Origin of the sequence: Cellulomonas sp. HZM, from assembly GCF_000708885.1 — a bacterium.
GTDB lineage: Bacteria > Actinomycetota > Actinomycetes > Actinomycetales > Cellulomonadaceae > Cellulomonas.
Genome location: NZ_JEOE01000004.1, coordinates 110751 through 162920 on the forward strand (window position 1 = coordinate 110751; position 52170 = coordinate 162920).

Annotated in this window: 66 protein-coding genes and 2 riboswitches (2 of these 68 running past the window's edge); of the genes, 29 read left to right on the plus strand and 37 right to left on the minus strand. The window is 72.6% G+C overall.

The annotated features are described in order from the left end of the window. The 4 genes from AW16_RS0104145 to AW16_RS17515 all read left to right on the plus strand — a co-directional run. Positions 1-438: the 3' portion of a VOC family protein gene (locus AW16_RS0104145; RefSeq protein ID WP_029288419.1), read on the plus strand. 276 nt of this gene lie to the left of the window's left edge; 438 of the gene's 714 nt are visible here — the last part of the coding sequence; the start codon falls outside the window, past its left edge; it ends in the stop codon at positions 436-438. Positions 439-562: 124 nt separating this feature from the next. Beyond that, positions 563-1738: an NAD(P)/FAD-dependent oxidoreductase gene (locus tag AW16_RS0104150; RefSeq protein WP_029288417.1), complete on the plus strand. Its 1176-nt coding sequence runs from the start codon at positions 563-565 to the stop codon at positions 1736-1738. A 65-nt stretch (positions 1739-1803) separates the two neighbouring features. Beyond that, entirely contained in the window at positions 1804-2382 is a 579-nt protein-coding gene (locus AW16_RS0104155; RefSeq protein WP_029288416.1) for a helix-turn-helix domain-containing protein, read from the plus strand. Then, positions 2379-3170 (plus strand): SRPBCC domain-containing protein, encoded by a 792-nt coding sequence (locus tag AW16_RS17515; protein ID WP_029288414.1) that lies wholly within the window; start codon positions 2379-2381, stop codon positions 3168-3170. Before AW16_RS0104155 ends, AW16_RS17515 begins: the two co-directional genes overlap by 4 nt. A gap of 30 nt (positions 3171-3200) precedes the next feature. Here the strand turns inward: AW16_RS17515 and AW16_RS0104165 are convergent, their stop codons facing one another. The 3 genes from AW16_RS0104165 to AW16_RS0104175 form a co-directional block, all read right to left on the minus strand. After that, on the minus strand, positions 3201-4127 hold the full coding sequence (locus tag AW16_RS0104165) for a cold-shock protein (protein WP_029288413.1): 927 nt from the start codon (positions 4125-4127) through the stop codon (positions 3201-3203). Positions 4128-4207: 80 nt separating this feature from the next. Further along, positions 4208-4900 (minus strand): cation diffusion facilitator family transporter, encoded by a 693-nt coding sequence (locus AW16_RS0104170; protein WP_029288411.1) that lies wholly within the window; start codon positions 4898-4900, stop codon positions 4208-4210. Then, on the minus strand, positions 4897-5229 hold the full coding sequence (locus AW16_RS0104175) for a helix-turn-helix transcriptional regulator (RefSeq protein WP_029288409.1): 333 nt from the start codon (positions 5227-5229) through the stop codon (positions 4897-4899). The genes AW16_RS0104170 and AW16_RS0104175 overlap by 4 nt, the downstream gene beginning before the upstream one ends. A gap of 109 nt (positions 5230-5338) precedes the next feature. On the opposite strand from AW16_RS0104175, the gene AW16_RS0104180 reads away from it, so the two are divergent. Beyond that, positions 5339-5695, plus strand: coding sequence for a PadR family transcriptional regulator (locus tag AW16_RS0104180; protein ID WP_029288408.1), 357 nt, complete (start codon positions 5339-5341; stop codon positions 5693-5695). Further along, on the plus strand, positions 5692-7035 hold the full coding sequence (locus AW16_RS0104185) for a permease prefix domain 1-containing protein (protein ID WP_029288406.1): 1344 nt from the start codon (positions 5692-5694) through the stop codon (positions 7033-7035). The genes AW16_RS0104180 and AW16_RS0104185 overlap by 4 nt, the downstream gene beginning before the upstream one ends. A 44-nt stretch (positions 7036-7079) precedes the next feature. Here AW16_RS0104185 and AW16_RS0104190 read toward each other — a convergent pair whose 3' ends face one another. Continuing rightward, positions 7080-7490, minus strand: coding sequence for a TIGR03618 family F420-dependent PPOX class oxidoreductase (locus tag AW16_RS0104190; RefSeq protein ID WP_029288404.1), 411 nt, complete (start codon positions 7488-7490; stop codon positions 7080-7082). A 77-nt stretch (positions 7491-7567) separates the two neighbouring features. Between AW16_RS0104190 and AW16_RS0104195 the strand changes: the two genes are divergently transcribed. The 3 genes from AW16_RS0104195 to AW16_RS0104205 are packed head-to-tail and all read left to right on the plus strand — an operon-like array spanning position 7568 to position 9645. After that, positions 7568-8065: an AAA family ATPase gene (locus AW16_RS0104195; protein ID WP_029288402.1), complete on the plus strand. Its 498-nt coding sequence runs from the start codon at positions 7568-7570 to the stop codon at positions 8063-8065. 38 nt (positions 8066-8103) lie between these two features. Further along, positions 8104-9132: a right-handed parallel beta-helix repeat-containing protein gene (locus AW16_RS0104200; protein ID WP_051681654.1), complete on the plus strand. Its 1029-nt coding sequence runs from the start codon at positions 8104-8106 to the stop codon at positions 9130-9132. 9 nt (positions 9133-9141) lie between these two features. Beyond that, the gene (locus AW16_RS0104205) at positions 9142-9645 is read left to right on the plus strand and encodes a GNAT family N-acetyltransferase (protein WP_029288399.1); all 504 of its coding nucleotides are present in this window, start codon (positions 9142-9144) and stop codon (positions 9643-9645) included. Between the two features lie 20 nt (positions 9646-9665). Here the strand turns inward: AW16_RS0104205 and AW16_RS0104210 are convergent, their stop codons facing one another. Both AW16_RS0104210 and AW16_RS0104215 read right to left on the minus strand, forming a co-directional pair. Beyond that, entirely contained in the window at positions 9666-10355 is a 690-nt protein-coding gene (locus AW16_RS0104210; protein WP_029288450.1) for an ABC transporter ATP-binding protein, read from the minus strand. 11 nt (positions 10356-10366) lie between these two features. Continuing rightward, the gene (locus AW16_RS0104215; protein ID WP_029288395.1) at positions 10367-11446 is read right to left on the minus strand and encodes an FtsX-like permease family protein; all 1080 of its coding nucleotides are present in this window, start codon (positions 11444-11446) and stop codon (positions 10367-10369) included. Positions 11447-11605: 159 nt separating this feature from the next. Here AW16_RS0104215 and AW16_RS0104220 point away from each other — a divergent pair, with 159 nt between their 5' ends. Both AW16_RS0104220 and AW16_RS0104225 read left to right on the plus strand, forming a co-directional pair. Beyond that, positions 11606-12811, plus strand: coding sequence for a sensor histidine kinase (locus AW16_RS0104220; RefSeq protein ID WP_029288393.1), 1206 nt, complete (start codon positions 11606-11608; stop codon positions 12809-12811). Continuing rightward, positions 12808-13431: a response regulator transcription factor gene (locus AW16_RS0104225; RefSeq protein WP_029288391.1), complete on the plus strand. Its 624-nt coding sequence runs from the start codon at positions 12808-12810 to the stop codon at positions 13429-13431. The genes AW16_RS0104220 and AW16_RS0104225 overlap by 4 nt, the downstream gene beginning before the upstream one ends. 77 nt (positions 13432-13508) lie before the next feature. Here the strand turns inward: AW16_RS0104225 and AW16_RS0104230 are convergent, their stop codons facing one another. From AW16_RS0104230 to AW16_RS0104240, 3 genes are all read right to left on the minus strand, one after another. Continuing rightward, a complete protein-coding gene (locus AW16_RS0104230; protein ID WP_029288390.1) occupies positions 13509-14300 on the minus strand; it encodes a glycoside hydrolase family 16 protein in 792 nt (263 codons plus the stop codon). 271 nt (positions 14301-14571) lie between these two features. Continuing rightward, positions 14572-15111, minus strand: a complete 540-nt coding sequence (locus AW16_RS0104235) for a hypothetical protein (protein WP_156044044.1) — start codon at positions 15109-15111, stop codon at positions 14572-14574. Between the two features lie 38 nt (positions 15112-15149). Continuing rightward, complete coding sequence (locus tag AW16_RS0104240) at positions 15150-16397, minus strand: hypothetical protein (protein WP_029288386.1); 1248 nt, start codon at positions 16395-16397, stop codon at positions 15150-15152. 345 nt (positions 16398-16742) lie between these two features. On the opposite strand from AW16_RS0104240, the gene AW16_RS0104245 reads away from it, so the two are divergent. Together AW16_RS0104245 and AW16_RS0104255 are read left to right on the plus strand one after the other, a co-directional pair. Further along, the gene (locus tag AW16_RS0104245) at positions 16743-18443 is read left to right on the plus strand and encodes an FAD-dependent oxidoreductase (protein ID WP_029288384.1); all 1701 of its coding nucleotides are present in this window, start codon (positions 16743-16745) and stop codon (positions 18441-18443) included. Positions 18444-18597: 154 nt separating this feature from the next. Next, a complete protein-coding gene (locus AW16_RS0104255) occupies positions 18598-18876 on the plus strand; it encodes a metal-sensitive transcriptional regulator (RefSeq protein ID WP_029288382.1) in 279 nt (92 codons plus the stop codon). 10 nt (positions 18877-18886) lie between these two features. On the opposite strand, the gene AW16_RS0104260 is transcribed toward AW16_RS0104255, so the two are convergent. From AW16_RS0104260 to AW16_RS0104270, 3 genes are read right to left on the minus strand one after another with little or no spacing between them, the layout of a single operon-like run. Beyond that, a complete protein-coding gene (locus tag AW16_RS0104260) occupies positions 18887-19756 on the minus strand; it encodes an ABC transporter ATP-binding protein (protein ID WP_029288380.1) in 870 nt (289 codons plus the stop codon). Continuing rightward, complete coding sequence (locus AW16_RS0104265) at positions 19753-20577, minus strand: ABC transporter ATP-binding protein (RefSeq protein ID WP_029288378.1); 825 nt, start codon at positions 20575-20577, stop codon at positions 19753-19755. Before AW16_RS0104265 ends, AW16_RS0104260 begins: the two co-directional genes overlap by 4 nt. Further along, entirely contained in the window at positions 20574-21605 is a 1032-nt protein-coding gene (locus tag AW16_RS0104270) for an ABC transporter permease (protein WP_231495943.1), read from the minus strand. The genes AW16_RS0104265 and AW16_RS0104270 overlap by 4 nt, the downstream gene beginning before the upstream one ends. A 94-nt stretch (positions 21606-21699) precedes the next feature. On the opposite strand from AW16_RS0104270, the gene AW16_RS0104275 reads away from it, so the two are divergent. The 3 genes from AW16_RS0104275 to AW16_RS0104285 all read left to right on the plus strand — a co-directional run bounded on the left by AW16_RS0104275 (position 21700) and on the right by AW16_RS0104285 (position 23024). Next, positions 21700-22296, plus strand: coding sequence for a TetR/AcrR family transcriptional regulator (locus AW16_RS0104275; protein ID WP_029288374.1), 597 nt, complete (start codon positions 21700-21702; stop codon positions 22294-22296). 63 nt (positions 22297-22359) lie between these two features. After that, a complete protein-coding gene (locus AW16_RS0104280) occupies positions 22360-22632 on the plus strand; it encodes a type II toxin-antitoxin system VapB family antitoxin (protein WP_029288373.1) in 273 nt (90 codons plus the stop codon). Next, positions 22629-23024: a type II toxin-antitoxin system VapC family toxin gene (locus AW16_RS0104285; protein WP_029288371.1), complete on the plus strand. Its 396-nt coding sequence runs from the start codon at positions 22629-22631 to the stop codon at positions 23022-23024. Before AW16_RS0104280 ends, AW16_RS0104285 begins: the two co-directional genes overlap by 4 nt. Here the strand turns inward: AW16_RS0104285 and AW16_RS0104290 are convergent. After that, positions 23021-23770: a TetR/AcrR family transcriptional regulator gene (locus AW16_RS0104290; RefSeq protein ID WP_081861446.1), complete on the minus strand. Its 750-nt coding sequence runs from the start codon at positions 23768-23770 to the stop codon at positions 23021-23023. The two genes, AW16_RS0104285 and AW16_RS0104290, sit on opposite strands and share 4 nt — an antisense overlap. Before the next feature lie 82 nt (positions 23771-23852). Between AW16_RS0104290 and AW16_RS0104295 the strand changes: the two genes are divergently transcribed. Continuing rightward, the gene (locus AW16_RS0104295; protein ID WP_029288367.1) at positions 23853-25304 is read left to right on the plus strand and encodes a tetracycline resistance MFS efflux pump; all 1452 of its coding nucleotides are present in this window, start codon (positions 23853-23855) and stop codon (positions 25302-25304) included. Between the two features lie 30 nt (positions 25305-25334). Here AW16_RS0104295 and AW16_RS0104300 read toward each other — a convergent pair whose 3' ends face one another. Together AW16_RS0104300 and AW16_RS0104305 are read right to left on the minus strand one after the other, a co-directional pair. Then, a complete protein-coding gene (locus tag AW16_RS0104300; RefSeq protein ID WP_029288366.1) occupies positions 25335-26114 on the minus strand; it encodes an SDR family NAD(P)-dependent oxidoreductase in 780 nt (259 codons plus the stop codon). A gap of 60 nt (positions 26115-26174) precedes the next feature. After that, positions 26175-26798: an MBL fold metallo-hydrolase gene (locus AW16_RS0104305; protein WP_029288364.1), complete on the minus strand. Its 624-nt coding sequence runs from the start codon at positions 26796-26798 to the stop codon at positions 26175-26177. A gap of 160 nt (positions 26799-26958) precedes the next feature. Between AW16_RS0104305 and AW16_RS0104310 the strand changes: the two genes are divergently transcribed. Together AW16_RS0104310 and AW16_RS0104315 are read left to right on the plus strand one after the other, a co-directional pair. Next, on the plus strand, positions 26959-27345 hold the full coding sequence (locus AW16_RS0104310; RefSeq protein WP_029288454.1) for a YciI family protein: 387 nt from the start codon (positions 26959-26961) through the stop codon (positions 27343-27345). Next, positions 27342-28616 carry an RNA polymerase sigma factor gene (locus AW16_RS0104315; RefSeq protein WP_051681653.1) on the plus strand — a complete coding sequence of 425 codons (1275 nt, stop codon included), beginning with the start codon at positions 27342-27344 and terminating at the stop codon, positions 28614-28616. Before AW16_RS0104310 ends, AW16_RS0104315 begins: the two co-directional genes overlap by 4 nt. Before the next feature lie 22 nt (positions 28617-28638). On the opposite strand, the gene AW16_RS0104320 is transcribed toward AW16_RS0104315, so the two are convergent. Next, positions 28639-29265: an RES family NAD+ phosphorylase gene (locus tag AW16_RS0104320; protein WP_197021555.1), complete on the minus strand. Its 627-nt coding sequence runs from the start codon at positions 29263-29265 to the stop codon at positions 28639-28641. Further along, positions 29262-29780, minus strand: a complete 519-nt coding sequence (locus AW16_RS0104325; RefSeq protein WP_156044043.1) for a hypothetical protein — start codon at positions 29778-29780, stop codon at positions 29262-29264. Before AW16_RS0104325 ends, AW16_RS0104320 begins: the two co-directional genes overlap by 4 nt. Positions 29781-29975: 195 nt before the next feature. On the opposite strand from AW16_RS0104325, the gene AW16_RS17520 reads away from it, so the two are divergent. Further along, positions 29976-30383 (plus strand): pentapeptide repeat-containing protein, encoded by a 408-nt coding sequence (locus AW16_RS17520; RefSeq protein ID WP_051681650.1) that lies wholly within the window; start codon positions 29976-29978, stop codon positions 30381-30383. Here the strand turns inward: AW16_RS17520 and AW16_RS0104340 are convergent, their stop codons facing one another. Further along, the gene (locus AW16_RS0104340; protein ID WP_081861445.1) at positions 30384-31586 is read right to left on the minus strand and encodes an MFS transporter; all 1203 of its coding nucleotides are present in this window, start codon (positions 31584-31586) and stop codon (positions 30384-30386) included. 66 nt (positions 31587-31652) lie between these two features. Between AW16_RS0104340 and AW16_RS0104345 the strand changes: the two genes are divergently transcribed. Then, the gene (locus AW16_RS0104345; RefSeq protein WP_029288351.1) at positions 31653-32042 is read left to right on the plus strand and encodes a MerR family transcriptional regulator; all 390 of its coding nucleotides are present in this window, start codon (positions 31653-31655) and stop codon (positions 32040-32042) included. A gap of 3 nt (positions 32043-32045) precedes the next feature. On the opposite strand, the gene AW16_RS0104350 is transcribed toward AW16_RS0104345, so the two are convergent. Further along, positions 32046-32243, minus strand: coding sequence for a hypothetical protein (locus tag AW16_RS0104350; RefSeq protein WP_029288349.1), 198 nt, complete (start codon positions 32241-32243; stop codon positions 32046-32048). A 245-nt stretch (positions 32244-32488) separates the two neighbouring features. Between AW16_RS0104350 and AW16_RS0104355 the strand changes: the two genes are divergently transcribed. Further along, the gene (locus AW16_RS0104355) at positions 32489-32695 is read left to right on the plus strand and encodes a BldC family transcriptional regulator (RefSeq protein WP_029288347.1); all 207 of its coding nucleotides are present in this window, start codon (positions 32489-32491) and stop codon (positions 32693-32695) included. A 140-nt stretch (positions 32696-32835) separates the two neighbouring features. Here AW16_RS0104355 and AW16_RS0104360 read toward each other — a convergent pair whose 3' ends face one another. From AW16_RS0104360 to AW16_RS0104380, 5 genes are all read right to left on the minus strand, one after another. After that, the gene (locus tag AW16_RS0104360) at positions 32836-33378 is read right to left on the minus strand and encodes a histidine phosphatase family protein (protein WP_029288345.1); all 543 of its coding nucleotides are present in this window, start codon (positions 33376-33378) and stop codon (positions 32836-32838) included. Continuing rightward, positions 33375-33920 carry a hypothetical protein gene (locus AW16_RS0104365; RefSeq protein WP_197021553.1) on the minus strand — a complete coding sequence of 182 codons (546 nt, stop codon included), beginning with the start codon at positions 33918-33920 and terminating at the stop codon, positions 33375-33377. Before AW16_RS0104365 ends, AW16_RS0104360 begins: the two co-directional genes overlap by 4 nt. Then, on the minus strand, positions 33920-34204 hold the full coding sequence (locus AW16_RS0104370; RefSeq protein WP_029288342.1) for a DUF211 domain-containing protein: 285 nt from the start codon (positions 34202-34204) through the stop codon (positions 33920-33922). The genes AW16_RS0104365 and AW16_RS0104370 overlap by 1 nt, the downstream gene beginning before the upstream one ends. A 131-nt stretch (positions 34205-34335) precedes the next feature. Beyond that, positions 34336-35619, minus strand: coding sequence for a phosphopyruvate hydratase (gene eno, locus AW16_RS0104375; protein ID WP_029288340.1), 1284 nt, complete (start codon positions 35617-35619; stop codon positions 34336-34338). Between the two features lie 40 nt (positions 35620-35659). After that, positions 35660-35908 (minus strand): hypothetical protein, encoded by a 249-nt coding sequence (locus AW16_RS0104380; protein ID WP_197021551.1) that lies wholly within the window; start codon positions 35906-35908, stop codon positions 35660-35662. Between the two features lie 155 nt (positions 35909-36063). Then, a riboswitch (Fluoride riboswitch) is annotated at positions 36064-36140 on the minus strand. A 102-nt stretch (positions 36141-36242) separates the two neighbouring features. Next, positions 36243-36316, plus strand: a riboswitch (Fluoride riboswitch). Positions 36317-36329: 13 nt separating this feature from the next. Between AW16_RS0104380 and AW16_RS16840 the strand changes: the two genes are divergently transcribed. Genes AW16_RS16840 through AW16_RS0104395 form a run of 3 tightly spaced genes read left to right on the plus strand, consistent with a single transcriptional unit; the run spans position 36330 to position 39940 of the window. Beyond that, positions 36330-37940 carry a hypothetical protein gene (locus AW16_RS16840; protein ID WP_156044042.1) on the plus strand — a complete coding sequence of 537 codons (1611 nt, stop codon included), beginning with the start codon at positions 36330-36332 and terminating at the stop codon, positions 37938-37940. Then, on the plus strand, positions 37937-39454 hold the full coding sequence (locus AW16_RS0104390) for a hypothetical protein (RefSeq protein ID WP_029288335.1): 1518 nt from the start codon (positions 37937-37939) through the stop codon (positions 39452-39454). Before AW16_RS16840 ends, AW16_RS0104390 begins: the two co-directional genes overlap by 4 nt. A gap of 9 nt (positions 39455-39463) precedes the next feature. After that, positions 39464-39940: a PPOX class F420-dependent oxidoreductase gene (locus tag AW16_RS0104395; protein WP_029288333.1), complete on the plus strand. Its 477-nt coding sequence runs from the start codon at positions 39464-39466 to the stop codon at positions 39938-39940. 54 nt (positions 39941-39994) lie between these two features. On the opposite strand, the gene AW16_RS0104400 is transcribed toward AW16_RS0104395, so the two are convergent. The 4 genes from AW16_RS0104400 to AW16_RS0104415 all read right to left on the minus strand — a co-directional run bounded on the left by AW16_RS0104400 (position 39995) and on the right by AW16_RS0104415 (position 41693). Further along, positions 39995-40651, minus strand: a complete 657-nt coding sequence (locus tag AW16_RS0104400) for an NADPH-dependent F420 reductase (RefSeq protein WP_255347049.1) — start codon at positions 40649-40651, stop codon at positions 39995-39997. Between the two features lie 36 nt (positions 40652-40687). Beyond that, positions 40688-41068, minus strand: coding sequence for a nitroreductase/quinone reductase family protein (locus tag AW16_RS0104405; protein ID WP_029288329.1), 381 nt, complete (start codon positions 41066-41068; stop codon positions 40688-40690). 160 nt (positions 41069-41228) lie between these two features. After that, positions 41229-41354: a hypothetical protein gene (locus AW16_RS18880; RefSeq protein WP_255347048.1), complete on the minus strand. Its 126-nt coding sequence runs from the start codon at positions 41352-41354 to the stop codon at positions 41229-41231. A 78-nt stretch (positions 41355-41432) separates the two neighbouring features. Next, on the minus strand, positions 41433-41693 hold the full coding sequence (locus AW16_RS0104415; protein WP_029288327.1) for a GlsB/YeaQ/YmgE family stress response membrane protein: 261 nt from the start codon (positions 41691-41693) through the stop codon (positions 41433-41435). Between the two features lie 115 nt (positions 41694-41808). Here AW16_RS0104415 and AW16_RS0104420 point away from each other — a divergent pair, with 115 nt between their 5' ends. Further along, on the plus strand, positions 41809-42078 hold the full coding sequence (locus tag AW16_RS0104420) for a Rho termination factor N-terminal domain-containing protein (protein WP_029288326.1): 270 nt from the start codon (positions 41809-41811) through the stop codon (positions 42076-42078). A 16-nt stretch (positions 42079-42094) separates the two neighbouring features. Here the strand turns inward: AW16_RS0104420 and AW16_RS0104425 are convergent, their stop codons facing one another. The 8 genes from AW16_RS0104425 to AW16_RS18885 form a co-directional block, all read right to left on the minus strand. Beyond that, complete coding sequence (locus tag AW16_RS0104425; protein WP_029288324.1) at positions 42095-42427, minus strand: PRC-barrel domain-containing protein; 333 nt, start codon at positions 42425-42427, stop codon at positions 42095-42097. Then, positions 42414-42833 (minus strand): hypothetical protein, encoded by a 420-nt coding sequence (locus tag AW16_RS0104430; RefSeq protein WP_051681656.1) that lies wholly within the window; start codon positions 42831-42833, stop codon positions 42414-42416. The genes AW16_RS0104425 and AW16_RS0104430 overlap by 14 nt, the downstream gene beginning before the upstream one ends. Next, a complete protein-coding gene (locus tag AW16_RS0104435; protein WP_029288322.1) occupies positions 42830-44059 on the minus strand; it encodes an Nramp family divalent metal transporter in 1230 nt (409 codons plus the stop codon). The genes AW16_RS0104430 and AW16_RS0104435 overlap by 4 nt, the downstream gene beginning before the upstream one ends. Continuing rightward, positions 44056-44529 carry a hypothetical protein gene (locus tag AW16_RS0104440; RefSeq protein WP_029288320.1) on the minus strand — a complete coding sequence of 158 codons (474 nt, stop codon included), beginning with the start codon at positions 44527-44529 and terminating at the stop codon, positions 44056-44058. Before AW16_RS0104440 ends, AW16_RS0104435 begins: the two co-directional genes overlap by 4 nt. Positions 44530-44600: 71 nt before the next feature. After that, positions 44601-45743 (minus strand): glutathione-independent formaldehyde dehydrogenase, encoded by a 1143-nt coding sequence (locus AW16_RS0104445; protein WP_029288319.1) that lies wholly within the window; start codon positions 45741-45743, stop codon positions 44601-44603. Positions 45744-45841: 98 nt separating this feature from the next. Further along, positions 45842-46720, minus strand: a complete 879-nt coding sequence (locus AW16_RS0104450) for an SDR family oxidoreductase (protein ID WP_029288317.1) — start codon at positions 46718-46720, stop codon at positions 45842-45844. 109 nt (positions 46721-46829) lie between these two features. Further along, the gene (locus tag AW16_RS0104455) at positions 46830-47486 is read right to left on the minus strand and encodes an SPFH domain-containing protein (RefSeq protein ID WP_029288315.1); all 657 of its coding nucleotides are present in this window, start codon (positions 47484-47486) and stop codon (positions 46830-46832) included. Positions 47487-47820: 334 nt separating this feature from the next. Then, positions 47821-47955 (minus strand): hypothetical protein, encoded by a 135-nt coding sequence (locus AW16_RS18885; protein WP_255347047.1) that lies wholly within the window; start codon positions 47953-47955, stop codon positions 47821-47823. 85 nt (positions 47956-48040) lie between these two features. Here AW16_RS18885 and AW16_RS0104465 point away from each other — a divergent pair, with 85 nt between their 5' ends. Both AW16_RS0104465 and AW16_RS0104470 read left to right on the plus strand, forming a co-directional pair. Continuing rightward, the gene (locus AW16_RS0104465; RefSeq protein ID WP_029288314.1) at positions 48041-48295 is read left to right on the plus strand and encodes a hypothetical protein; all 255 of its coding nucleotides are present in this window, start codon (positions 48041-48043) and stop codon (positions 48293-48295) included. Beyond that, a complete protein-coding gene (locus tag AW16_RS0104470; protein WP_029288312.1) occupies positions 48292-48684 on the plus strand; it encodes a type II toxin-antitoxin system VapC family toxin in 393 nt (130 codons plus the stop codon). Before AW16_RS0104465 ends, AW16_RS0104470 begins: the two co-directional genes overlap by 4 nt. Here AW16_RS0104470 and AW16_RS0104475 read toward each other — a convergent pair. After that, positions 48674-49165, minus strand: a complete 492-nt coding sequence (locus AW16_RS0104475) for an ATP-binding protein (protein ID WP_231495942.1) — start codon at positions 49163-49165, stop codon at positions 48674-48676. The genes AW16_RS0104470 and AW16_RS0104475 overlap by 11 nt on opposite strands. Positions 49166-49424: 259 nt before the next feature. On the opposite strand from AW16_RS0104475, the gene AW16_RS0104480 reads away from it, so the two are divergent. Continuing rightward, positions 49425-52170, plus strand: partial view of a glycosyl hydrolase gene (locus AW16_RS0104480; RefSeq protein WP_231495941.1) — the 5' portion only. It continues 530 nt past the right edge of the window; only the first 2746 of its 3276 coding nucleotides appear in the window; it begins with the start codon at positions 49425-49427; its stop codon lies beyond the right edge, outside the window.

Sequence of the window (52170 nt, forward strand, 5' to 3'; positions counted from 1 at the left end):
GGCCAGCTCCCCGACGAGCCGCACGTCGTCCTCGCCGACCCGGGCGGCAACGCGTTCTGCGTCATCGAGCCCGGCAACCGCTTCCTCGCCGGCTGCGGGCCGCTCGGCGAGGTGACGTGCGAGGGAACCCGCGAGGTCGGGCTGTTCTGGCGCGACGCACTCGGGTGGCCGCTCGTGTGGGACCAGGACGACGAGACCGCGGTGCAGTCGCCGGCGGGCGGCACGAAGGTCTCCTGGGGCGGCGAGCCCGCCACCCGCCGGCACGAGGGGAGCCGCCAGCGCCTCGACCTCGTCGCCACCGACCCCGACGCGGCGGCTGCGCGCCTCGTCGGGCTGGGCGCCGGCCGCGAGGGTGGGCGCGACGGTGTCGTCACGCTCACCGACCCTGACGGGAACGAGCTCCGGCTGGCTCGGCCGACGACGGAACCGCCTCGCTGACGGAGAGGCTCGACGGCGTCGTCGCCCGTCGACGCGCTCGGCGCCGAGGACGGGAGTGCGGCAGCATGCGTACCACCACGGTCGCCCGCAACGCAGGACGACCCGCCCTCTCGAGGAGGTCGGCATGGGATGCACGGCGATCGTCGTGGGTGCCGGGATCGCCGGCCTGGCGTCGGCGATCTCGCTCGCGCGCACGGGGTGGCAGGTCACGGTGCTCGAGAGGTCGGCGGACCTGGGCGAGGTCGGGGCCGGGCTTGCGATGTCCGGCAACGCGGTCGCCGCCTTCAGGGGGCTGGGATTCGACGACGACGACGTCGCGGCCCTCGGCTACCCCACCCGGGCGGGCGGCACCTGGGACCTGCACGGGCGGGCGATCCTCGAGCTGGCGGACACCCCAGCGATGCGCGAGGCCGTCGCCCTGATCGGTGTCCATCGTCGTCGCCTGCACTCGGCGCTGCTGCGCCGGGCGGCCGACTGCGGGGTCGAGGTGCAGACGGGAGCCACCGTCACGACCGTCGGGCCCGGGGACCCCGACGGCGCACCAGCCGTCGTCGACGACAGGCGGGCCGACCTGGTGGTCGGGGCGGACGGCATGAGCAGCGCGGTACGCCGGTCGCTGTTCCCCGCGAGCCGGCCCGTGTACAGCGGCTACTCCAGCTGGCGTGCGGTCACCCCCGGCACGTTCGGCGACGAGGCCCTGCGGCAGTACTGGGGCCCGCACGCCGAGTTCGGCATCCTGCGCGTCGCCGAGGACGAGACCTACTGGTACGGGTACGTCGCGATGCCTGAGCGACTGCCCGTGCACGACGAGCTCGCGGCCGCCCGCAGCCGATTCGCAGGATGGGCGCCCCCGGTGCTGGAGGTGCTCGGCGCGACGCCGCCCGGTGCGGTCATGCGCCACGACGTCCACCACCTGCCGGGCGGCCTGCCCCGCTACACCGCGGGCCGCGTCGTCATGGTCGGGGACGCGGCCCACGGCACCCTCCCGACGATGGGGCAGGGCGCCGCCACCGCTCTCGAGGACGGGCTGTGCGTCGGCCTCCTCGTGGGCTCGCCCGTCGCGGCCGGCGGGCGTCTGGCTCCCGCGCTCGACGAGTTCGACGCCGTTCGTCGGCCGAGGTGCCGCGCCCTCGCGCGGTCGGCGGTCGCGTCCGGACGGTTCGGGTCGCACCTCGGCGGAGGATGGCGGCAGGGCCTCCGCAACGGCCTCATGCGCCTGACCCCCGCGAGCGCGGTCCTTCGTGGCTCGCGGGCCGCGATGGGGTGGACCCCGCCGCCTCCGGCCGCACCGCACAGCTGAGTCGCGCGGCGCCGCTGCCGTCGACCCCTTGACAAGAATACTTGTCAAGGGGCACCGTCTATCGCATGCAGGACATCGCCGTCATCGAGGACCCCGACGCCGCCGCCGTCGCGCTGGACCCCGTCCGGGCCATGCTGCTCCGCGAGCTGAGCGTCCCCGCATCGGCGGCCGGGCTCGCCGCGCGCGTCGGGATCACGCGGCAGAAGGTCAACTACCACCTGCGGTCGCTCGAGGCGCACGGGCTGGTGGAGCTGGCCGAGGAGCGCCACCACGGCGGCATCACCGAGCGCGTGCTGCAGGCCTCGGCCGCAGCGTTCGTCGTCTCGCCCGCGGCGGTCACCGCATCCGCCGCCGATCCCGGAGCGAGCGCCGACCGCCGCTCGGCGGCCTACCTGGTCGCGCTGGCAGGACGAGTGGTGCGGGAGGTCGGCGTCCTCGCGCGGCGCGCGGCTCGCTCCGGCGAGCGGCTGCCCACGCTGACCGTCGACACCACCATCGGCTTCCGGTCGGCCGCCGACCGGTCCGCCTTCGCCGACGACCTCACCGCCGCGGTGCTCGACCTGGCCGCGCGCTACCACCACGACGACGGGCGGCCGCACCGGCTCGTCGTCGCCTCGCACCCCGTACCCGAGGAGGAGTCATGAGCACGACCACCGACGTCCCGTACCGCCTGGAGTTCAGCGTCGAGGTCCCCGGGACCCCGCAGCAGGTCTGGGAGGCGATCGCGACGGCCAAGGGCATGAGCGCGTGGTTCCTCCCCACCGACCTGGAGGAACGCGAGGGCGGCTCCCTCCACTTCGCGATGGGCCCCGAGACGGGCTCGGACGGACGCGTCACCGGCTGGGACCCGCCGCGTCGCCTCGAGTACGAGGAGGACTGGGCCGCCCTGATGGGCAAGGACCCCGACGAGCTGAGCCCGCTGACGTCGGAGTTCGTCGTCGAGGCGCGGTCCGGCGGCACGTGCGTCGTCCGGGTCACCAGCAGCGGGTTCGGCACCGGCGCGGCCTGGGAGCAGGAGTGGTGGGACACCCTGGCGCCCGGCTGGCTCCCGTCCTTCGACAACCTGCGCGTCTACCTGCGGGACTTCGCAGGGCAGGAGGCGACGCAGCTGGAGGTCAGTGCGTCCAGGCCGGGCGACGAGGCCTCGCTCTGGTCGACGCTGCGCGACGAGCTGGGGCTCACGAGCGAGGGCGCGACCGTCGAGGTGAACGGCACGACCGGGACCACCGAGCGGATCGGCGACCGGCACGCCGTCGTGAGGCTCGCCGCACCGGTGCCGGGCATCCTCAGCGTGGTCGCGTGGGCCGAGGAGGGTGGCACCGCGCTAGCCGTCGTCCGCGCCTACTTCTTCTCCGTGGACGCACCCGAGTACGTGCGTCGCGAGGAGCCCACCTGGCAGACGTGGCTCGAGTCCCTCCCCGTGCGCTCCTGACGTCGGGAGCCGCCCCGTGCGAGCCCAGCGTCACACCAGCTCGACGCGGTCCGCCTGGGGTCCCCGGTCGCTCTGGCGCACCGCGAAGCGGACGCGGTCGCCTTCCTCCAGCACCTCGTCGCCCCGGACCACGGAGACGTGCACGAACAGGTCGTCGCCACCGTCGTCGGGCGTGATGAAGCCGAACCCGCGGTCCGCGTCGTAGCGCGCGACGACGCCCAGGCCGCCGCGCGCGGCGCCAGCGGTGGGGCGGGCGCGGTCGGAGCGGCCGCGCGCGGCCGCAGGTGCGGACCGTCGAGGCGCGCCGCCGACGAGGGACACGTCCCGGGCCTGCGGGCCGCGCTCGCCGGGCGCGGACTCGAACGCGACGCGGTCGCCCTCGGACAGCTCGCGCAGCCCCCCGAGCAGGGACCGGACGTGCACGAACACGTCCTCGCCGCCGCCGTCGGGCGAGATGAAGCCGAACCCCTTGTCGGCATCGAAGAACGTCACGGTCCCGTCGGCGCCGTCGGGCGCCTCGACGCGGGCGGCCAGCGGCAGCAGGTGGTCGGCCTGCGGGCCCTTCTCGCCATCGACGACGAGGAACGCGACCCGCTGTCCGTCCCGGATCACCCCGCCGCCGACGATCGCGGAGCTGTGGACGAAGATCTGCGGCCGGCCGTCGTCGGGGATGACGAAGCCGTACCCCTTGGTCGACTCGTACCAGGCGACGGTCCCGAGCACGCCGAGCGGTGCGTCGGACGCGACGTCGCCGGTCACGCGCACGTTGCGCGCCTGCGGGCCGCGGTCGCCCTCGCCGACCTCGAACTCGACCTCCTGGCCCTCGCGGAGCACGCGGGGGCCGTCGTCGCCGACGACCTCCGACGCGTGCACGAACAGGTCGTCGGCACCCTCACCGAGGTCCAGGAACCCGAACCCCCGTTCGGCGTCGAACCAGCGGACAACTCCCTGCGGCACGGTGAACTCCTCGTCAGGCGACAGCTTGTCCTCCAGTGTCCCCCAGGCGCGCCGGGCGGGCGTGCGGTGCGGCGCGCGCCCTACTCGCCGGGACGGCAACAGTCGTCCCGGCAGGCCGCGGGGTCGACGAGGGCCGACGCGGGGGCGCAGCAGGCGTCGCCGCGCCAGGCCTCGATCGCCTCCCGGACCGCGAACGCGGCGATGACCAGCGCAGCCACCGGGTCGGCCCACCACCAGCCCATCGCGCTGTCGAGCACGAGACCGACCAGCAGGACCGCGGACAGGTAGGAGCAGATGAGGGTCTGGTGGGAGTCCGCGACCGCGGAGGCGGAGCCCAGCTCGCGTCCGGTCCGGCGCTCGAACCACGACAGCCCGGGCATGACGGCCAAGGAGACGGCCGCCAGCGCGATCCCGACCGTCGAGTGGTCCGGTTGGCGAGCGCCGAGCAGCGACCTGCCGGCGTCGGCGGCGACGAAGGCCGCAAGGCCGAAGAACGAGAGCGCGATCGTGCGCAACGCGGCGCGTTCGCGTGTCTCGGGGGCGGGCGCGGCGAACTGCCACGCGACCGCGACCGCGGAGAGCACCTCGACCACGGAGTCGAGCCCGAACGCCACGAGAGCCGTGGACGACGCCGCGGTGCCGGACGCCAGGGCGACGACCGCCTCGACGACGTTGTAGCTGATCGTCGCGCCGACGACCCACCGGATCCGGCGCTCCAGGACCCGGCGTCGCTCGGTGTCGAGCGGTCGCGGCCCGATGGACAGGGCGCTCATCGGCCGCACGCACAGTCGGGCCCGCAGCACTCCGGGTCGACGACGAGGACGAGCTGGAGCATGTCGTTGAGCGCCTGCGTGAGGTGGGGGTCCGCGAGGCGGTACCACGTCCGCCGCCCGTCCGGGATGGGTTCGACCAGGCCGCACCCGCGCAGGCACGCGAGCTGGTTGGACATCACCTGGCGCGAGACGCCGAGCGCGTCCGCGAGGTCGGACGGGTACGCGGGCGCCTCCCGCAGTGCGAGCAGGATCCGCGCGCGGGTGCCGTCCGACATCGCGTGCCCCAGCCGGACGAGAGCTGCCGTGTGCGTCAGGGTCGCGGTCTCCATGACGTCGGACAGTACATCGATTGCTGAATACAGGCCATGGTGTACTGCTGACGACCACTTGCAGATCTAGGGGTACCATCCCTAGTACCTCAAGGCATCGGAGCAGCACATGCACATCGACAAGGACCTGGTGGCGGCGTCGGCCACACCGCTGGTGCTCGGCATCCTCGCCGACGGCGACCTGCACGGCTACGCGATCCTCAAGAGGGTCGCCGAGCTCTCCGACGGCCAGATGCAGTGGACCGACGGCATGCTCTACCCCCTGCTCCACCGCCTCGAGCGCAACGGCTGGGTCAGCGCACGCTGGGACGCCGAGGCGGGCCGCAGGCGCAAGCACTACGCGCTGACCGCCGCCGGCCGGGACACCCTGGGGCAGCGCCAGGCCCAGTGGGACGTCGTCGCCGACGCGCTCCGTCAGGTGTGGAGCACGCTGCAGGGCCCCGACGCGGCGGGGGCGTGGGCATGAGCGACCTCGAGGACCAGATCGGCCAGTGGCGCGACTGGGTGCTGCGGCGCAGGGCCATCACGGCCGACGACGCCGCGGAGCTCGAGGACAACCTGCGTGGCCGGGTCGCCGACCTGCGGGCGGGAGGTCTCGACGACGACGAGGCGTTCCTCGTGGCCGTGCGGCGCATGGGCAACCTCGACGACGTCTCGCGCGAGTTCGCCCGCGAGCACTCGGAGCGACTGTGGAAGCAGCTCGTGCTCGTGCCGCAGGCGACCACGAACGACCGCCGCTGGCGCGACCTCGGTGTGCTCGTCGCGCTCGCCGTGTGCGCCGGCATCGCGGTCAAGGCGCTGCTCGCGCTGGGCGACGGGGCACGATTCGGTCTCGACGTCGGCTTCGCGGTCCTCCCGTTCCTCGCGGCGTACTTCGCGTGGTCGCGGCGGCCGTCCCGCCTGGTCGTCGCGACCCTCGTCGGCCTCACGGCAGCCGTCGCCCTGGCCGTGAACCTGTACCCCTTCGTCGACGTGCCCGACGCACCGGCGACGACACTCGTGCTGGCCGCCGCGCACCTGCCGGTGCTCCTGTGGCTGCTGCTCGGCGTCGCCTACGCCGGCGGGCGCTGGCGCGAGCACGAGCAACGGATGGACTTCGTGCGGTTCACGGGCGAGCTCGTCGTCTACTTCGCGCTGATCGCGCTGGGCGGCGGCGTGCTGCTGGCCCTGCTGTTCGCGACCTTCGGCGCGGTGGACATCGACGTCTCGACCTTCGTGCAGACCTGGCTCATGCCGTTCGCGGTACCCGGAGCGTTCTTCGTGGCGGCCTGGCTGGTCGAGGCGAAGAAGAGCGTGGTGGAGAACATGGCACCCGTCCTGACCAGGGTGTTCACCCCGCTGACGATCGTGCTGCTGGCCGCCACGTTCGTCGCGCTGCTCGCAGGCGCCCCGCTCGCCACCGTCGACCGCGACCTGCTGACCCTCATGGACGCCATGCTGCTGCTGGTGCTCGGGCTGCTGCTGTACTCGATCAGCGCGCGCGACCCCCTCGCCCCGGCACGGCTGTTCGACCGGCTCCAGCTGGTGCTCGTCGTGGTCGCCCTCGCCGTCAACGTGCTCGCGCTGACCGCGATGGTCACGAGGATCGCGGACGCCGGCTGGACGGCCAACAAGCTCGCCGCCTTCGGGCTCGACGTGGTGCTGTGCGTGCACCTCGTGGGCACCGGGTGGCTGCTGTGGCGGTTCCTGCGCGGGCGCGGCACGTTCGACGCCGTCGAACGCTGGCAGACCCGCTACCTGCCGGTCTACGCCGCCTGGGCCGCGGTCGTCGTGCTGGTGTTCCCGCCCGCCTTCTCCTGGGCCTGAGCCCGTCGGCCCGCGCCTCGGGCGCCGACCACCGTCTCGACCGCTCAGGACGAGCGCGCCGCACCCCACCCGTGCCAGTGGTCGATCTCCACGAGCACGCTGACCCGCGCCCGGTCACGCACCGGGTACGGCCGCCCGCCGTAGCGGTCCGAGAGCCGGTCGATGTCGACCAGGTCGACGTCGTCGCGGATCTCGACGACCCGCCCCTGCACGCTCACGTGCGTGTACCAGTCGCCCTCCGCGAGCGCGGTGAGCGAGACGTGCGGGTCCCTCCTCAGGTGCTCGAGCCGGGCTCGCTCTGCGTCGAGGTTGAGCAGCACCCGACCGTCGTCCTCGAGCAGGTACCACGTGGCCACCGTCACCGGGTGGCCGGCGGGGTGGATCGTCGCCATGACGGCCGGGTTGGGGCGCGCGAGCAGCGCGGCGACGTCGGGCGGGAGCGGTGGCCTGGGCATCGTGGTGTCCTCTCGTCGTGCCCGACGTGCGTGCACCGGCGAGAGCATGGCTCCGCCTGCGCGCTAGTCTCCCGCACGTGGGCCGGGCCAACTACCTCGTCGAAGGGCTGTCGGGCACGGGCAAGACGACCGTGGCCGACGAGCTGCAGCGACGCGGCTTCCACGCCGTGCACGGCGACCGCGAGCTGGCGTACGCGGGCGACGCGCGCACGGGCGAGCCGTTCGAGACGAGCGGCCGCGACGACCACGTGTGGGACGCCGCGAAGGTCCGAGCGCTCGTCGCGGACCACGACGAGGCGGTCACCTTCTTCTGCGGCGGGTCGCGGAACCTCTCGCAGTTCGTCGACGCGTTCGACGGCGTCTTCGTGCTCGAGGTCGACCTGGACACGCTGCACCGACGGCTCGACGCGCGGCCGGACGACGAGTGGCGCGACGGCGTCCCGACCGACCGTGCGCTCATCGCGCGGTGGCACTCGACGAAGGAGACCGTGCCGGTCGGCGTCGCGATCGACGCCACCGCGCCGGTCGCGCGCGTGGTCGACGAGATCCTGCGGGTCGCCGGGCTCGTCACGTAGGTAGCGGTCGTCGGGCCGGTGCGCGCTACCGTGCGCTCATGCTTCGTCGCCTCGCCTGGATCGCCGCGCTCGTCGTGACCGCGCTGGCGTCGACGTCCGCTGCGACCGCCGCCGCGCCGACGGCCGACGTCACGTACGTCGGCAAGGGCACCGCGAAGTCCTGCACGCCGGCCGCGCTGGCCAAGGCGGTCCAGCGCGGCGGCACCGTGAGGTTCCGGTGCGGGAGCAAGCCGGTGACGATCACGCTCGACCGCACGCTCGTCGTCTGCAACACCACCACCTGCAAGCACCCGTGGCAGGACCGCTCGGCGAAGGTGGTCGAGAAGCTGGTGCTCGACGGCGGCGGCAAGGTCACGCTCTCCGGCGCGGGCAAGCGGCCGATCCTGTACGCCAACGCGTGCGAGGAGCGGTTCGGCTGGCTCGACGCGCACTGCGACAGGCAGAAGACGCCGCACGTCGTCGTGAAGGACCTCGTCATGCAGAAGGGTGACGCCAGCAAGGCACCCACCTGGAAGGGCCACCGGCTCGACGACCTGCGGGGCGGCGGGGCGATCGCGATGCGGGGTGGCCGCCTGACCGTGCAGCACGTGACGTTCCGCGACAACCGGTGCGTCAAGCGCGACTCCGACGCGGGCGGCGGGGCGGTGCGCCTCGTCGGCCAGCGCGTGACCGCGCGCCTGCTCGACTCGACCTTCGTGCGCAACCGCTGCGCGAACGGTGGCGCGGTCTCCTCGCTGCAGGCACCGATGCTGCTGCGCGGGAGCACCCTGACCGACAACGTCGCGACGGGCAGCGGAGCCTCGTCGGGCAAGGGCGGCAACGGCGGCGCGGTGTACTTCGACGGGACCAAGCAGTCCGTGACGGTCGACCGCACGACGATCCAGCGCAACCGCTCCCCCGAGGGCGGCCCGGGCGTCTTCTACGTGAGCAACGACCGGACCGGCACGCTGAAGATCACGCACTCGACGATCACGAAGAACACCGGCGCGAGCTTCTGGACCGGCAAGGCGCACAGCATCTTCTTCCTTGGCAAGGCGTTCGTCCGCTCCGGCTCGACGATCACCTGACCCGACGCCATGCACCTGCGCCGGGCGACGACGGACGACCTCGACCTGCTCCACGACATGCTTCTCGAGGCGTTCAACTGGGACGGCACCGCGCGCTTCACGCGTGACGAGGTGGTCTCCGACAGCCACACCGCGCGGTACCTCGGCGGGTGGATGCGGCCCGGGGACCTCGGGTTGGTGGCCTTGGACGACGACGGGCACGACGACCCGCACGACTCCCCCGCCGTCGGAGCCGTCTGGGCACGCGCGCTGCCGGCGAGCGAGCCCGGGTACGGGTACGTGGCGGACGACGTCCCGGAGCTCGGGCTCGGCGTCGCGGCGACCCACCGCGGACGCGGGATCGGCTGCGCGCTGCTCGTCGGCTGCATCGACCTCGCACGCGAGCTCGGGTGGCGCGCGCTGAGCCTGAGCGTGGAGGACGGCAACACCGGCGCGCGCAGGCTGTACGAGCGGCACGGGTTCGTCGTCGTCGGTCGCAACGGAGACTCCGACACGATGCTCCGCGAGGTCTGACCGAGCCCGGGCCAGAACCGTCACACCAAGGAGTCCGCCTCCGCGAGGCGCCCGTCGACGATCCGTACGGTCGCGTCGACCGATCCGAGCGTCGACGCGTCGTGCGAGATCAGCAGGGTCGCTGCGCCGAGCTCGTGCGCAAGGCTCGTCAGCAGCTCGACGACGAGCGTGCCGCGATCGTGGTCCAGCGCGGACGTCGGTTCGTCCACGAGCAGCACGTCCGGCCGGCCGACGAGCGCGCGCGCGATCGCGATCCGCTGGCGCTGACCGCCGGACAGGTGCGCCGGCCGGCGATGGGCCTGTTCCGCGAGACCGACGGCGTCGAGCAGCTGCATGGCCTCGTCACGGACGCTCGCCGGACGTCGGCCACCCAGGTGGGCGTGCAGCTCGATCTGCTCGAGCGCCGTGAGCGAGGCGATGAGCTGGGGAGCCTGGAAGACGATGCCGACCCGCTCGAGGCGCACACGTGTCGCGTCGGCCCGGCTCGTGCTCGACGTCAGCACGACCTGCTCCCCGAACGCGACGTTCCCGGAGGTCGGGCGGGTGAGCCCCGCCGCGACGGCGAGCAGGCTCGACTTCCCGGCGCCCGAAGGGCCGAGCAGGGCGGTCGTCGTGCCGGCCGGCACGTGGAGGGTGACACCGTCCACCGCGGTGAGCACCGCGTCGCCGTCGGGGTAGACGAGGGTGAGGTCGTTCAGGTGCAGGTCCATCGGTGCGCCTCTCATCTGGCGGCGAGCGCCGCATGCGGGTCGGTACGGGTGATGCGGGCGATGGCCGCGGCGGCTCCGACGAGCCCGACGACGACGAGCAGGGCCGCGGGCGCGACGGTGGTCGCGGGTGACACGAGGACGGGCATCACGTCCGCGAGCGCAGAGCCGGCCGCGGCCGCCAGCGCCGTGCCCACGGCCACCGCGCCGACGAGGACGAGCGCCGCCTGGCCCAGCGCGTCGCGCAGCAGGTAGCGGGTCGAGGCGCCGAGGGCCTTGAGCACGGCCACGTCGCCCTGCCGGCCGATGGTCCACACGGTGAAGAACGCACCGACGATGAGCGCGGAGATCGCGACGAGGAACGCCTGCATCGTGGTGAGCGACAGGTTCTCGGCGGTGAACGACGAGACCGCGCTGCGGGCGTCGGCGATCGGCACGGTCGTCGTGCCGACGCGCGCATCGGCCGCGGGGAGCATGGCGGACCCGTCGGTGTCGAGCGCGACGACCGTCGCGACCGGGCCGCCGTCGCCATCCCGTGCACCGAACGTCTGCCAGTCGTCGAGCCACACCCAGACGACCGGCGTGTGCGCCAGCTGCTGGTCGTCGTCCACGACGCGTGAGACCGTCAGCGCCACGCCGTCGATCGCGAGGCCGTCGCCGCCCGCGACCCCGAGAGCCATGGCTCCCCGCTGCGTGAGCACGACGTGGCCCGAGGTCGGAGCACCGCCCGGGGCGAGCATCGAGCCGGCCCGCACGCCGAGCGCCGTGACGGCGACGGTCGTGCCGTGCGCCGAGGCGCGCGTCGTCACGACCCCGAGCGGCTCGGCGTGACGCACGCCCGACACCCATGACCACTGCTCCCACTGGTCGCGGGTCACGCGCGACGACGTCAGGTCCGGCTTGTCGTCGTGCGCAGCCATGCCGAAGGCGAGGTGGTCGGCGGGCAGGTCGGTCAGCGCGGACACCGAGGCTCGCGCGAGCCCAGCGGTCAGCGCGGACAGGAACGTGACGAGCGCGGCGACGAGGACGACGACGGCGCTGATCAGGGCGAAGCGGCCACGGGCGTACCGCAGCTCGCGGAGCGCGACGAACACGAGTTCTCCCAGGGTGTGCGACGGTGTTGCACTCAGGCTCGTCCAGGCACCGCCCCTCGCGGCTCGTGAGGTCGGCCCTGCCTTCGCCGACGGACGGACGAGGCCGGACTCGTCCTTTCGGCCGATGCGCGGCGTTCGGCGGCGGCTAGCGTGGCGGGCGTGGGACGACTGGTCGACGCGACGCGCGCCCTGCTGCGAGGGCTGGATGCCCTGCTCGTCGCGCTCGTGCTCGTCGCCGTCCTGCGCGCACCGAACGGGTCGCGGTGGGCGGCGGCGGCAGCCGGAGGTGCGCTGGTCGCCGTGCACGTCTGGGGCCGACGCCGCGTGCGGGTCCACGACGTGTCCGTCGACGTCCCCCGCGGGAAGCGCCCCGAGGCGATCGCCTGGATGCTTGTCGACCTGGCGCTCTGGTGCGTCCTGCTCGTCACGTCCCCGGCCGGCCTGTGGCTCGCGTTCCCGCTCGTCCTGCTCCAGATGCACGTCCTCGGACCTCGGCTCGGCATCGTCGCGGTGGCGCTCACCACCGCGGGCGCCGTGGTGAGCGGATCGTCGTGGCGAGCGCCCGGCGACCCCGCACTCGGCTACGTCCTGGGGCCAGTGGTCGGCGCCGCCGTCGCGGTCGGTGTGGTGCTCGCCCTCGAGGCGCTCGTCCGCGAGTCGCAGGCGCGCCAACGTGCGCTCGACGAGCTCACCGCGGCGCGCGAGCACCTGGCCGAGGCCGAGCGTGACCGAGCCGTCGCCGCCGAACGCGAGCGGCTGGCCCGCGAGGTGCACGACACGCTCGCGCAGGGGTTCTCGGCGGTCGAGCTCCTGCTGCGCTCCGCCCGGGCGGCGCTCGGCAGCGACGACGAGCGCGCGGGCGCCCTCGTCGACCGAGCGCGTGCTACTGCTCTCGACAACCTCGCGGAAGCGCGGCGCTTCGTGCGCGCCCTCGCACCGGCGGACCTGGCCGTTGCCGCCCTACCGGACGCCCTGCGGCGCGTCGCCGACCGCGTAGACGGGCAGGGGCTGCATGTCGTCGCGCGCGTCGAGGGCACGGCGCGGCCGCTCGCGGCGCCAGTCGAGACCACGCTCCTGCGCATCGCGCAGTCGGCGCTGGCCAACGTGCGTCAGCACGCCGACGCCCGTCGTGCGGACGTCACGCTGACCTACCTCGACGACCGCGTGCTGCTGGACGTCGTCGACGACGGTCGCGGCTTCGACCCGGCCGGACCTGCGTCCGGCGGCGGCTTCGGGCTCGCGGCGATACGGTCGCGCGTGCGCGAGCTGGGCGGCACCCTGTCCCTCGAGACCGCGACCGGACTGGGGACGGCCGTCGCGGTAGCGCTGCCCGTGCCACGGCCCGACGACGAGGAGGGCACGTGATCGACGTCGCGCTGGCCGACGACCACCCCGTGGTCCGCGCCGGCCTGCGGTCGGTCCTCGAGAGCCACGAGGACATCCGTGTGGTCGCCGAGGCGTCCACGGCCGAGGACATGCTCGCGTGGACAGGAGCCCATCGGGCCGACGTGGTCCTCCTCGACCTGCGCTTCGGGCCCGGCCGCATGAGCGGCGCCCAGGCCACACGGCTGCTCGCCGAACGCGGCGGACCCGCGGTGCTCGTCGTGACGACGTACGGCTCGGACGCGGACATCCTGGCGGCCGTAGAGGCGGGCGCGACCGGCTACCTCCTCAAGGACGCACCGACCGACGAGCTCGTGCGCGCGGTCAGGGCCGCAGCGGCCGGGCAGGTGACGCTCGGCCCCGCCGTCCAGGAACGGCTGCTCGGGCGGGTCCGCACCCCGCAGCTCGCGCTGACCTCGCGCGAGCTCGACGTGCTGCGGCTGGTGGCGGCCGGTCGGTCGAACGACGAGATCGCGCGCGAGCTGTTCGTCTCTCGCGCGACCGTGAAGACGCACCTGGCGCACCTGTACGACAAGCTCGGTGTCACCTCGCGCACCCGGGCGGTGGCGGTGGCACGCGACCGTGGGGTGCTGCCCGTCTGAGCGACCGGCGCATCGTGGTCTTGCCCGGCCGGACGGTCCATGGCAGGGGCCCGGACCGCCCGGCCGACGGAGATGCCTCAGTACTTCGTGTACTTCACCCAGTCGTACGTCGCCGTGCGCTGGCCGGAGTAGCTGAAAGGCCCGAGCCAGCCGTCCACGCCGGTTCCGGGCCACAGGTTCATCATGATCCGCTGCGGATGCGTGGGCAGTGCCCCGCGCGAGCCGTTCTCCTGGTGGACGAGGTTGCCGTCCACGAACCAGTTGATGGTGCCCCCGTTCCACCACTCGATCGCGTAGTTGTGATACCCGGCAGCGGCGTCGAAGCCCAGGTCGATCAGGGTCTCGTGGCCGCCCACACCGTTGGTGAAGTAGTTGAGCTGCACCTGACGGGTGTTCTTGCCGAGGATCTCGACGTCGATCTCGTCCCAGGGCTGGCCGTCGCTCGGGCCGGTGTACGTGAAGAACGAGCTCACCGTGCCGGAGCCGCCGGACGCGGCCTTCATCCGGACCTCGTAGCGGCCGTAGGAGTAGAGGTCGGTCGACCGGTACTCGCCGGACGCGTACGGCTTGCCGGAGCAGCCGCCGGGGCAGCTCGTGGTGTCGAGGTTGATGCCCATGACACCGCCGCTGTGCCACACGTGGTCCGCGCGCCAGCCGGCGTTGAACATCCCGCCGTTGCTGTACCCGTCAGGCTTGTACCAGCGGGCGGTGTCGAAGCCGTCGAGGTTGTCGGTGAAGCTGCCGCCGATCGCGGCCTCGGCGGGCGGTGCGAGCACGGGGCCGGCGGCGATGCCAGCCACGAGCGCGGCGGCCAGTCCCCAGCGGCGCAGGTGCGCGTGGCGGTGGTGATGCGTCGTCGTTGATCGCATGTGTGTACCTCCATCGGTACGGATGGTGCGAAGGGCCTGCAGGCAGGCCGAGGAGAGCCGGCGCCGACGTCGACGACCGGTCGAGGGGATCACCCGGGTCGCACCGCGAGGCGTCGTCGAGTCGCGGTGCACGGAGCGGGTCCAGGTTTTGGAAGCGCTTCCAATTCCATGTTTGCCGATGCTGACGCGCTCGTCAACCGGTGTGGTCGATCGCCGCGATCGGGTGCTCGTCGAGACGGGCGGCCCCAACGCGCGCGGCACGGTCCACGAGCTACCTGCCGTTCACCTGACCGCCGTCACCACATCCCGGGCCCTTGCCGTCGATGGCCATGGCGGTCGCGTCCCGGCCGACCCTGCGCGTGCCGTCCTCGTCGTACTCGATGCGTGTCGCCTCGAAGCTCGCGTCGTCGCTCAGCGTGCGCATCGGCACGACGATCTCCCAAAGCTGTCCGGGGCGGATGACCGCCTCGTCCGGCGTGACCCTGCGCGACCAGGCGTCCGCTGCCGACTTGTCACCCCGTGCCGGCGGCGGGACGTCGCCGCTGACGGTGTACCACAGCCCACCCTCAGGAACGAGGAACGCCGGGTCGACCTGCACGTCATGGGGCGCGACCAGCTCGACCTTGCGGATCTTGATCGGCGCCGTGCCCGTATTGGTCACCCACATCGCGCCCAGGGCCTGCGTGGTGCGCACCCCGGGATCCGGGCAGTTCCACTCCTCGGCGCCCGAGCCGATGCTGAGCGAACCGGACGGCAGCTCGTCGGATCCGCTGCACGCTGCGGATCCGACGACGATGCCGGCGAGGAGCACGCCCGCGAGCGCCTTTCGAGGCCACGGGACCCTGTTCACTACTTCGCGACCAGTCGTCCGGAGTTGCTCTGCTGCGGGACGTTTCCCGTCCCGCATACGGTGAAGTAGGTGCCGGCCGCGCGGCTCATGACGATCTCGGCCTTCGTCGTGTAGCCCGACTGCGCCGACGCGTTGAAGCCAATGAGCGGTTCGAGCGTGACGCCCGTGGTCCAGTTCTGAGCCTTCCCTGTACTGAAAGTGTGCTTGGACTTGTACTGGACGCAGTTCTTGGAGGACGTCGCGGGTACAGGCGATCCCGCCTCATAGGATCCGTAGGGCGAGCCGATAGGCCTGACCGAGTACGACACGAACTGCCCGGTGTCGCCGTCGCAGAGCACGTTCCGGTACTTGCCGTAATTCTGGAATTTCTTGTAGATGATTCCGTGCTGCCCCTTGTGCTGGTCGAACTCGTCGATGTCCCCGTTCGTGATCTTGTTGGTGCCGCTGGCTTCCCAAGAACCAAAGGCGCCGCTCTTGCTCGCCCCGACCCCGAACGACGACTCGGCGCCCGACTCATAGATGAATTGCGACGTCACCGCCGACGAAGTTGAATAGGTGGATCCGATGATTGTCGGGCGCTTGTCCAGCCGCTCGAGAAGTACGGTGCCGCACTTGTACCCAGCCGTCACGGTGGCAGCACTCATCGCCACCTTCGCAGGGCCATCCGTCGACTTCACGTCGGTCGTGGAGAACTCCACATGACCCGAAGCCGTCGCACTGCCGCTGCGAACGCGCGCACTGGCGACGTCATCGACGGTGAGCGGCTCGTCGGCCTCGATCGTGACGTCGCCCGCCAGCGCATCGTCGATCGACTTGTCGGCGACGATCTCCGGAGACAGCACGGCTGAGGTCGAAACGACCGCGACGTCGTCGCCAGCGTTCGCAGCGGTGACGTCGAAGTTGACCGTACGCTCGTTTCCGCCGGTCAGTTCGGCGACGGCTCCGGGGTCGGCGACGAGCTTGAAGCTACCATCCGAGTCAGTCAGGGTTGCGGCGATCGTGACGAGCTCGACCTCGTCGCCGGGTCGTTGCGAATCGAGCGTCTTCTGGTCAGGCCACGCTGTGGCGATCACGGGCACCCCGGCGTCGGCGCCGTCCACTTCTCCTGCCGCAAGCACCGGGCCATCCAGGTCGGACGACGGCTCGACGTCTACGAGCTTCGCGAGCGCCTCGACCTGATCCGCGGCCGGCGGGCGGGGATCTGGCGCGACAGGCATGGCCGCCCCGATGAGCATGCTGGCGGCCATTGCGACACCTGACACGACAGCGACCTTCGGCAGCATTTTCACGACAGACAACATTCCACGCACCCCCTGCTCACAGCCGCGCAGCGTGCGCGACTGTGAACAGTGAACCAAGCTCGGCGTCTGCTTTGTGTCGATTTGCTGCGCGGAAACGGTCGAGATGGAGTGACGCCCATCACATTGACCGCGGAGGGGTCGTGGCGCTGCACAAAGGGCCTCGCGTCGCGCCCACCGCGGCGGTCTGCGACACGAGCCGCCACAGGTCGTTACGGGTCGCGGGGGAGATGCCCGGCTCTCGCTAACGCCGCCGCATTCGTCGTCAGATACCCCCCGGGGTATCGTGATGCCATGGACACCACCTCGCACCACACCGCGCCCCGTCGGATCGTCGTCGTCGGCGGCGTCGCGGGCGGCATGAGCGCGGCGGCCCGGGCACGGCGGATCGACGAGCACGCGTCGATCGTCGTACTCGAGAAGTCCGACTACGTGTCGTTCGCCAACTGCGGCCTGCCGTACCACCTGTCCGGAGAGATCGAGAGCCGCGACGCCCTCCTCCTGCACACCCCCGCGACCCTGCGCGCGGCGCTGGACCTCGACGTCCGCACGGGTCACCGCGTCACCGCGGTGGACCGCGCGGCGCGCACGGTGACGGTCGCGACGGCCGACGACGAGTACGCGCTCCCCTACGACGCGCTGCTCCTCGCGCCCGGTGCGGTCGCGGTGCGCCCGCAGATCGACGGCATCGACCACCCGGCCGTGCACAGCCTGCGCACCATCCCGGACCTCGACGCGCTGCTCGCACGCCTCGAGGGGCACGAAGAGCAGGTCGACGAGCAGCGCCGCGCGGTCGTCGTCGGCGGCGGGTTCATCGGGCTCGAGGCGGCCGAGGCACTCGTCGCGCGCGGACTGCAGGTGGACCTCGTCGAGCTCGCGGAGCAGGTGCTGCCCCCGCTCGACGCGGAGCTGGCGGTCCGGCTGGCCGACGAGCTGCGAGCGAACGGCGCGCGGCTGCACCTGGGTGTCGCGGTCGTGTCGATCTCGGGTCACGACGACGGCGTCGTCGTGCACCTGTCCGACGGCACGGCGCTGCCCGCCGACGACGTCGTGATGAACATCGGCGTCCGCCCCGCGAGCAACCTCGCTCGCGACGCCGGCTTCGAGCTCGGCGCGCGCGGTGCGATCGTCGTCGACGCGGACCAGCGTACGTCCGACCCGCACGTCTGGGCGGTCGGCGACGCCGTCGAGGTGCGTCACGCCGTCACGGGCGACGTCGGCCCGGTCCCGCTCGCGGGCCCGGCCAACCGCCAGGGCCGGCGCGCCGCCGACTCCATGCTGGGCCGCCGCACCACGCCGCAGGCGACCGTGCTGGGCACCGCGATCGTGCGCGTCTTCGGCCTCACCGCCGCCGTCACCGGCGCGAGCCAGGAGACGCTGCGCCGAGCGGGCACCGAGCACGTCGTCGTCCGCCTGCACGGCGGGCACCACGCGGGATACTTCCCGGGTGCGGAGCAGGTGCACCTCGTCGCGAGCTTCGCCCCAGACGGGCGACTGCTCGGCGCGCAGGGCGTCGGCCCCGACGGCGTCGACAAGCGCATCGACGTGCTCGCCACCGCCCTGCGCGCCGGCATGACGGCCGACGACCTGGCCGAGCTCGAGCTCGCCTACGCGCCGCCGTTCGGCTCGGCGAAGGACCCAGTCAACATGCTGGGGTTCGTCGCGCAGAACGTGCTCGACGGCACCATGCCACAGTGGCAGGCCGACGAGCTCGACGACGTCCTGACCGACACCCTCGTGCTCGACGTCCGCAGCGCGGCCGAGTTCGCGGCCGGCCACCTCAAGGGTGCACTCAACATCCCGCACACCGAGCTGCGCGGACGTCTCGACGAGGTCCGCGACGCCGCCTCCGGCCGCCCGGTGAGCGTGCACTGCGCGAGCGGCGTGCGCTCCTACCTGGCCACCCGCGTGCTGCTCGCCGCGGGCCTGGACGCCCGGAACCTGTCCGGCGGCTGGCTCACGCTGACCGCCGTCCACCCTCACCTCGCGGCCTGACCGCGAAGCCCAAAGGAGGCCACCATGTGCTACCCCGTCCGCTGCGCCACCTGTCGCAAGATCGGCTGGGAGGGCTGCGGCATGCACGTCGACGACGTGATGGCCGACGTCCCCACCGACGAGCGCTGCACCTGCCGCTGAGAGGAGAGCTCTGATGGAGCTCGACCGCGACGAGGTCGCCAAGATCGCCAACCGGCTCAAGCGTGCGCAGGGCCAGCTCGCGGGCGTGATCCGCATGCTCGACGAGGGGCGCGACTGCGAGGAGCTGGTCACGCAGCTGTCCGCGGTCTCGCGCGCGCTGGACCGCGCGGGGTTCGCGATCATCGCCACCGGGATGCGCCAGTGCCTGGTCCGGCCGGAGGGTGCGGCTGACGACGAGGCCACGGCGCTGGACGTGCAGAAGCTGGAGAAGCTCTTCCTGTCCCTGGCGTGACGACCGGACGTCAGTCCGCGCGCGCGTCCGCGCGGGCCAGCACGAGCATCCGCTCCTCGATCGTCGCCGGGACCGCCTCGACCGTCGCGTGCAGACCGGCCCCGCGCAGGATGCCCTCCACGTCGGACTGCGCGAGATCGGCGACCCGGACCGAGCGACCGTCGAGGATCACCGGCGCGTCGGCGGCGTTGAGGGCGGCGAACGTCGCGGCCCAGTCGTCGGTCCGGACCGCGAGCGCACGGGTGTCGCCGATGATGTCGGCCTCGCTCCCCTGCGCGACGAGCCGGCCGCGGGACATGAGCAGCAGGCGGTCGCACTGCTGCGCCTCCTGCATGTAGTGCGTGGTGACGAGCACGCCGACGCCCTCGTCGGACTGACCGCGGATCGTGTCCCACAGCGCGGCGCGCGCGAGCGCGTCCACCCCGGACGTGGGCTCGTCGAGCAGGACGAGCTCCGGGCCGTGAGAGAGAGCGGCGACGAACGCGGCCTGCCGCTGGGCGCCGAGCGGCATCTCGGCCACCAGGGTGCGCGCGTAGGGCTCGAGCCCGTCAGGCAGCGCGGGCACCGGGGTCCCGTACGTGTCGCAGACGAACGCCAGGTTCTCGGCCAGGGTCATGTCGCGGTAGAGGCCGAGGTTCTGCGGCACGTACCCGACACGCCGACGGCGGTCCCTGTTGGGCGGGCCGCCGAGCATCTCGACGTCACCGGCACTCGTCGGCAGGAGGCCCAGGAGCATCCGCATGAGCGTCGTCTTCCCGGCTCCGTTCGCCCCGAGCAGGCCGACGACCTCGCCCGGTTGCACCTCCATCGTCACCGAGTCGACCGCGGTGAAGTGCCCGAAGCGGCGCGTCACGTCGACCGCGCGCAGCGCGACGCTCATCGCGCCACCGCCGTCGCTCGTCGGACCAGGGACGACGCGATCACGATGTCCTCCAGGTCGGGGGCGACGACCTCGCGTCCCGCGGGTGCGTCCCCGTCCGGCCAGTACTCGTGCCGCTCGCGGCCGCGACGCCACGACCACTGCGGGCGGACGGCCTCGGGCGCCCGTGTCACCGTCCCCGGGAAGCCGGCGCGGACCTCGTCGTACGAGCCCTGCACCAACACCTCCCCGCCGTCGAGTACCACCAGGTGCCCCGCGCGCTCGGCCTCGTCGAGGTAGGTGGTCGACATGATCACGGCCGCGCCGGCCGCCGCGGTCTCCGAGACCAGCCGCCACAGGTCGATGCGGCTGACGGGGTCGACGCCGGTGCTCGGCTCGTCGAGCACGACGAGGTCCGGGGTGTGCACGATCGCCATGCAGAACCCGAGCTTGCGCCGCATGCCGCCCGAGAGCTGCGACGCGAGCCGGTCCGAGGCGAACGTGAGGCCGGCCGCGTCCGTGAGCTCCGTCCGGCGCGTGGCCAGGCGCTCGCCCGTGAGCCCGTACACGCCTCCGACGAAGTCGATGTTCTGCGCGACCGTGAGCGCGGCCCAGCTCCCCGACGAGGCGGGCAGGAACCCTAGCTGCGACTTCTGCGGTGCGGTCACCGTGCCCTCGTCGGGAACCACCTCCCGCACCAGGGCCCGCAGCAGGGTCGTCTTTCCCGCGCCGTCGCCGCCGACGACCGCGACCACCGTCCCGGCGGAGACCTCGACCGTGACGTCGTGCAGCGCCTGCGTCGCGCCGAACGACACGCTCAGGGACGCCACCCCGTACGTCACGCGGCACCGCCGGCACGCTTCGACGGCTTGCGCTCCGGCGCCAGGTCACGCCGGAAGCGCAGGGTCGCCGCGGTGAACACGACGACGGCCATGACGGTGAGCACGACGAACGGCAGCCACAGCGAGGCGATCGGCGCACCCCGGAGCATCACGCCCTGGGAGATCATCGTGAAGTAGGTCAGCGGCAGCAGGTAGCCGATCCAGCGCACTCCGGCGGCCATGGCCTCGAGCGGGAAGATCATGCCCGAGAGCAGGATCTGCGGCATCAGGATGAAGAAGGCCGTCTGGATCGCCTGCCCGGCGGTCTGCGAGATCGTCGAGATGAACACCCCGATGCCGAGCACGACGAACAGGAAGATCGCCGCGCCGAGCGCGAACGTGAGCACGTTGCCGTTGAACGGGACGTCGAACAGCAGCATCCCGAGCACCGTGACGATGACCATGTCGATCGCCGCGAGGATGAAGTAGGGCGTGATCTTCCCGAGGATCACCGTGCTCGGCTTGATGGGCATCACCGCGAGCTGCTCGATGGTGCCGCTCTCGCGTTCGCGGACCAGGCCGATGCTGGTCACGATCGTGCCGATGAACGTGAGGATGAGTCCGATGATCGCGGGGATCATCACCCAGGACGTCGTCAGGTCCGGGTTGTAGAGGACCTCGGTGGTGACCTTGTCGCCCATCGAGTTCAGCCCGGCGACGATGGACTGCGCGGCGAACAGGTTCGAGCCGTCGACCAGCGCCTTCACGCCCGCCTCGCTGGTCACGAAGACCACGTCGACCTCGTCGTCGCGCAGCATGTCGCGCGCGTCCTGCTCCGTGGCCGACGCGTCGGTGGTGGTCACGTCGAAGAAGTCCGGGAGCTGCCCGGCGACCTTCGCGGCGTCCGGCCCGACGACGGCCGCCTCGGCGTGGTCGACGTAGAAGTTGGCGGCGTACCCGAACACCACCAGCAGGATCAGCGGGAGCGCGACGAGCAGCCCGACGGTGCGGCGGTCGCGGACCAGCTCGCGGAACTCCTTGACGATCATCGCCCTCACCCGCGTCACGCTAGGAGCCCGCCCGCCAGGAAGTCAACGGATGTTGAATAGCGATCCCGGCCCGCTCCGGCGGTACCCTCCGCCGATGAGCACCAGGTCGGGAAGGCGCCCCGGAGGGCAGCCGACCAGGCAGGAGATCGTCGAGGCCGCCCGCGCGACCTTCGCCGCGCAGGGCTTCGACGGCTCGACGATCCGCGGCATCGCCGCCGCTGCGTCGGTCGACCCTGCGCTCGTGCACCACTACTTCGGCACGAAGGAGGAGCTGCTCCTCGAGACGCTCCAGTTCCCCGACGGCGGCGAGCATCTCGTCCTGTCCTCGCTCGACGGAGACGTGTCGGACGTCGGCGAACGGCTCACCCGCGCCTACCTGAGCCTGTGGGAGAGCGACGACACCCGCAGCCAGATGGTGATCCTCGCGCGCTCGGCCCTGACGAACGAGGCCGCCATGGCGCGCGTCCGACCGCTCATCGCCGCGGTGCAGGCCCACCTCAGGAGCACGACGCCGGCGGCCGCACGCGCGGACGATACGTTCGCGCTCGCGATCGGCCAGCTCCTCGGGATCGCCTGCGGGCGGCACATCACCCGCATCCCGACGCTGTGCGCCCTGACGTTCGACGAGCTCGTCGAACGGGTCGCGCCGTCGGTCCAGGTGCTCTTCGAGCGGCCCGCCGACGGCCCCTAGCACCAGCCCGCCGGCGGATGGCACCTCCGGTAGACCTCATGTCTACCCGGGTAGAATCCGCGCATGTCGCTCAACATCAAGAACGAGCGGACGCACTCCTTGGTGCGTCGGCTCGCGGCGCTCACCGGGCAGTCGCAGACGGCGGCCGTCGAGGACGCGGTCGCCCGCCGCCTCGCCGAGGTGGAGGCCGGCGGGCGTACGGGACGCGCGGACGCACGGTGGTCCGAGGTCGAGGAGCTCCTGGTCGAGTTCCGGGTCGACCTCGCGCCCGACGACCGCGCACGGATGCTCCGTGCCGAGGCCGACCTCTACGACGATCTCGGCCTCCCGCGATGATCGTCGACACGTCGGCGGTCGTCGCGATCCTGCTGGGCGAGCCCGGGTGGGACGCGTTGGCCCGCGCGGTGCTCGCCGACCCGGCCCCTCGCATGTCGGCCGCGACCTTCGTCGAGCTGTCCGCGGTGGTGTGGCAGAAGGGCGCACCCCAGCAGCACCGGAGGGTCGAGACCCTGCTCGAACGCCTCGGCATCGAGGTCGTCGCGCTGACGCCGGAGCACGCGCGGGTCGCCGCCGAGGCGTACCGGGAGTTCGGCCGCGGGAGCGGGCACCCCGCCCGTCTGAACCTGGGGGACTGCTTCGCGTACGCGCTCGCGGCCGTCCGGGACGAGCCTCTGCTGTTCGTCGGCGACGACTTCCGCCACACGGACCTGCGAGCCGCGGTCGCCTAGCCCGCCGCCTGCTGGCGGATGCCCGCCAGGAGCAGGTCGAGGCCCGCGCGGAACTGCTCGGCGTCGTCGTGCGCCGCGAACTCGTCGGCGATGTTGAACAGGAACGGGAAGTCCTGCTCGCCCAGCTCGCGGATCTGGGCGCGGAAGTCGGCGACGAACTCGTCGGCACTGACGCGGCCGTCGCGCACCTCCTGCGGCGGGTCCTGGCCGCGGTCGGCAGCGACGCCGACGACGAACGCCATGACGGCCGAGACGGCGTCGAACTGCTGCCGGCGGGTGAGGTCGAGCCGCATGACCTGGCGGCCCATCCGGTCGTACAGCGTGAGGCCGTTGATCTGGGTCCCCGAGTCCTGCAGGAAGTAGGCGCCGAGCCAGGGGCGGTTGACCGTGGCCTCGTAGAACGCGATCGCGATCGCCCGGACGTCGGCGATCGGGTCCGGGTCCGTCCCGACGTGCGCGGTCTGGGCCAGCACCCCGGCGAGCACGCTGTCCGCGGCCCGTTCCAGGAGCTCGTCCTTGCTGGACACGTACCAGTAGATGCTTCCGACGCCGGTGCCGAGCCGTGCCGCGAGGGCCCGGAACGTGAGGCCCGGCTCGCCGGACTCGTCGAGGATCGCGACGGCCTCCGAGATCACGGCCTCGAGCGAGTGCGACGCGCGCCGCCGTCCCGTGGTCCCGCGTCCACCGCCACGACGAGCGGCAGCGCCGCCCTGTGACGCACCAGTCACGATCTCGTCCCTGCGCATGGGTTGCACCCTATCGAACATCGTTCTAGCGTATAGAACAGCGTTCGATCACCGAACAACGTTCCAGCCAAAGGACCACGCCATGACCACCCTCACCGCTCCAGCCTCGCAGCGGACCTATACGTCGCTGCGCGCCGCGTGGATCCCCATGTTCGCCCTCTGCCTCGCGTTCTTCGTCGAGATGGTGGACAACACCCTGCTCACCATCGCCCTGCCGACGATCGGCCGCGACCTCGGCGCCGGCACCACCGCGCTCCAGTGGGTCACCGGCGCGTACTCGCTCACGTTCGGCGGTCTGCTGCTCACGGCGGGTTCCGCCGCGGACCGCATCGGACGGCGGCGCGTGCTGCTCGTCGGTCTCGCCGCGTTCGGCACGATCAGCATCTTCGTCGCGTTCGTCAGCACCGCGGGCGAGCTCATCGCCCTGCGCGCCGCGCTCGGCGTCGCCGCCGCGATGATGGCGCCCATCACCAACTCGCTCGTCTTCCGCCTGTTCGACGCGGCCGAGCTCCGGATGCGCGCGATGACCGTGATGATCGTCGTCGGCATGAGCGGGTTCATCCTCGGCCCGCTGCTCGGCGGCACCGCGCTCGCCCACGTCAGCTGGCAGTGGCTGCTGCTGGTGAACGCGCCCATCGCCCTGATCGCGTGGATCGGCGTGCGCAAGGGCGTCGCGGCCGACGACCCCGCCGGCCTGACCAAGGACCGCCTCGACCTGCCCGGCTCGGCGCTCAGTATCGCCACGATCGGCCTCGCCTGCTACACCGCGACGAGCGGCGTCGAGCACGGCTGGACCTCGGTGTGGACCTTCGCCTCGGCCCTCGGTGCCGTGCTCGCGCTGGTTGCCTTCGTGGTCCACGAGCGCCGCACCGAGCAGCCGATGCTCGACCTCACGATCTTCCGCAGCGGCATCGTCCGCGGCGCGAGCATCGCCCAGGTCGGCACCTCGATCGCCATGGCCGGCGTGATGTTCGGCCTGATCCTGCACTTCCAGTACGCGTACGGCTGGAGCCCGGTGCGCGCCGGCCTCGCCAACCTGCCGCTCATCGTCACGATGATCGCCGCGACGCCGCTCTCCGAGGGCCTGGCCAAGCGCTTCGGCCACCGGATCGCGTGCCTCGTCGGCGCGGTGTTCCTCGCCGGCTCGCTCGTCGGCATGGCGTGGGGCGTCGAGCACGGCTACCTGGCGATCGCGTTCTTCATGGTCACGTTCACGTTCGGCCTGCGCACCGTCATGACGATCTGCGCCGTCGCGCTCGTCGACGCGATGCCCGAGAACCGCACCTCGCTGGGCGCGGCGCTCAACGACACCGCGCAGGAGGTCGGCACGAGCGTCGGCACCGCGATCGTCGGCACGCTCATCGCGGTGCTCGTCACCACCGTCCTGCCCGACGGGACGTGGGGCGCCGACCTCGTGCAGTCCTTCTTCCACGGCGAGCGGATCGTCTACGTGACGCTGGCCGTGCTGGTCGGGATCGTCGCCGGGGCGGGCGCGCTGTCGCTCAGCAGCTCGCGGTCGGTCGACGAGCACTGAGTCCGGCGAGAACTGAGTCCGGCGAGCGACTCACACCACGAGCGACTGGCCCCCGTCGACGAACAGCTCGGCACCGGTCACGTGGCTCGCGGAATCGGACGCGAGGAACGCGATCGCGTCGGCCACCTGCTCGGGCGTGCCCGGCTCGCTCCCCGTGAGCGGGATCGGGCCGTCCGGGTACTGGGCCCGCACACCGAGGCCCTCGGTGTCGCGGGCCTCGGTGTTGTCGCTGATCTCGGTGTCGATCGCGCCCGGGCACACGACGTTGACCCTGATCCGCCGGGGTGCGAGCTCGACGGCGACCATGCGCGCGAACGCCAGCTGCCCGGCCTTGCTCGTCGCGTAGGCGGACGCGCCGGAGTTGGAGAACGTGCGCGTGCCGTTGATCGACGAGACGACGACGATCGCGCCGCCCCGACGCACGAGCAGCGGCACCGCGAAGCGCACGGTCAGGAACGTGCCGGTGAGGTTGGTGGCGATCGTCGTCCGCCACTCCTCGGGGTCGATCTGCTCCAGCGGCGCCCACACGCCGTTGATGCCCGCGTTCGCGACGACGACGTCGAGGCGGCCGAGCTCGTCGTCGATGCGCTGCACGACCTCGCGCATCGCGTCCGCGTCGCCGACGTCGGCCGCGAGCGGCAGCGCCGAGCCCCCCGCGGCGCGGATCTCGTCGGCCGCGTCGTCGGCACTGCCCTGGCGGTGCCCGAGCGCGACGACGTGCAGGCCGTCGGCCGCGAGCCGCAGCGCGGTCGCCCGCCCGATGCCCGACCCCACGCCCGTCACGAGCGCGACCTTCACCTCTGCTGCCATGGCGCCACCTCCCGGGCCGACGCTAACCGCGGGCCGCCGTGGCCGCAGCCCGGCCGGAGGTCAGGCAGAGCGGCCGGGCTCCCACGGGTCGTCGGCGTGGGACATCCACGCGCGCGACGGCTCGAGCGACCGCACGAGCCGCTGGCCCTCGGTCTCCGGCTCGTCGAGCTGGCCGCCCCACACGGCGGTGTCGCCGACGACCACCTCCCGGCCCGCGGGGGTGTCGACGACGACCACCTGCGAGCCGCGCGTGTGACCCGGTGCGGGCAGCAGCCGGACACCGGGCAGCAGCTCGCGCTCCCCGTCGACCGGCACGTACTCGACCCCGGGCGCGTCGACCCACTCGGGGATCGTGTAGTCCTCGAGCGTGCGCGCGTCCTCGAGCTCCTGGCGCTGGACGTACACCGGGATGCCCGCGAACAGGTGGTTGCCGCCGCAGTGGTCGAAGTGCAGGTGCGTGCAGACCACCGCGAGGACCCCGTCGCGCGCGATCGCGTCGAGCGCTCCCGGGACGAGGCGCGGGTCCATGTCCGCGACGGCGGGGTGCAGGCTCGTGAGCCCGGTGTCGACGAGCACGCGCCCCTCGGGGTGGTCGATGACGTGCACGTGCACGGGCAGCACCTCGTCCTCGCCGACGAGCAGGTCCGCGACGTTCACGGGGGTGATGGTGGTCTCGGGCGTCATCGCGGTCCTCCGGTCCGTCGGGCGGCGTCGCCTCGACACGGTACGGGTGCGGTCGACGCCGCAGAAGATCTCTGGCACAAAGGTGTCGGATCCCGGCGCGGCCGTTCGTCGTCAGGATGAGAGGCGGCCACCGGGCCGGCCCACGACGAAGGAGCACATCATGCCGAAGTACCTGCTCTCCGTGTACGGACCCGCCGAGCGCACGCCCTACGGCGCGTACCCGACGAAGGAGGCGATGCTCGAGTCGTTCGCCGACACGGGCGCGTTCAACGACCAGCTCGTCGCCGACGGGTACTTCGTGTTCGCCGACGGGCTCGCCGAGGTGTCGACCGCGACCGTCGTCGACGGCCATGGCGAGCAGCCCGTGCTCACCGACGGCCCCTACCTCGAGGCCAAGGAGCACCTGGGCGGCTTCTGGATCGTCGAGGTTCCCGACCTCGACGTCGCGCTGAGGCTCGCGGCCGAGGGCTCGAAGGCGTGCCGCGGCAAGGTCGAAGTGCGGCCGTTCGAGACCGCGGAGTCGTTCCAGGCGCTGCTGGACTCGTGACGGCGCCTGGCTCCCGGGTCGGCTCTCGGGTCGGCTCTCGGGTCGACGACGCGATCTCCCGGGCCCACCGCGACGAGTGGGCCCGGGTCGTCGCGACCCTCACGCGGAGGTTCGGGGACCTCGGCACTGCGGAGGACGCGACGGCCGAGGCGTTCGCGACGGCCGTCGAGCGCTGGCCGAAGGACGGCGTGCCCGCCAGCCCGGGCGCGTGGCTCACCACTACCGCCTCCCGCAAGGCGATCGACCGCATCCGCCGCGAGGCCCGCCGCGACGACAAGCACGAGGAGGCGCGGCTGTTGTTCGACGACGACCCGCCCACGCCGCGCGGCGCGATCGAGGACGACCGGCTGCGGCTGCTGTTCACGTGCTGCCACCCGGCGCTCTCCTCGGACGCGCGGGTCGCGCTCACGCTGCGCATGGTCGGCGGGCTCACGGTCCCCGAGATCGCGCGCGCGTTCCTGGTGCAGGAGCCCGCGATGGGCCAGCGGATCACGCGTGCGAAGGCCAAGATCAGGGCCGCGCACATCCCGTACCGGGTCCCCGCGCGCGAGGACCTCCCGGCGCGCGTGGACGGCGTCCTCGCGGTGCTGTTCCTGGTGTTCAACGAGGGCTACCTCGCGACCGGCCCCGGTACGGACCCGCTGCGCGGTGACCTCACGGCCGAGGCGATCCGGCTGGCACGCCTGGTGCGCGAGCTGCTGCCCGACCACGGCGAGACCACCGGGCTGCTCGCGCTGATGCTGCTCACCGAGGCGCGTGCGGCGGCGCGGGTGTCGACCAGCGGCGAGCTCGTCACGCTCGAGGAGCAGGACCGCTCGGCGTGGGACCGCGCGCTGGTCGACGAGGGGCACGCGCTGGCCCGCTCGACGTTGGCCGCCGTCGCCGCGGGCGGGCCGCCGCCGGGGCGCTACCAGCTCCTCGCGGCGATCAACGCCGTGCACACCGACGCCCGCGAGGCGCGCGACACCGACTGGTCGCAGGTCGTCGCGCTGTACGACCGGCTCGTGCGCACCGACCCGACGCCGATCGTGGCGCTCAACCGCGCGGTCGCGGTCGCCGAGGTCGACGGGCCGGAGGTCGCGCTCGCGCTCGTCGACCGCCTCCCGCTCGACGGCTACCACGCGTTCCACGCCACGCGTGCGGAGCTGCTGCGCCGGCTCGGGCGCAGCCGCGAGGCGCGCGGGGCGTACTCGCGCGCGATCGACCTGGCGGGCAACAGTGCGGAGACGGCATACCTCGCACGCCGTCGCGGGCAGCTGGGCGCGGGGTAGGCGGACAACCGCGCCGCCGACGTCAGTCGGACAGGATGGTCAGCGACGTGGACGACGGCGCATCGACGACGTGCATCAGCATGTCGAGCTCGACGACATCGCGCAGCGTCCGGGGGTGAGGATCCACCGGCCAGGGCCGCGTGCCCTCGTCACCGAAGAGTGCGAGGGCTCGTCCGCGTCCTGCGGAGAAACGCAGCCGTCCCCACAGGCCGTCGAATCCCGCGGCGTCGAACGCGCACGCCCACGACCGGGTGAGCGCGTAGTCGTCCGTCGTCGCGAGCTCGTTGGAGACCACGCCCCACTCGAGAGCGCTCCCTGCGGTCAGGTACGCCACGGTGCACGTGACCGACAGGTCGAGAACCGACATCACTCGATCACGCACGAGCCCGGCCGGGACCCAACCAGTCGCGGCGAGGTCGAAGCCGATCCGCTCCCGTGCGGCGCCCTCGGGCGTGCTCGCGAGGTACAGGGTTCCCCGTGGGGAGTCGAGGTTGAACCGACCCTGAGTGCTCGAGTCGAAGAACCACGGCCCGGCAGGGCCGTGCTGTCGGTACCAGCGCCTGCCGGCGGGCAGGTTCTTGCGTGGAAAGCCGCTCAGGTCCCTGTCCGCCGGGCCCTGCGCGGGTCTCGCGCGTGAGGCCTCGCTCACGCGGCCGCCCATCGGCGCGCGGCCGCGATCGCAAGCTGCTCGACGGGCTCGATCGGGGCACCAGCATCGACGAGGCGCGTGCGGGGGCTGTCACCATCGAGGTCGGCCGCGGGCACGCTGAACCAGGTCGCGATCGTCCAGCCGTCGACGCCGGCGTCACGAAGGTGGATGAGCACCTGCCGGATCCGGGGCGAGACATCGGTGCCGTCGAACTGGAAAGCCGGGTAGAGCAGCACGTCGTCGCTGGTGCGCACCTGCAGGAGCGTGCCGCGCTTGACGCGGTCGTGGACAGCCTGACGCGACGTACCACCCAGGAGGCGCCGCACTCCCTCGAGGTCGAAGAACGGGCCGACGAGCTGGTCGTAGAGATGTGCCCGCGGAACCGCGGCGAGCATCCGACGCGCCAGCACCGCAGGGTCCTCGTGGAGAGCTGGAGCGTCCGTCGCGACGAGCTCGTCGACGCCGGCCTCGAGCGACTCCATCAGGGCGACCTTGAACTCCGCAACGCTCGTCACGCCGATCATCTCCCAAACCCTGCCGTCAAGGCATGTCAAGGTCCAGGTTAGGCATGGCCGTCAAGGTTGGTCAAGGCGAGGCCGCCATGCAGGAGGGCCTGAACCGGCTCGCGGCCGGCGCGCTCGATCGGCTCGCCCGTGCCGTCGCCCAGGATCTCGAGTGACATCCGGACGACGCGCGGGCAAGGTCGGTGCATGAACGATGCCGAGAACGCGCGGCTGCGGTCGTTGATCGTCGGTGGCCGCGCGAAGCTGGTCAGGGTCGACTTCTCCGGCGCGCGGCTCGACACCGTGGCCGCGCGCGGTCAGCTGTTCGTCAAGTACTGCAGCTTCGCCGGAGCCGACCTACGGCACGCGACGCTCGACGGCGTCGGGTTCGGCCGCTGCGACCTCTCGGGCGCAGACCTGCGCGGCGCCTCGCTGCGAGGTGCACGGTTCCACGGGTGCGACCTGTCCGGAGCAGACCTGCGGGGGGCCGACCTGCACGGGGCCACGTTCGGGACCGGCGGCGCGGGTCAGGACGCCAGGCCGACGACACTCACGGGCGCCCGGCTGGACCGGAACGGTCTGCACGGAGCGATCCTCGAGCACGTCGAGCTCTAGCTAGCGGGCGCCCGCTCGTCGGACCGCCGCGAGCCCGAGCGCCGCCGCGAAGACCACGGCCGCCGCCGGCAGCGGCACGGCCCCGACCCCCGCGCCCGCGGCGACCACCGACGCGCCCGCGGCGCCCACCGCGATCCCGCCGTTGAACAGGACGGGCACGAGCGCCCCCGCCGCGGACCGGTGCGCGACACCCGCACGGCGCATGATCTCGGTCTGCGCGAGAGCCGGGAGAGCGCCGGAGAACACGCCCCACACGAGCACCACGACGACGCCGGTCACCGTGCTGCGCGACGCCGCCGCGAGCGCCGCGAGCGAGGCGGCCGTGCCGAGGGAGACGACGACGAGCGCGAGCGCCGTCCGCTCGCGCACCCGGCCCGCGAGCGCGATCCCCACCGCGGACGCGAGTCCGAACCCCAGGAGCACGGTGCCGGCACCGCCGGGCACCCCGTCAGCGCGGACCAGCACGGTGACGTACGTGTAGGCGCCGTAGTGGCCGACGAGCACGAGCGCGGTGAACGCTGCGACCAGCAGCATGGGCCGCACCGGGGTCGGCACGACGGCGGTGTCTGCGTCCGGCTCGTCGGCCGTCGCCACGGAGGACCGGACGACGAGCCGGACGAGCGCCGCGACGACGACGGTCGCGACGCCGAGCCCGACGAACGCCACGCGCCACCCCGTCACGTCCGTGACCATGCGCGCCACGGGCGTGCCGATCACCATGCCGAGCGTCGCACCGCCCAGCACCACCGACACCGCCGCCCCGAGCGAGCGGTCCGGGACGAGGTCGGCCACGAGCGCGTTGACCGTCGCCCACAGCAGCCCGACCGAGGCGGCACCGAGCAGCCGCGCGGCGACCACGGCGTCGAAGCCGGACGACGAGGCCGTCAGCACCGACGACGCGGCGAGCACCAGCAGCCCGACGACCACGACGCGACGCCGGTCGAACCGTCGTGTCAGCGCGACCAGCGGGAACCCGGTGAGCACGACGACACCGGCCCACAGCGACACGAGCATGCCCGCGCGCGAGTCGGCGACGCCCAGGTCGTCGGCCATGGGGCGCAGCACGGCGGTGGGCAGCATCTCGGCCGTGACCATGGCGAACGTCGCGGCGCCGAGGGCCAGCAGGCTGGGCCAGGGGAGCCGGTCGCGGGTCGTCGTCGGCACGGTCGTCGTCGAAGCGGTCTCGACGGGGTGGACGTCCATGAGAGCGACGCTAAAGTTTGACATTGGTGTCAATGTCAAGCGGTAGCGGCGAGAGGATCCACGACGATGCAGATCGGTGAGCTCGCCCGGCGGACCCAGGTCGCTCCGCGCCTGGTCCGCTACTACGAGCAGCAGGGCCTGCTCGCCCCCGCACGGTCCGAGAACGGATACCGCAGCTACACCGAGGACCACGTCGAGCGCGTCACGCGCATCGCGAGCCTGGTGCAGGCGGGCGTCCCGACGAGGCTCGTGCGCGTGCTCATGGACGCCGAGGACGCCGCGGCGCGCGACGAGGAGACGTGCCCTGTCGCGGTCGCCGAACAGCTCGCCGCCGAGCTCGTCGGGCTCGAGTCCCGCCTGGCGTGCCTGACCCGCAGCAGGGACACCATCCGCGACTTCCTGGTCCGCACCCAGCACGAGGTCCTGCTGCGCGAGGACAGTCCGCTCCCTTCCTGAGCATCAGGGATCGTCGCTGCCCGGCGCCTCGTGCGAGCGCTCTTCGACCTGCTGCACATGTGCGCGCAGCAGTCGGCGGAAGTCGTCCTCCAGCTGCGCCGTCCGCGCAGAGGTCGGGTCCTGGCGCTTGGCGGCGAACCATGCCTCGCGGGCGGCGCGGATGTCCTGGTTGTCGATGTCGATCCAGTCTTCCTCGCCCATCAGATCACGGTCCGCCTCGACCGCCGGACTCGCAGCCCGCGATCCTCGGGTTCGCCCGAACGTGTGATGGGTGCACCGGCGGGTCCGGGACGAAGGATCGCGGGGTGCGCCGACCACTGTCGCTATGGGCCGATCGGGCGAATTCGCCCGATCGGCCCATGGTCAGGGGAAGCGAACGCGCGCGTAGCGAGCGTCAGAGCTAGCGTCGAGAGCGAGGTGGTCGACGACGACGGGGGAGCGACGACATGGCAACCGATGAATCCGACGACCGTGACGTCCTCCTGACGCCCGCCCAGGTCGCCGACCTGTTCGGGGTCGACCCGAAGACGGTCACGCGCTGGGCCCGCGCCGGCCGTCTCTCGACGATACGGACGCTCGGCGGCCATCGCCGCTACCACCTGGCCGAGGTCGAAGCGCTGCGGGATGTCCCGACCCAGTCGCAACGCGACTAGGACTGCTCGCCGCCGAGCTCGTCGGGCTCGAGTCCCGCCTGCCGTGCTGGACCCGCAGCCGGGGCACGATCCGCGACTTCCTGGTTCGCTCCCCGCACGAGGTCCTGCCGCGCGAGGCGACCACCGTCTCGCCGTGAGCCTCAGCGGACCGACCTCGCGGCTCCGGCGACGTGACCGGGCGGCACAGGAGGCACGGAGGGCACAGCGGGACGCTGGTCGGTCACGACGACGGCCCAGCGCCCGGACCTGAGCGTCAGCCAGCACCAGCTGCCCGCACCCGCCTCGACGCACCTGCCCGGCTCGATCGCCGCGACGAGCCCGCGGACCACGTCGCCCCGCGTGACGACGAGCGGGGCGCCAGTCGTCGTCGCGAGCACCGCGTCCTCGAGCACCGCGAGGGGACGCGTCCCCGCGAGGCGGCTGTCGACGACGTGCGGGACCGCCGCCGCCAGCGCCGCCACGTGCGCGGTCTGCCACTCCCCCCGGCCGGCGCCCGACACCACGCGGGCCACGCCGAGCGCCAGGACGGCGGCCGCGAGCCGCTCCGCCTGCGCGACGCCGACCGCGTCGAGGGGGGCGTCGGGAGCCAGGTCGGCCGACACGTCGTCGGCGGCAGGCTCGTCGGGCACGGCCCGGCGGCCCTCGCACGCCAGGAACAGGTGCCGCGAGCGCGCCGTCCTCATGCGATGTCCAGCACTGTGCCCACGACGGTGACGACGACGCCGCCCAGCAGCATTGCCACCGCCCAGCGCGTGCGGCGAGCCGCCAGGACCGATCCGATCACCCACCCGAGCGCACCGAGGAACCCGATGGTGACCGCGATCGTCACGAGCGCCGGGACCGGCAGCAGTCCGCCGACGAGCAGCGGGGTCGACGCCCCGACGAGGCTCGCCAGGCTCGCGACGACCGTCGCGAGCGCCGACTCGCGCACCACGGCACGACCCAGGTTCGTCGCGGCGAGTCGTCCCGGCTGAGTCAGGTTGAGCTGCCGCGAGGAGCGCACGAGGACGGACCTGCGCTCGGCGTAGTCCGCGACGAAGACGGTGAACCCCGCGGTGACGAGGGCCGCCGTCCCGACGCGGAGCGCGAGCGAGACCCCGAGCGCGGCGCCGGCGTCGCGCAGGATCGCGGCCGACGCGAGAGTCAGGGCGTTGAGGATGCCGTCCGTGAGGCCCAGCACGAGGGGCAGCACCGGGACGAGGCGCCACCCGGGGGTGCCGACCACTAACGCATCCTCGGGACGACGTCGATCACCCTGCTGCCGGCCACGACCTCGTCGATGCTGTGCAGGACGGCGCCCGCGCGCTCGATCGCGTGGAACAGGGCGTCGCAGTCGATGTCCGGGCCCTCGACCGTGACCTGCGTGCCCACGGTCTCGATGTCGATCTCGTTGACCGTGATGTTGACGGCGTCGACGCCGTCAACCACCTCGATCGCATGCGCGAGCGTGACCAGGTGCGGGCGGTCGACGACCTTGTCGACGTCCAGGGACAGGCGGCGTACGGGCATGACCTACCTCCACGTGTCGGAGGTAGGGCCCATCAGCGCTGACGCGGTTCGGACGGTCGTCCCGGCGGGGTCCATCGCCGTGGTTCGTCAGTGTAGGGGTCCGCCGCTCCACGGCGGCGGACCCCGCGACCTCACCTCAGGCGCGCCTCGCTCGTCAGTCCGTACGGCAGCTCGGGCGCCGTCGCGGCGATCTCGAGCAGCCGGTTGTACTTCGCGACGCGCTCGCCGCGGGCCGGTGCCCCGCTCTTGAGCTGGCCGGTCCCCGTCGCGACGGTGAGGTCGGCGATGAACGGGTCCGGGGTCTCGCCGGACCGGTGAGAGACCATCTGCGTGTAGCCGGCCTCCCGGCTGATCCGTTGCGCGTCGAGGGTCTCCGTCACGGTCCCGATCTGGTTGAGCTTGATGAGCGACGAGTTGCCGACGCCGCGCCCGATCGCCTCGGTGATGATCGCCGGGTTGGTGACGAAGATGTCGTCGCCGACGAGCTGCAGACGCTCCCCGAGGCGCGCCGTGAGCCGCTCCCAGCCGTCCCAGTCGCCCTCGGCCAGCCCGTCCTCGAGCGACCACACCGGGAAGTCCGCGGCAATCTGCTCGTAGCGGGCGATCATGTCGTCGCTGCTGAGCGTCTCGCCCGCCACGTGGTAGCTCCCGTCGCGGTAGAACTCGCTCGCCGCGGGGTCGAGCGCGATCGCGACACCCGAGGCGCCCGCGGGGTAGCCCGCGTCGCCGATCGCCTGCACGATGAGCCGCAGCACGTCCTCGGGCTGCGCGATGTCGGGCGCGAACCCGCCCTCGTCGCCCAGCCCGGTGGCGTCGCCACGCGTGCGCAGCAGCGAGCGCAGCGCCGCGTAGACCGCCGCTCCCGCACGGACCGCCTCCGGGAAGCTCGGTGCGCCGACCGGCGCGATCATGAACTCTTGGAAGTCGAGGTCGTTGGGGGCGTGCACCCCGCCGTTGAGCACGTTGAGGTGCGGCACGGGCAACCGGGCCTCGACGTCGGCCGGTCGCAGCGACACCCACAGCGGGTCGCCTCCGGCGAACGCCCTGGCCGCGGCCATCGACACACCGACGAGCGCGTTGGCGCCGAGACGCGACTTCGTCGGGGTGCCGTCCAGCTCGATCATCGCGGCGTCGAGGTCCGCGAGCGAGGCCCACGTGCGCGACCGGAGCAGGTCGGCGAGCTCGCCGTCGACGTTCGCGACCGCGTGCATCACGCCTTTGCCGCCGAACCTCTTGTCGTCGCCGTCACGCAGCTCGACGGCCTCGCGCGTGCCGGTCGACGCCCCCGAGGGCACGCCGGCGACGTAGCGCACGCCGTCGCGGTCCGTGAGCGTCACCTGGAGTGTCGGGTTGCCCCGCGAGTCCAGGACCTCCAGAGCGGAGACGTCGGAGAAGGCAACATCGTTGCGGGTCATCATGCGTCCTTCCGTGCGGTGTGCGAATGGGTTCGACGGTTCACGCGGTTGCGACCTTGTGGCTGCGGGTGCGGACGGCGAGCGGGGCGGCGCCCGACGGCGCGCACGCGCTGCACCAGACGCGGCGGCCAGGCAGGACCGTCGCGGAGGGCGAGCCGACGGAGTGGACCTCCTGGCGCGGGACGCCGACGAGCGCGTGCACGACGCAGAGCGCGGCACCGCACGACGAGCACACCGCGGAGGCGGGGGACTCGGTCTGCAGGGAGGTGAGGCAGTCGAAGCAGTTCATGGGATCTTCTTTCCGGGCACGAGCGCGATGGGTCGGGTACGGGGGACCACGAGTCGCCCCGTCGGCCGCCGGGTGGGCGGGACATGGGCTCCGACCGCGCGGAGGTCCGCGCTCGTGTGCCATCCGCAGGCCGCTCATGGGCGCGCTCCTGTCCGTCCTGGACAGGAACCATCAGCCTGGGTGGCGGTTCAGACCCTCGTGGGTCTCGGCGGGATCCATCGCCTGGTCGCGACAGTACGACACGACCCGGCGGACCGCGACCCCATCCGTGGCGAGGCCGTGGCGAGGCCTGCGCGAGGTGGCTCGGGTTGAGCATCGGGCGCGACGGTGCCACCCTGGCGGTGGCGATGGGGCTCGCCGGGAGAAGGTCTCCGAACCGCCGCGACGGCTGATGGCACCTGCTGGAGGAGAGGCCGTCGCCATGCCCGTTCCTGCCCGCGCGGAGCCCGAGACCGACGCAGTTCCGTCCGACGCAGTGCGTTCCGACGCAGTGCCGTCCGGCAGCCTGCTCGACACGACCGCCACACGCCCCCCGCTGGGCGAGGACGCGCTGCACGACCTCGCGATCGACCAGCTGGTCACGCGGCTTGCGACGCAGGTCGGGGACGACCTCGCCGCGGTGCTGACCGTGCCGCTCGCGACGGTCGACGCCGTCCGTCGCCGGCAGGACGTCGCCCGCGCGCTCGACGTGCCCGCGGTGCGCGCGGTCGTCGAGACGTTCGTCGACGCCGTCACGCGCAGCGTCGGGCAGCACGCGGAGGCGCGCAAGGCGTACCCCGTGGAGGCCGACCTGTGGCGGCTGCACGCGGCGACGACGTACCTCGACGCCCTCGTCGCCCTCGCGTCGGACCTGCCGCGCGAGCTGGCCGGCGCGGGCAGTCGGAGCGCGGCGCTCGACGAGGTCGCCCGCGCATGCGCCGAGCGCGTCGACGAGCCCTCCTTCCGCGAGCTGTACGCGCGCGCGACGGCACTCGCCGCCGCGGTCCACGACGTGACGGTCGCCCTGTGGCTGCACGGCGACACCGTGACCGTGGGGCGGTTCGACGACGAGCCCGACGACGTCGCCACCGTGCGCGAGGTGTTCGCACGGTTCGCGGACCACGGCCGCGCGAAGCGTCGGGTCGCTGCCGCACCTCCACGTACGAGCGGACGCCGGATGGACGAGGTGCAGGCGCACGTCCTGGGCATGGCCGCGCGGCTGCACCCGGAGGTGTTCGACGAGGTGCACGCGTTCGCCGCCGTCGGCGACGTCGTCGACGGGTTCGCCGCCCGGTTCGTGCACGACGTGCGGCTCTACCTCGCGTGGCTCGACGTGATCGCACCGCTGCGGGCCGCCGGGCTGCCGGTGTGCCTGCCGCGGGTCCGTGCCGGGCACGTGCACACCGACGCGCGCGAGGTGTACGACGTCGTCCTCGCGACCCGCCTCGTGGACCGCCACGAGGACGTCGTGACGAACGACCTGACCCTCGCGACGACCGAGCGCCTGCTCCTGCTCTCCGGGCCGAACCAGGGCGGCAAGACGACGTTCGCCCGCGCGGTCGGCCAGCTGCACCACCTCGCCGCCGTCGGGCTGCCCGTGCCGGGGCGCCGCGTCGCGCTCGGCCTCGCCGACCAGGTCCTGACGCACTTCGAACGGCCCGAGCGGCTCGGGAACCTGGCGGGCCGACTCGGCGAGGGACTGCACCGCATGAAGGACCTGCTGGGACGCGCGACCGCCGGCTCGGTCGTCGTCCTCAACGAGCCGTTCAGCTCCACGGGGCTGGACGACGCGCGCTTCCTCACGCGCGAGATCCTGGCGCGGGCACGGGCGACCGGCGCCCTCGTCGTGTGCGTCACGTTCGTCGACGACGTCGCAGGACCCGACGGCTCGACGGTCTCCATGGTCGCCGAGGTCGATCCCGACGACGCCGCGGTGCGCACGTTCCACGTGACACGCCGCCCGCCCGACGGCCTCGCGTACGCGCGAGCGCTCGCACGCAGGCACGGGCTGACCGCCGAGCTCGTCCGGAGCAGGCTGGAGGACCGGTCGTGAAGGTCCGGCTCATGTTCCCCGACCACGACGTCGACGGCGCGACGCCCGAGATGGCCGGTGCCGACGCCACGGCCGCGGACCTCGAGCTCGACACGCTGTGGGACGCGATGGCGCGCGGCGACGCGTTCGTGCGCGGGGTGGTCCGCGCGACGACCCTGCGGCCCGTCCAGGACGTCGCCGTCGTCGAGCACCGGCACGCGGTCCTCGCGGAGTGCCGGCGGGTGCCGGGGCTCCTCGACGAGCTCGAGGAGGTCGCAGAGCGGGCCGTGACAGCGGAACGGCGTGCCTCGTCGTGGGTCTTCGACAGGTCCGCCTCCATGAGCCTCGGTCACGCGGTGACGGTGCTCGACCTGCTGCTGGAGGACCTGCGGGCGCTGCGGGCGGTCGCCGACCGGTACGCCGACGACGTGACGTCACCGGGGTGGACCGCGCTGCTCGCGACCGTCCGCGCCGAGATCGACGACGACTACCTCGAGGTGCTGCGTGCCGAGGTGCGCCACCTGCGCCTCGAGGACGGGGTCGTGCTCAGCGCGCACCTGTCCCCGACGGGGCTCGCCTTGGGCCTCGTCCTGCGCCGCCCGCGGCCCGAGAACCACCACGTCCTGCAGCGCAACCCGCTGCTCCGGCCGACGCACTCGTGGACGGTGCCCGAGCGTGACGAGGGCGGTGCCCGCGCGTTCGGCGAGCTCCGCGACCGCGCGATCCTCGACGTCGCGACGACCGCGTTGCACGCCGCCGAGCACGTCGTCGGCTTCTTCGAGGCGCTCCGCACCGAGCTCGCGTTCTACCGCGGCTGCCTCACACTGACGGCCGCGCTCGAGGCAGCGGGCGCACGGTGGTGCCTCCCGACGACGACCACGCCCGCCGCCGGTGAGCACGAGCTGCGATGCGCCGGGGTCTACGACCCCTGCCTCGTGCTGCGCACGGGCACCGCGGCGGTCGTGAACGACGTCGACCTCCGAGGCCGGCGCCTGCTCGTCGTCAGTGGTGCGAACCACGGCGGCAAGTCGACGCTCCTGCGGGCGCTCGGCGTCGCGCACCTCATGGCCCAGGCGGGGATGCCGGTCGCCGCGGAGCAGTGCACGGTCGCGCTGGTGCGCGACGTCCACACGCACTGGGCGCGCGAGGAGGACGCGGACCTGCGCAGCGGGAAGCTCGACGAGGAGCTGACCCGGCTGTCCGACATCGTCGACCGCGTGCGGCCCGGGTCGATCGTCGTCAGCAACGAGTCGCTGTCGTCCACCACGGAGGACGAGGGGGCTGCGATCGCGCTCGAGGTCGTACGCGCGCTCGTCGACTGCGGCGTCGTCGTGTACCTCGTGACGCACCTGTACGACCTGTCGCGCCCGCTGCACGACGACGCGACGCGGCCCGCGGTCTGCCTGCGCGCGCCACGCCTCTCGTCGACCTCGCGGTACCGGCTCGAGCCCGGTGAGCCGCTGCGGACCAGCTTCGGCCGCGACCTGTACGACGAGGTCTTCGCGACGGCCGCGCCGCCCGGCAGCGCGGGCTAGCCTCGACGGATGGCCCGCACCATCGCGACGACCCGCACCGTCGACCTGACCGAGCTCCTCGACTTCGTCCGCCCGCGCCACCGGCTGCTGCTCGCGACGACGCGCCGCGACGGCCGCCCGCAGGTCTCCCCCGTGAGCGGCGGCGTCGACGACGACGGCCGCATCGTCGTGTCCACGTACCCGGGCCGCGCCAAGACGATCAACGCCGAGCGCGACCCGCGCGTCTCGGTCGTCGTGCTCTCCGACGAGTGGGACGGCCCGTGGGTGCAGGTGGACGGCGACGCCGAGGTCCTGCACATGCCCGAGGCTGAGGACGCGCTCGTCGACTACTACCGGTGCATCGCGGGCGAGCACCCTGACTGGGACGAGTACCGCGCGGCGATGCGCGTGCAGGGCAAGTCCCTGATCCGCGTGACGCCGACACGCTGGGGTCCGGTCGCGACGGGCGGCTTCCCGGCGGACGTCGCGGCACGCCTGGGCGGCTGAGCGGGAGGAGCGACGTCGTCGGCCGTCGTCGGCGCCGCGTCCTGACCTCGCAGGTCAGATCGTCCGCGGCGCCTTCGCGAGGTTCTCGACCAGCTCCTCGCGGTTCTGCCGGACCACGTACGCGGGCCGGTCGCGCTCGACGCGCCACGACTCGCTCAGCGGCGAGACGTCGACGGCGTCGAAGCCCAGCGCGTCGTACAGGCGCGTGACGTGCTCGACCGCCTCCGGGTGGTCGCTCGACGTCGCGAGCGCTCGCCGGTCCGGCGTGCCCGCGGGCGTGCCGTCCGTGGTGATCTGCGGCGCCGCGATGTGGTTGAACGCCTTGACGACCTTCGACGTGGGCAGGTGCTCTTGGAGGAGGCCGGACACGGTCGCCTCGCCGCGGTCGAGCCGCTCGTCGTGCCCGTCGCGCTCGAAGTAGTAGTTGTTCGTGTCGAGGACGATCTTGCCCGCGAGCGGCTCGACGGGGATGTCGCCGATCGCCTTGAACGGGACGGTGACGACGGCGACGTCGGCAGCCTGCGCCGCCTCGTGTGCGGTGGCGGCCCGGGCGCGGGGGCCGAGCTCCGCGACGAGGTCCGCGAGCGTCTGCGGGTCCCGCGAGTTGGCGATGACGACGTCGTCGCCGAGCGAGATGACTGCACGTGCGACCTGGCTGCCGATGTGGCCCGCGCCGATGATTCCGTAGGTGGTCATGCGGTGCTCAATCATCCGGTCCGGCGATCCATTCCGGCCCGCCCGGGCGTCTCACGCGTCGAACGTGACCTCGACGAGCGGGCTGTCCGCGAACCAGTCCTCCGACGTGCGACCGTCGCCGTGCGCCAGCTCGGGGATGCCCGCGAGGATCCCCGTGAGCACCGCGCGCCGCTCGGCCGGGTCGGTCACCGGGCGCGCGTGCGCTGCGAGGTCCGCGGTCGCGGACTCCTTGAGGTGGAACGTGAACGCGGGCTCGTCCACGAGGTTGGCGTACCACGCCCGCGGCCGACCCGGCGTGCCGGTGATGTAGAAGCGCCCGTCGACCCGGTGGAACCAGATCTCGATGCGGCGCGGCTCACCCGAGCGCCTGCCGACCGTCGTGATGTCGATGACCCTGTCGGTGCCAAGAGCCTGCGCTGTGGAGTCGTCCATGGGGGCATGATCGCCCCGGCAGCCGCTGGCGGTACCCCGCGCGGGCGATCCTCTCGCATCGCGGACCCCGCGACGGACGGGGCCACGCCTCGACGCGGCGACGGCTGCGTGAAGCGTTACTTCGCTCAGAGCCACGTAACGCTTCACGTACCGTCGGGCGTCACTCCTCGGGGCCTTCGGCAGGGTCCTCGGAGTGCTCGCGCGCGGTCCGGGTGGCCTCCGGGGTCACCGCTCCCTCGGCGGGCTCGTCGGCGTGCTGGCGGTCGTCCTCGTTCGTCGTCGACATGTCGTCTCCCTTCCACACCCATCGTCCGTCCGAGGGGCGCGGCCGGCATCCCGACGACGCATCAGCTGCGACGCCGGCTCACGCCGAGCGGCGCGACCTCAGCCACCGCCAGAGTGCGGTCACGATGATCGCGCCGACGATCGAGCCGATGATCCCGCTGGGGCGGAAGGCGAGGCCGTCGCCCGCGATCAGACTCGCGAGCAGACCGCCGACGAACGAGCCGACGAGACCGGCGACGATCGCCATCGTCCAGTCGATCTGCTTGTTCTCGCGGCCGAGCACCAGCTGGGCCGCGGCGCCGACCAGCATGCCGAACAGGATGAGACCGATGATGAGCATGGCCAGAGATTAGGGCATCCGAGGCTCGGGCGAGCCCAAGCACGTGTGCAGCGGGTGCGGAGCCGTCGGCCTCCGCGCACGATGGGCAGGAGACCACCGACGACGGAGGTGTGCGATGCCCGGACGAGACCCCGGCCCCAGCGTCAAGGACAAGAAGCTCTACGAGGACCTGCGCGACGAGGGGAACAGCAAGGAGAAGTCGGCGCGCATCGCCAACGCCGCCGCCGCGCGCGGCCGGTCCGCGGTCGGCAAGAAGGGCGGCGAGTCGGGCTCGTACGACGACTGGTCCGTCGCCGACCTTCGCAAGCGAGCGGCCGAGATCGGCATCGAGGGGCGCTCGTCGATGAAGAAGGCGGAGCTCGTGAAGGCACTGCGCAACCACTGACGGGCTTACCCGACCGTCAGCCTAGGCGCGGCGACCAGCGGCGGTAGCCCTCGACGGTCACCACCGCGGTGTCGTCGGCCGCCGCGACGTCCTGCCACAGCAGCAGGAACGTGCCGCGGTGCCGCCGGCGCAGCCAGCGGGCCACGAGGGCGGGCGAGCGCTCGTCGTTGCGCTCGTAGCCGAGGAACGACGTCCCTGTGCGCGGGCTGACCAGAACGCCGTGCAGGCGAGGCCGGGCCAGCGACCCGTCGAGCGGGCCGTCGAGCACCAGCCGCACGTCGACGACGAAGCCGAGCCGGACGCCGTCCGCATCGTGCACGGGCACGTCGAGCAGGTCACTCAGGAGCATGACGACCTCCGGGGATCCTGCCGATCACCCGGTCGCGCAACCAGCGCTCGACCCACAGCACATCGAGCCCTTCGCCGCGCACCCCGAGCCGGACCGTCGTCCCCACCTCGGCGACGAGCCGCCACGGGGTGCGGTGCAGCCTGCTGCGCGGCGGGCGGCCACCGAAGATGCGCGTCGCGAGCACCGGTCCGCTCAGCAGGCCCTGGACCGTGACGTCGGTGCCGACGACGGGCTCGGTGAGCTCGAGGTCGTCGAGGGTCATGACCGGCACGTCGTCGACATCGACCACCTGCCGGTCCAGCAGGTGCAGGCGCGCGTCGAGCACGCGCCCGGCCGGCCGCGGGGGCTCGGGCAGCTCCTCGTCGGGGTCGAAGGGGCGCTCGTCGCGCCGCACGCGTGGGCTCATGCACCCGCTCCCGTCGCGATCATCAGGGGGATCGCCGCGAGCGACGCGACGACGATGATGCCGAGGTAGACCAGCCCCACGGCGTTGGTGGCGCGGCCGTTGACGTGCTCGCCCATGTACTCGCGGTCGTTCGCGACGACGAGGATCGGCAGGTACGTCAGCGGCAGCGCGACCGCGGAGAACACCACCGAGTACTCGGTGACTGCGATGGGGTCGACCTCGGTCAGCAGCACCAGCGTCCCGACGAGCACCGCGACGAGCATCGCGGTGTGGAACCGCGCCGCCTCGGCGGGCCGGTGGTGCTTGCCCCACGACCACCCGAAGAACTGCGCGAGCGTGTACCCGGTGGACAGCGCGGTCTCGAGGGCCGCTCCGAACGTCGCGGCGACGATGCCGAGGATCACCACCGCGAGCGCGAGCTTGCCGCCGGCCAGCGCGACCGGCAGCGTGATCTGCGACAAGGACGTCACGTCGACGTGCCGTGGCATCAGCACCACGGCGGCGCACGCGGCGATCGAGATCGACAGCAGCCCGCCGAGCGGGAAGCCGATGAGCACGTTGGCCCGGGACATGTTCAGGTCCTTGACCGTCCACTTCTCCTCACGCGCGCCGGACGAGAAGAAGAAGACCTCGTACGGCGTCATCGCGGCTCCGAACAGCGCGACGGCGTAGTACCAGTACGTCGGCGCGGCCTCGGTCTGCGGGATCGTCGGCCGGACCGCCTGGTCGAGCAGCTCGCCCCAGTCGGGCCCCAGCAGGAACAGCGCGACCGCGAACACGACGAGCGACATGCCGAGCAGGCCGGTGACGTTCTCGAGCACGGAGAACTTGACCCGCCAGAGCACGAGCCACACCGCGAGGCCCGCGAACGGGATCCACAGCCGTTCCTCGACGCTGCTCGCCAGCTCGAGCGCGAGCGCGATGCCGCCCACCTCGGCCGTGAGCGTGAGCATCGTGACGACGAACGACGCGACGAGGTTCATGCCGCCGACGCGCGGGCCGAGGCGCTCGCGGATGATCTCGAAGGTCGCGCGCCCGCTCACGGCAGCCACCCGGCCCGACATCTGCGCGAACACGCAGATGCCGACGATCCCGACGAGCACCACCCACACGAGCGAGAGCCCGAAGCGTGCCCCGACGACCGCGTTCGTGACCAGGTCACCGATGTCGACGAAGCCGCCGATCGCGGTGAGGATGCCGAGCGCGACGCCGAGGAGCTTCTTCACGAGCCGCTCCCCGCGGCGGCATCCACCGCGTCGGACGCGTCATCGACCCGCTGCGTCGCCACCCCCAGCGCCGACCGGACGTCGGCCACGTCGGTGCCGTCGACGCCGTTCACCCACTCCCGGGCGTCCGCGAGCGCCGTGACGGCCGAGGCCACGGCCTCGACTCCCGCGGCCCGGGCCTTCGACATCTGCGGCGTCGCGGGCTGGTCCCGCGCGAGCGTGCCCTGCGCGCTGCTCGCGTCCTCGATCGCGTCCTGCAGGGTCGTGTCCGCGACCGTCCGGAACGTGCGTCCGTCCGCCAGGAGGTCGACCGTGAGGGTCCCGATCGCGAGGGCCGACGCGGCGCCGTCGAGGGCCGTGCCGAGCACCTCGTCGGAGTGCCGGTCCGCGCCGGCCGGGCCGACGCAGCCCGCGCACAGCGCCACCGCGCACGCTGCCGCGGCGGCTCGGCTCTTCGTCGTCACCGGCACGCGAGCATCCTGACGCGTGCCCGCCCGCTGCGCGCGGCGAGCGATGAGCGGCGAGCGTTGGGCGGTGAGCGTCAGCCGTGCGGACGCAGCAGCACCTTGGTCCAGCCGTCCTCCCGTGCGTCGAACCTCGCGTACGCGTCGGGGGCGTCGTCGAGGCCCAGGTGGTGCGACACGATGAACGACGGCGTCGCGCGGCCCGCGACGATCAGGTCCCGCAGCTGCCGGTTGTAGCGGGCGACGGGCGCCTGGCCCGTGCCCATGTGCTGGCCCTTGGTGAAGAACGTGCCGTAGTCGAAGCCGACGCGGCCCTCTTTCGCGCCCTCCTCGGCCGCACCCGGGTCCTGCGGCACGTACACGCCGACGACGCCGATGCCACCCGTCGCGCGCACCACCTGCACGAGGTTGTCGAGCACCAGCTCGGGGTGCTCGTCGCCCGCGGGGTCGTGCGCCTGGTAGCCGACCGCCTCGACGCCGCAGTCCGTGCCGCGGCCCTGCGTCGCGTCCATGATCTGCTCGACCGGGTCGCCCGCCGAGAAGTCGACGGCCTGCGCACCGATCTTGTCGGCGAGCGCGAGCCGGTCGGCCTGCTGGTCGACGACGAAGACGCGCGCCGCCCCCTGGATCAGGGCCGAGTGCGCGGCCATGAGCCCCACAGGGCCGGCGCCGAACACCGCGACGTCGTCGCCCGGGCTGACGCCCGCGAGCACCGTGCCGTGCCAGCCGGTCGGGAAGATGTCCGACAGCATCGTGAAGTCGTCCTCGTGCTCGGTGCCCTGCGGCAGCTCGAGCAGGTTGGCGTCGGCGAACGGGACCCGCAGGTACTCGGCCTGGCCTCCGGGGTACGGACCCATGTTCGCGTACCCGTAGGCGGCACCCACCATGCCCTCGATCGGGTTGGTGCGCAGGCAGAACGACGTCCAGCCGCTCGTGCAGCTGCGGCACGTCCCGCATGCGACGTTGAACGGCACGCTGACTCGGTCGCCGACCTTGATCCGCGTGACACCGGGACCGACGTCCTCGACGACACCCATGTTCTCGTGACCGAGGACGGTCCCCTCCTCGACGTCCGTCCTGCCCTCGTACATGTGCAGGTCGGAGCCGCAGATGTTGGTGGTCGTGAGCCGGATGACGGCATCGGTGGGGTGCTCGACGCGCGCATCGGGCACGTCCTTGACGACGATCTCGCGGGGGCCTTCGTAGACGACGGCACGCATGTTCTGCTCCTTGCCCGGGGGACTCGGCGGGGCCCTCGTGGGGCCCGCGCCCGTCGTCTCACTCTCACCCCGGACGCCGGGATCGGCGACCGCTCGCGTCAGAACACCGGCTTGCCCCCGGTGACGCCCAGCACGGTCGCGGACACGTACGAGCCCGTGACCTGCGACGCGAGGAACACGAACGCGTGCGCGACCTCCGCAGGCTCGCCGGCGCGGCCGAGCGGCGTGTCCTGGCCGAACGTCTCGAGCTTCTCGGCGGGCTGGGTGGCGGGCTGCAGCGGGGTCCAGATCGGTCCGGGTGCCACCGCGTTGACGCGGATGCCGCGCTCCCCCAGCTCGGACGCGAGGTTGACGGTGATGTTGTTGATCGCGGCCTTCGTCGACGCGTAGTCGACGAGCGACTCGGACGGCTGGTACGCCTGGATCGACGAGCAGTTGACGATCGCCGACCCCTCGCCCAGGTGCTCGAGAGCCTCCTGCGTGACCCACACGAGGGCGTACAGGTTGGTCTTCATCACGCGGTCGAGGTCGTCTGTCGTGACGTCCGCGAACGAGTCCCGGCGAGCCATCTGGAAGCCCGCGTTGTTCACGAGCACGTCCAGGCCCCCGAGCTCGGCGACGGCCGTGCGCACCGAACCGCGCGCCTGGTCCTCGTCGCGCAGGTCCGCCGGGACCAGCACGCACGTGCGGCCCGCGGCGCGCACCCAGCGCGCCGTCTCGTCGGCGTCCTCCTGCTCCTGCTCCAGGTAGCCGATCGCGACGTCGGCCCCCTCCCGCGCGAACGCGATCGCGACCGCGCGGCCGATCCCGGAGTCGCCCCCGGTGATGAACGCCTTGCGGCCGTCGAGGAGCCCGTGCCCGGCGTAGGACTCCTCGCCGTGGTCGGGCTGCGGCCGCATCGGGGCGGTCAGGCCGGGCGGCTCCTGCTGCTGGGCGGGGCGGTCGGGTGTGGTCTGGTCGGGCTGCTGGTCGGGCATCGTCGGCTCCCCTCGGCTCGTGCGACGAGTCCGGCCACGCTAGGCACGCTTCGCCGCACCGGCATCTCGGAGCCCGGTGGCGACCCCGCGGGGTCGCCACCGGTCCAGGTCACGCGCTCGCGACGCCCTGCTTCAGGACGACGGTCGCGCCACCGGCCTCGACGGCCTGGAGCGTCCGCAGCTCGAGGAGGCCCGGCGTGGTCCCGACGAGCCGCGCCGCGTTGGCCAGCGCACGCGTCGCCGCCACCTCGGTGCGTGCACGCTCGAGCGCCACGAGACCCTCGAGCCGCGCGGTGGCGGCGTCGGCCGCGGCTCGGCGCAGCTCGGCCGGCACGACGACGTCGCGCACCGCGAGCCGCTCGAGCACCGCACCCACGCTCGCGACGAACTGCGCCGTCGCTGCGAGCAGCGCGTCGGCCACCTGCACGCGCTGCGCGAGCAGCTCCTCGAGCGTGCGCGCGGCGACCTCGTCACGCAGCGCGACCTGCAGCTCCGCGTACACGAACGCGTCCGGGGTCTGCACGGCCTCGGTCCACGCCCGCGCGTCCGCGACACGCAGCACGCCCGTGAGGCTGACCTTGACCGACAGCCCGTCGGCGGTCAGCACCTCCTGCACCGGCACGGTCAGCACGCGCGGCCGGACGACGACGTGCACGAACCGACGACGCCGACGCGCCAGCCGGAACCTGCCGGGGGCGAGCTCGACCTCGAACCGGCCGTCCTTGTACACCAGGACCTTCTCCCACTCCTGCACGACGATGCGCATCGCTCTCCTCCTCCCGTCGTCCGTCCCCGACCGCCCTTCGGCCGGGTCCACCTCCGTCGCGAGCGCGCGCACCGACCGGCGCGCAGCCCGACGACCGCGGGGGACACCCCGTCGTGCGGGACGTCGCAGACCGCGACCGCCGTGGTGGCCGCACGCCGGCCGGCAGAGATCGGGAATCGAACCCGAGCGCTGTACAGGCGCTGCTCCAGAGGCAGTTGCTCGATGGGCTTCGACGCAGGACCCGCGACGGTCACACCGTCCGGCTGCTCGGCCCGAGCGTGGACGACCGTACGACGAGGCCGTCGGGCGCGTCATCGCATTAATGTCCGCGGCGTCAGCCCTGCGCGCCGACGACCTCGCGGATCAAGCCGGTCGCCTCGGCGTGGTCCTGGACCCGGTGCCCGGCACCGTCGAGCTCCACGTGCCGAGCACCCGCACGGACGAGCGCATCCGCGATCTCGTCGTACATCGTCGCGGATCCACCACGCGCCCGGCGTCGTGCAAGGACTGTCTCATCAGCGCGGGCATGCTTCGAGCATGCTACGGTCATGCCCATGGCCACCCTGCAGGTGAAGAATCTCCCCGACGAGCTGCACACACAGCTGTCCGCACGTGCCCGCAGGCAAGGAGTCACGATGACGGAGTACGTGACCCAGTTGCTGCGCCGCGATCTCGGTCGTCCGTCGATGGATGAGTGGTTGGCGGCTCACCCGCCTGCAGCAGTCCGCCGAACGATCGATGTCGCCGCGGCCCTCGACGACGTACGCGTGGAGTACGCGCCTGACGCACCCATCTCTTCGCCGGCGTGAGGGTCGTCCTCGACGCGAGCGTGGCCGTCCACGCGCTCATCCCTGGCCCGCTCCAGAGGATCGCGCGCGCACGCCTGGCCGGGTCTGAACCCCTCGCTCCTGCACTGATCGACACGGAGGTCCTGTCTGCCGTCGCGCGACTCGAGCGATCCGGAGCCCTGACCAGCGCGGAGGCTTCGGACGCGGTCGACGCGTGGTCCACGTTCCCGTGCGACCGCGTGCATCACGTCGACCTGCTCCGTCACGTCTGGGCGGAGCGCGGCAGGCTCAGGGTCGCGGACGCCTTCTACGTGGCCGTGGCTCGCGCGACCGATGCACCGCTGCTCACGGCCGACCTTCGTCTCGCGTCAGCCGTCGGCGTCGGGGTATCAGTCCTGGTCATCCGCTGACGTCGCCGCTCGCTCTGAGCGTCCCGTCGACGACGACGAGCGGGCCCTCGTCGGGCGTCGGGCGCTCGAAGCCGTCGAGGTAGGCGAGCGCGCGGTCGGGTCGGACCGGGACGTCGTGCGGCCCTTCCCCGGTCCGTCGGGCGAGCCGCGCCAGGACGACCTCGCGCGGGGTGTCGAGGACGTGCACGACCGGCACGATGCCCGCCGGCGCGAGGAGCTCGCGGTAGGCGTCGCGCGAGGCGCGGGACCAGAACGACGAGTCGACGACGACGTCCCGACCCTCCGCGACGAGGGCGAGGAGGGTCGCGTGCAGGTCGGCGTGGACCGCGGCGGCGACCGTCGCCGGGAGCGGGTGGTCGCGATGCCCGAGCTCCCACGCCCGCTCGTCGAACGCGAGCCGGACGTAGCCGTCGCGCTCGAGGCGCGCCGCCGCGGTGGACTTGCCCGCGCCGGCGGGTCCACACATCAGCACGACCGTCACGTCGCCCCTCTCGTCGGGCCGAGCCTAGGTCCGCGGGCGTCCCAGGTCTTGACTTCGGCGAACGATCGGACAACTCTGGGCAAACCCCTAGTGACACGAGTCACTCGGTCGAGCCGGGCGCAACGACGCGCTCCGCCGGCCGCGCACCCTGACGACGGAGTCCCCTATGCACAACGGCGTGCCATCGAACCCGACCCAGCGGCCCACGCGCCGGAGCCGATCGACCCGAGCGACGCGGCGATCCGTCGTCGGGGGTGCGGTGATCGCCGCGATGCTTGCGGTGCTCACGCCGCTGCTCGTCACCACCTCGGCCGGCGCGGTGTCGGTGGGGTCAGGCAGCTACGCCGAGGGCACACCCGCCGGCGGCGCCGTCCCGACCGAGTGCAACGGCACGCCCGTGACGAACCCGCGCGCGCACGTCACCGCGAGCTTCCCCGCCGGTGCGATCCCCACCAACGACTGGTGGACGTCGCTGCTGTGGCGCAAGTTCGACTGCGCGTCGATCTCCGAGAACCTCATGGCGCACCCGCTGTCGTTCCACGCGTACACGAACGGCCTCGGCGTGAGCTACCCGACGACCCCGACGATCTCCGGCACGGCGACCGGCGTGGGCGAGTACCACTACCCGTACGCCGAGGACTTCCGCCTGGGCATCGCAGGCCTGTCGTCGGACGGGAAGGTCGACGGCTACTCCGACTGGACCGTGAGCGAGCTGTGGAGCAGCGGCTCGAACAGCCTGCGCACCACGTTCGGGCACGGCCTGCCGTTCGTCTACGCGACGAAGACCGGCGGCAACGCGACGCTCACCGGCAGCGCCGCCCCCACGGTGTGGAGCAACGCGAACGCCGCGGTCGGCTTCACGCTCAACGGGCACGACTACGCCGCGTTCGGCCCCACGGGCTCCACGTGGACGGTGTCCGGCAGCACGATCAGCTCGGCCCTGAACGGCAGCACGTTCTTCTCGGTGGCTGTGCTCCCGACGACGTCGAGCAGCAGCAACGCCGACCGCGTCGCCGCGCTCAACGCCTACGCGCCGTACGCGCACAACCACGTCACGGGCACCAAGGTCTCGTGGTCGTACGACGAGGCGACGGCGAAGATGACCGCGACGTACGCGTTCACCACGACCGCACGCCAGGGCAGCGGCACGGGCACCGTCTTCGCGCTGTACCCGCACCAGCGCGACCACCTCAGCGGGACGACGCTCAGCGGCTACTCGTACACGTCGCCGAGGGGCCCGATGAAGGTCGTCGTCGGCGCCTCGCAGTTCCAGACCGTCACGCCGTTCAACGGTGTGCTCCCGCAGCTCGCCAACACGGGCTTCGCCGCCGGCTCGGCGGACGCGACCCAGCTCAACGGGTACGTGAACAGCGTCGCGTCCGGGGACCCCTTCGCTGGCTTCGGCGACGACACGTACTGGACCGGCAAGGCCTTCGGCCGCATCGCGCAGGTGGTGCAGATCGCAAACGCCACCGGCAACACGTCCGCGCGCGACAGCCTGCTCGCATCCCTCAAGACGCGGATGACGGACTGGATGACCGCCTCGCCCGGCGAGACGACCCGGTCGTTCTGGTACAACTCCGCGTGGGGCACCCTGATCGGCTACCCGGCCTCCTACGGCTCGGACACCGACCTCAACGACCACCACTTCCACTACGGCTACTACGTGGTCGGCGCCGCGACCCTCGCGGAGTTCGACCCCGCGTGGGCGGCCGACTCCGCATACGGCGGCATGGTCAACACGATGATCAAGGACGCCGCCAACTGGGACCGGAGCGACACCCGATTCCCGTTCCTGCGCGACTTCGACGTCTACGCCGGCCACGACTGGGCATCCGGGCACGGCGCGTTCGGCGCGGGCAACAACCAGGAGTCGTCGTCCGAGGGCATGAACTTCGCCAGCGGGCTCGTCCAGTGGGGTCAGGCCACAGGCAACAAGGCCGTCCGTGACCTCGGCATCTACCTCTACACGACGCAGGCGTCGGCCATCGAGAACTACTGGTTCGACACCGACGACGAGGCGTTCCCCGCCGCGTTCGGCCACTCGACGGTCGGCATGGTGTGGGGCGACGGCGGCGCGTACTCGACGTGGTTCAGCGCCGACCCCGAGATGATCCAGGGCATCAACCTGCTGCCCTCGACGGGCGGCCACCTGTACCTCGGCTACGACCCGGCGTACGTGAAGCGCAACCTCGCCGAGCTCGAACGCAACAACGGCGGGCCGGCCACCGTGTGGCAGGACATCATCTGGGAGTTCCAGGCGCTCGCGGACGCCCCGACGGCGCTCTCGCAGTTCCGCGCGCAGGCCTCGTCGTACACGCCCGAGGAGGGCGAGTCGAGGGCGCACACGTTCTACTGGCTCAAGAACCTCGCGGGCCTCGGGACGGTCGACCGGTCGGTCACGGCGAACACACCGCTGCACGCGGTGTTCGTCAAGGACGGTGTGCGGACCTACCAGGCGGCCAACGTGGGCTCGACGCCGATCACCGTGACGTTCTCGAACGGCGTGACGCTGTCCGTACCGGCCCGCTCGGTGGCCAGCTCGAGCGGCACCGCCCCGACGGACACCACGCCGCCGTCGACGCCGACCGGCCTCGCCGCGTCCGGGACGACGAGCACCTCGACGAAGCTGGCGTGGAACGCGTCCACGGACGACGTCGGCGTGACCGGGTACGAGGTGCTGCGCGGCGGGTCGGTGGTCGGGACGACGACCGGGACCACCTACACCGCGACCGGCCTGTACGCCTCGACGACGTACTCGTTCACGGTCCGGGCGTACGACGCGGCAGGCAACCGGTCCGCCGCGAGCAGCGCGGTCTCGGTCACGACACCCGGCTCCAGCGACACCACGGCACCGAGCGTGCCGACCGGGCTGTCCGCGTCGGGCACCACCTCGTCGTCGACGACGCTCACGTGGAACGCGTCCACCGACGACGTCGGCGTGACCGGGTACGAGGTGCTGCGCGGCGGGTCCGTCGTCGGGACGACGACGGCGCGCACGTACA

Bases quoted from the DNA above. Each gene is read 5' to 3' on its own strand.
- AW16_RS0104150 (WP_029288417.1), top strand. From the start codon at position 563: ATGGGATGCACGGCGATCGTCGTGGGTGCCGGGATCGCCGGCCTGGCG.
- AW16_RS0104155 (WP_029288416.1), top strand. From the start codon at position 1,804: ATGCAGGACATCGCCGTCATCGAGGACCCCGACGCCGCCGCCGTCGCG.
- AW16_RS17515 (WP_029288414.1), top strand. From the start codon at position 2,379: ATGAGCACGACCACCGACGTCCCGTACCGCCTGGAGTTCAGCGTCGAG.
- AW16_RS0104170 (WP_029288411.1), bottom strand. From the start codon at position 4,900: ATGAGCGCCCTGTCCATCGGGCCGCGACCGCTCGACACCGAGCGACGC.
- AW16_RS0104175 (WP_029288409.1), bottom strand. From the start codon at position 5,229: ATGGAGACCGCGACCCTGACGCACACGGCAGCTCTCGTCCGGCTGGGG.
- AW16_RS0104180 (WP_029288408.1), top strand. From the start codon at position 5,339: ATGCACATCGACAAGGACCTGGTGGCGGCGTCGGCCACACCGCTGGTG.
- AW16_RS0104185 (WP_029288406.1), top strand. From the start codon at position 5,692: ATGAGCGACCTCGAGGACCAGATCGGCCAGTGGCGCGACTGGGTGCTG.
- AW16_RS0104190 (WP_029288404.1), bottom strand. From the start codon at position 7,490: ATGCCCAGGCCACCGCTCCCGCCCGACGTCGCCGCGCTGCTCGCGCGC.
- AW16_RS0104200 (WP_051681654.1), top strand. From the start codon at position 8,104: ATGCTTCGTCGCCTCGCCTGGATCGCCGCGCTCGTCGTGACCGCGCTG.
- AW16_RS0104205 (WP_029288399.1), top strand. From the start codon at position 9,142: ATGCACCTGCGCCGGGCGACGACGGACGACCTCGACCTGCTCCACGAC.
- AW16_RS0104210 (WP_029288450.1), bottom strand. From the start codon at position 10,355: ATGGACCTGCACCTGAACGACCTCACCCTCGTCTACCCCGACGGCGAC.
- AW16_RS0104230 (WP_029288390.1), bottom strand. From the start codon at position 14,300: ATGCGATCAACGACGACGCATCACCACCGCCACGCGCACCTGCGCCGC.
- AW16_RS0104240 (WP_029288386.1), bottom strand. From the start codon at position 16,397: ATGGCCGCCAGCATGCTCATCGGGGCGGCCATGCCTGTCGCGCCAGAT.
- AW16_RS0104245 (WP_029288384.1), top strand. From the start codon at position 16,743: ATGGACACCACCTCGCACCACACCGCGCCCCGTCGGATCGTCGTCGTC.
- AW16_RS0104255 (WP_029288382.1), top strand. From the start codon at position 18,598: ATGGAGCTCGACCGCGACGAGGTCGCCAAGATCGCCAACCGGCTCAAG.
- AW16_RS0104260 (WP_029288380.1), bottom strand. From the start codon at position 19,756: ATGAGCGTCGCGCTGCGCGCGGTCGACGTGACGCGCCGCTTCGGGCAC.
- AW16_RS0104270 (WP_231495943.1), bottom strand. From the start codon at position 21,605: ATGATCGTCAAGGAGTTCCGCGAGCTGGTCCGCGACCGCCGCACCGTC.
- AW16_RS0104275 (WP_029288374.1), top strand. From the start codon at position 21,700: ATGAGCACCAGGTCGGGAAGGCGCCCCGGAGGGCAGCCGACCAGGCAG.
- AW16_RS0104280 (WP_029288373.1), top strand. From the start codon at position 22,360: ATGTCGCTCAACATCAAGAACGAGCGGACGCACTCCTTGGTGCGTCGG.
- AW16_RS0104285 (WP_029288371.1), top strand. From the start codon at position 22,629: ATGATCGTCGACACGTCGGCGGTCGTCGCGATCCTGCTGGGCGAGCCC.
- AW16_RS0104290 (WP_081861446.1), bottom strand. From the start codon at position 23,770: ATGCGCAGGGACGAGATCGTGACTGGTGCGTCACAGGGCGGCGCTGCC.
- AW16_RS0104295 (WP_029288367.1), top strand. From the start codon at position 23,853: ATGACCACCCTCACCGCTCCAGCCTCGCAGCGGACCTATACGTCGCTG.
- AW16_RS0104300 (WP_029288366.1), bottom strand. From the start codon at position 26,114: ATGGCAGCAGAGGTGAAGGTCGCGCTCGTGACGGGCGTGGGGTCGGGC.
- AW16_RS0104305 (WP_029288364.1), bottom strand. From the start codon at position 26,798: ATGACGCCCGAGACCACCATCACCCCCGTGAACGTCGCGGACCTGCTC.
- AW16_RS0104310 (WP_029288454.1), top strand. From the start codon at position 26,959: ATGCCGAAGTACCTGCTCTCCGTGTACGGACCCGCCGAGCGCACGCCC.
- AW16_RS17520 (WP_051681650.1), top strand. From the start codon at position 29,976: ATGAACGATGCCGAGAACGCGCGGCTGCGGTCGTTGATCGTCGGTGGC.
- AW16_RS0104340 (WP_081861445.1), bottom strand. From the start codon at position 31,586: ATGGACGTCCACCCCGTCGAGACCGCTTCGACGACGACCGTGCCGACG.
- AW16_RS0104345 (WP_029288351.1), top strand. From the start codon at position 31,653: ATGCAGATCGGTGAGCTCGCCCGGCGGACCCAGGTCGCTCCGCGCCTG.
- AW16_RS0104350 (WP_029288349.1), bottom strand. From the start codon at position 32,243: ATGGGCGAGGAAGACTGGATCGACATCGACAACCAGGACATCCGCGCC.
- AW16_RS0104355 (WP_029288347.1), top strand. From the start codon at position 32,489: ATGGCAACCGATGAATCCGACGACCGTGACGTCCTCCTGACGCCCGCC.
- AW16_RS0104360 (WP_029288345.1), bottom strand. From the start codon at position 33,378: ATGAGGACGGCGCGCTCGCGGCACCTGTTCCTGGCGTGCGAGGGCCGC.
- AW16_RS0104370 (WP_029288342.1), bottom strand. From the start codon at position 34,204: ATGCCCGTACGCCGCCTGTCCCTGGACGTCGACAAGGTCGTCGACCGC.
- eno (WP_029288340.1), bottom strand. From the start codon at position 35,619: ATGACCCGCAACGATGTTGCCTTCTCCGACGTCTCCGCTCTGGAGGTC.
- AW16_RS0104380 (WP_197021551.1), bottom strand. From the start codon at position 35,908: ATGAACTGCTTCGACTGCCTCACCTCCCTGCAGACCGAGTCCCCCGCC.
- AW16_RS16840 (WP_156044042.1), top strand. From the start codon at position 36,330: ATGCCCGTTCCTGCCCGCGCGGAGCCCGAGACCGACGCAGTTCCGTCC.
- AW16_RS0104395 (WP_029288333.1), top strand. From the start codon at position 39,464: ATGGCCCGCACCATCGCGACGACCCGCACCGTCGACCTGACCGAGCTC.
- AW16_RS0104400 (WP_255347049.1), bottom strand. From the start codon at position 40,651: ATGATTGAGCACCGCATGACCACCTACGGAATCATCGGCGCGGGCCAC.
- AW16_RS0104405 (WP_029288329.1), bottom strand. From the start codon at position 41,068: ATGGACGACTCCACAGCGCAGGCTCTTGGCACCGACAGGGTCATCGAC.
- AW16_RS18880 (WP_255347048.1), bottom strand. From the start codon at position 41,354: ATGTCGACGACGAACGAGGACGACCGCCAGCACGCCGACGAGCCCGCC.
- AW16_RS0104415 (WP_029288327.1), bottom strand. From the start codon at position 41,693: ATGCTCATCATCGGTCTCATCCTGTTCGGCATGCTGGTCGGCGCCGCG.
- AW16_RS0104420 (WP_029288326.1), top strand. From the start codon at position 41,809: ATGCCCGGACGAGACCCCGGCCCCAGCGTCAAGGACAAGAAGCTCTAC.
- AW16_RS0104425 (WP_029288324.1), bottom strand. From the start codon at position 42,427: ATGCTCCTGAGTGACCTGCTCGACGTGCCCGTGCACGATGCGGACGGC.
- AW16_RS0104430 (WP_051681656.1), bottom strand. From the start codon at position 42,833: ATGAGCCCACGCGTGCGGCGCGACGAGCGCCCCTTCGACCCCGACGAG.
- AW16_RS0104445 (WP_029288319.1), bottom strand. From the start codon at position 45,743: ATGCGTGCCGTCGTCTACGAAGGCCCCCGCGAGATCGTCGTCAAGGAC.
- AW16_RS0104450 (WP_029288317.1), bottom strand. From the start codon at position 46,720: ATGCCCGACCAGCAGCCCGACCAGACCACACCCGACCGCCCCGCCCAG.
- AW16_RS0104455 (WP_029288315.1), bottom strand. From the start codon at position 47,486: ATGCGCATCGTCGTGCAGGAGTGGGAGAAGGTCCTGGTGTACAAGGAC.
- AW16_RS18885 (WP_255347047.1), bottom strand. From the start codon at position 47,955: ATGTACGACGAGATCGCGGATGCGCTCGTCCGTGCGGGTGCTCGGCAC.
- AW16_RS0104465 (WP_029288314.1), top strand. From the start codon at position 48,041: ATGGCCACCCTGCAGGTGAAGAATCTCCCCGACGAGCTGCACACACAG.